Annotated in this window: 52 protein-coding genes (2 of these 52 cut by a window edge); 25 read left to right on the forward strand and 27 right to left on the reverse strand. The window is 41.5% G+C overall.

Features of this window, described 5'->3' with window-relative positions; genetic code table 11:
• The 3 genes from DYH63_RS20085 to DYH63_RS20095 all read left to right on the forward strand — a co-directional run.
• Positions 1-3,384, forward strand: the 3' portion of a protein-coding gene (locus DYH63_RS20085) for a leucine--tRNA ligase (protein ID WP_116790493.1). 300 nt of this gene lie to the left of the window's left edge; only the last 3,384 of its 3,684 coding nucleotides appear in the window; the start codon falls outside the window, past its left edge; it ends in the stop codon at positions 3,382-3,384.
• A 348-nt stretch (positions 3,385-3,732) separates the two neighbouring features.
• Complete coding sequence (locus DYH63_RS20090) at positions 3,733-4,422, forward strand: hypothetical protein (RefSeq protein WP_116790494.1); 690 nt, start codon at positions 3,733-3,735, stop codon at positions 4,420-4,422.
• Between the two features lie 98 nt (positions 4,423-4,520).
• Positions 4,521-5,222, forward strand: a complete 702-nt coding sequence (locus DYH63_RS20095; RefSeq protein ID WP_116790495.1) for a zinc metallopeptidase — start codon at positions 4,521-4,523, stop codon at positions 5,220-5,222.
• An 80-nt stretch (positions 5,223-5,302) separates the two neighbouring features.
• Here DYH63_RS20095 and DYH63_RS20100 read toward each other — a convergent pair whose 3' ends face one another.
• From DYH63_RS20100 to DYH63_RS20115, 4 genes are all read right to left on the reverse strand, one after another.
• Positions 5,303-6,226, reverse strand: a complete 924-nt coding sequence (locus DYH63_RS20100; protein WP_116790496.1) for a glycoside hydrolase family 16 protein — start codon at positions 6,224-6,226, stop codon at positions 5,303-5,305.
• 84 nt (positions 6,227-6,310) lie between these two features.
• A complete protein-coding gene (locus DYH63_RS20105) occupies positions 6,311-6,781 on the reverse strand; it encodes an Lrp/AsnC family transcriptional regulator (RefSeq protein ID WP_116790497.1) in 471 nt (156 codons plus the stop codon).
• A gap of 150 nt (positions 6,782-6,931) precedes the next feature.
• Entirely contained in the window at positions 6,932-8,812 is a 1,881-nt protein-coding gene (locus tag DYH63_RS20110; RefSeq protein WP_116790498.1) for a glycoside hydrolase family protein, read from the reverse strand.
• A gap of 190 nt (positions 8,813-9,002) precedes the next feature.
• Entirely contained in the window at positions 9,003-10,373 is a 1,371-nt protein-coding gene (locus DYH63_RS20115) for a saccharopine dehydrogenase family protein (protein WP_116790499.1), read from the reverse strand.
• A 115-nt stretch (positions 10,374-10,488) separates the two neighbouring features.
• Between DYH63_RS20115 and DYH63_RS20120 the strand changes: the two genes are divergently transcribed.
• The 3 genes from DYH63_RS20120 to DYH63_RS20130 all read left to right on the forward strand — a co-directional run bounded on the left by DYH63_RS20120 (position 10,489) and on the right by DYH63_RS20130 (position 12,950).
• Complete coding sequence (locus tag DYH63_RS20120; protein ID WP_116790500.1) at positions 10,489-10,872, forward strand: DUF423 domain-containing protein; 384 nt, start codon at positions 10,489-10,491, stop codon at positions 10,870-10,872.
• Positions 10,873-10,953: 81 nt separating this feature from the next.
• Positions 10,954-12,555 (forward strand): phosphoenolpyruvate carboxykinase (ATP), encoded by a 1,602-nt coding sequence (gene pckA / locus DYH63_RS20125; protein WP_116790501.1) that lies wholly within the window; start codon positions 10,954-10,956, stop codon positions 12,553-12,555.
• Positions 12,556-12,704: 149 nt separating this feature from the next.
• Positions 12,705-12,950: a hypothetical protein gene (locus DYH63_RS20130; protein ID WP_162927111.1), complete on the forward strand. Its 246-nt coding sequence runs from the start codon at positions 12,705-12,707 to the stop codon at positions 12,948-12,950.
• A 134-nt stretch (positions 12,951-13,084) separates the two neighbouring features.
• Here the strand turns inward: DYH63_RS20130 and DYH63_RS20135 are convergent, their stop codons facing one another.
• Entirely contained in the window at positions 13,085-13,492 is a 408-nt protein-coding gene (locus DYH63_RS20135) for a hypothetical protein (RefSeq protein ID WP_116790503.1), read from the reverse strand.
• Positions 13,493-13,633: 141 nt separating this feature from the next.
• Between DYH63_RS20135 and DYH63_RS20140 the strand changes: the two genes are divergently transcribed.
• The 3 genes from DYH63_RS20140 (at position 13,634) to DYH63_RS20150 (ending at position 19,475) form a co-directional block, all read left to right on the forward strand.
• Positions 13,634-14,134 carry a copper resistance protein NlpE gene (locus DYH63_RS20140; protein ID WP_116790504.1) on the forward strand — a complete coding sequence of 167 codons (501 nt, stop codon included), beginning with the start codon at positions 13,634-13,636 and terminating at the stop codon, positions 14,132-14,134.
• A gap of 154 nt (positions 14,135-14,288) precedes the next feature.
• Positions 14,289-16,529: a histidine kinase dimerization/phosphoacceptor domain -containing protein gene (locus DYH63_RS20145; protein WP_116790505.1), complete on the forward strand. Its 2,241-nt coding sequence runs from the start codon at positions 14,289-14,291 to the stop codon at positions 16,527-16,529.
• 282 nt (positions 16,530-16,811) lie between these two features.
• A complete protein-coding gene (locus tag DYH63_RS20150; protein WP_116790506.1) occupies positions 16,812-19,475 on the forward strand; it encodes a T9SS type A sorting domain-containing protein in 2,664 nt (887 codons plus the stop codon).
• A gap of 568 nt (positions 19,476-20,043) precedes the next feature.
• Here DYH63_RS20150 and DYH63_RS20155 read toward each other — a convergent pair.
• Complete coding sequence (locus DYH63_RS20155; RefSeq protein WP_116790507.1) at positions 20,044-21,009, reverse strand: OmpA family protein; 966 nt, start codon at positions 21,007-21,009, stop codon at positions 20,044-20,046.
• Positions 21,010-21,072: 63 nt separating this feature from the next.
• The gene (locus DYH63_RS20160; RefSeq protein WP_116790508.1) at positions 21,073-21,834 is read right to left on the reverse strand and encodes an exodeoxyribonuclease III; all 762 of its coding nucleotides are present in this window, start codon (positions 21,832-21,834) and stop codon (positions 21,073-21,075) included.
• Between the two features lie 209 nt (positions 21,835-22,043).
• Here DYH63_RS20160 and DYH63_RS20165 point away from each other — a divergent pair, with 209 nt between their 5' ends.
• Positions 22,044-22,832: an alpha/beta fold hydrolase gene (locus tag DYH63_RS20165; RefSeq protein ID WP_116790509.1), complete on the forward strand. Its 789-nt coding sequence runs from the start codon at positions 22,044-22,046 to the stop codon at positions 22,830-22,832.
• Positions 22,833-23,044: 212 nt separating this feature from the next.
• A complete protein-coding gene (locus DYH63_RS20170; protein ID WP_116790510.1) occupies positions 23,045-23,980 on the forward strand; it encodes a hypothetical protein in 936 nt (311 codons plus the stop codon).
• 31 nt (positions 23,981-24,011) lie between these two features.
• Here the strand turns inward: DYH63_RS20170 and tyrS are convergent, their stop codons facing one another.
• The gene (gene tyrS, locus DYH63_RS20175) at positions 24,012-25,310 is read right to left on the reverse strand and encodes a tyrosine--tRNA ligase (protein WP_116790511.1); all 1,299 of its coding nucleotides are present in this window, start codon (positions 25,308-25,310) and stop codon (positions 24,012-24,014) included.
• A 128-nt stretch (positions 25,311-25,438) separates the two neighbouring features.
• Here tyrS and DYH63_RS20180 point away from each other — a divergent pair, with 128 nt between their 5' ends.
• Positions 25,439-26,440, forward strand: a complete 1,002-nt coding sequence (locus DYH63_RS20180; RefSeq protein WP_116790913.1) for an NAD-dependent epimerase/dehydratase family protein — start codon at positions 25,439-25,441, stop codon at positions 26,438-26,440.
• A gap of 36 nt (positions 26,441-26,476) precedes the next feature.
• On the opposite strand, the gene DYH63_RS20185 is transcribed toward DYH63_RS20180, so the two are convergent.
• From DYH63_RS20185 to DYH63_RS20195, 3 genes are all read right to left on the reverse strand, one after another.
• A complete protein-coding gene (locus tag DYH63_RS20185; RefSeq protein WP_116790512.1) occupies positions 26,477-26,887 on the reverse strand; it encodes a DUF4296 domain-containing protein in 411 nt (136 codons plus the stop codon).
• 98 nt (positions 26,888-26,985) lie between these two features.
• Positions 26,986-28,329 carry a dihydroorotase gene (locus DYH63_RS20190; protein WP_116790513.1) on the reverse strand — a complete coding sequence of 448 codons (1,344 nt, stop codon included), beginning with the start codon at positions 28,327-28,329 and terminating at the stop codon, positions 26,986-26,988.
• Positions 28,330-28,336: 7 nt separating this feature from the next.
• Positions 28,337-29,056, reverse strand: a complete 720-nt coding sequence (locus DYH63_RS20195) for a polyprenol monophosphomannose synthase (RefSeq protein ID WP_116790514.1) — start codon at positions 29,054-29,056, stop codon at positions 28,337-28,339.
• 105 nt (positions 29,057-29,161) lie between these two features.
• Between DYH63_RS20195 and DYH63_RS20200 the strand changes: the two genes are divergently transcribed.
• Complete coding sequence (locus DYH63_RS20200; RefSeq protein ID WP_116790515.1) at positions 29,162-29,827, forward strand: DUF4271 domain-containing protein; 666 nt, start codon at positions 29,162-29,164, stop codon at positions 29,825-29,827.
• Between the two features lie 13 nt (positions 29,828-29,840).
• Entirely contained in the window at positions 29,841-30,590 is a 750-nt protein-coding gene (locus tag DYH63_RS20205; protein WP_116790516.1) for a uroporphyrinogen-III synthase, read from the forward strand.
• A 90-nt stretch (positions 30,591-30,680) separates the two neighbouring features.
• Here DYH63_RS20205 and DYH63_RS20210 read toward each other — a convergent pair whose 3' ends face one another.
• The 5 genes from DYH63_RS20210 to DYH63_RS20230 form a co-directional block, all read right to left on the reverse strand.
• Positions 30,681-31,661 (reverse strand): LuxE/PaaK family acyltransferase, encoded by a 981-nt coding sequence (locus DYH63_RS20210; protein ID WP_116790517.1) that lies wholly within the window; start codon positions 31,659-31,661, stop codon positions 30,681-30,683.
• Positions 31,662-31,742: 81 nt separating this feature from the next.
• Entirely contained in the window at positions 31,743-32,666 is a 924-nt protein-coding gene (locus tag DYH63_RS20215; RefSeq protein WP_116790518.1) for a T9SS type A sorting domain-containing protein, read from the reverse strand.
• Between the two features lie 110 nt (positions 32,667-32,776).
• Positions 32,777-33,112, reverse strand: a complete 336-nt coding sequence (locus tag DYH63_RS20220) for a T9SS type A sorting domain-containing protein (protein ID WP_116790519.1) — start codon at positions 33,110-33,112, stop codon at positions 32,777-32,779.
• 209 nt (positions 33,113-33,321) lie between these two features.
• Positions 33,322-34,500: a beta-helix domain-containing protein gene (locus tag DYH63_RS20225; RefSeq protein ID WP_116790520.1), complete on the reverse strand. Its 1,179-nt coding sequence runs from the start codon at positions 34,498-34,500 to the stop codon at positions 33,322-33,324.
• Between the two features lie 201 nt (positions 34,501-34,701).
• Entirely contained in the window at positions 34,702-37,470 is a 2,769-nt protein-coding gene (locus DYH63_RS20230; protein WP_116790521.1) for a TonB-dependent receptor, read from the reverse strand.
• A gap of 184 nt (positions 37,471-37,654) precedes the next feature.
• Between DYH63_RS20230 and DYH63_RS20235 the strand changes: the two genes are divergently transcribed.
• Positions 37,655-38,338: a response regulator transcription factor gene (locus DYH63_RS20235; RefSeq protein WP_116790522.1), complete on the forward strand. Its 684-nt coding sequence runs from the start codon at positions 37,655-37,657 to the stop codon at positions 38,336-38,338.
• Positions 38,338-39,381, forward strand: coding sequence for a sensor histidine kinase (locus DYH63_RS20240; RefSeq protein ID WP_116790523.1), 1,044 nt, complete (start codon positions 38,338-38,340; stop codon positions 39,379-39,381). Before DYH63_RS20235 ends, DYH63_RS20240 begins: the two co-directional genes overlap by 1 nt.
• Here DYH63_RS20240 and DYH63_RS20245 read toward each other — a convergent pair.
• The gene (locus tag DYH63_RS20245) at positions 39,355-40,425 is read right to left on the reverse strand and encodes a glycosyltransferase (RefSeq protein ID WP_116790524.1); all 1,071 of its coding nucleotides are present in this window, start codon (positions 40,423-40,425) and stop codon (positions 39,355-39,357) included. The genes DYH63_RS20240 and DYH63_RS20245 overlap by 27 nt on opposite strands.
• A 94-nt stretch (positions 40,426-40,519) precedes the next feature.
• On the opposite strand from DYH63_RS20245, the gene trmB reads away from it, so the two are divergent.
• The 3 genes from trmB to DYH63_RS20260 are packed head-to-tail and all read left to right on the forward strand — an operon-like array spanning position 40,520 to position 42,176.
• Positions 40,520-41,194 (forward strand): tRNA (guanosine(46)-N7)-methyltransferase TrmB, encoded by a 675-nt coding sequence (trmB, locus tag DYH63_RS20250; RefSeq protein ID WP_116790525.1) that lies wholly within the window; start codon positions 40,520-40,522, stop codon positions 41,192-41,194.
• Position 41,195: 1 nt separating this feature from the next.
• A complete protein-coding gene (locus tag DYH63_RS20255; protein ID WP_116790526.1) occupies positions 41,196-41,834 on the forward strand; it encodes a LysE family transporter in 639 nt (212 codons plus the stop codon).
• 9 nt (positions 41,835-41,843) lie between these two features.
• On the forward strand, positions 41,844-42,176 hold the full coding sequence (locus tag DYH63_RS20260) for an MGMT family protein (RefSeq protein ID WP_116790527.1): 333 nt from the start codon (positions 41,844-41,846) through the stop codon (positions 42,174-42,176).
• An 82-nt stretch (positions 42,177-42,258) separates the two neighbouring features.
• Here DYH63_RS20260 and DYH63_RS20265 read toward each other — a convergent pair whose 3' ends face one another.
• Positions 42,259-43,086 carry a universal stress protein gene (locus tag DYH63_RS20265; RefSeq protein ID WP_116790528.1) on the reverse strand — a complete coding sequence of 276 codons (828 nt, stop codon included), beginning with the start codon at positions 43,084-43,086 and terminating at the stop codon, positions 42,259-42,261.
• 220 nt (positions 43,087-43,306) lie between these two features.
• Between DYH63_RS20265 and rimP the strand changes: the two genes are divergently transcribed.
• The 5 genes from rimP (at position 43,307) to DYH63_RS20290 (ending at position 50,435) form a co-directional block, all read left to right on the forward strand.
• Entirely contained in the window at positions 43,307-43,771 is a 465-nt protein-coding gene (gene rimP, locus DYH63_RS20270; RefSeq protein ID WP_116790914.1) for a ribosome assembly cofactor RimP, read from the forward strand.
• A gap of 18 nt (positions 43,772-43,789) precedes the next feature.
• Positions 43,790-45,031, forward strand: a complete 1,242-nt coding sequence (gene nusA / locus DYH63_RS20275) for a transcription termination factor NusA (protein ID WP_116790529.1) — start codon at positions 43,790-43,792, stop codon at positions 45,029-45,031.
• Positions 45,032-45,086: 55 nt separating this feature from the next.
• Positions 45,087-48,026, forward strand: coding sequence for a translation initiation factor IF-2 (gene infB / locus DYH63_RS20280; protein ID WP_116790530.1), 2,940 nt, complete (start codon positions 45,087-45,089; stop codon positions 48,024-48,026).
• Between the two features lie 151 nt (positions 48,027-48,177).
• Complete coding sequence (locus tag DYH63_RS20285) at positions 48,178-49,332, forward strand: acyltransferase family protein (RefSeq protein WP_116790531.1); 1,155 nt, start codon at positions 48,178-48,180, stop codon at positions 49,330-49,332.
• An 8-nt stretch (positions 49,333-49,340) separates the two neighbouring features.
• The gene (locus DYH63_RS20290) at positions 49,341-50,435 is read left to right on the forward strand and encodes a DUF6563 family protein (RefSeq protein ID WP_116790532.1); all 1,095 of its coding nucleotides are present in this window, start codon (positions 49,341-49,343) and stop codon (positions 50,433-50,435) included.
• Between the two features lie 29 nt (positions 50,436-50,464).
• Here DYH63_RS20290 and DYH63_RS20295 read toward each other — a convergent pair whose 3' ends face one another.
• From DYH63_RS20295 to DYH63_RS20335, 9 genes are all read right to left on the reverse strand, one after another.
• Positions 50,465-50,794, reverse strand: a complete 330-nt coding sequence (locus DYH63_RS20295) for a 2Fe-2S iron-sulfur cluster-binding family protein (protein ID WP_116790533.1) — start codon at positions 50,792-50,794, stop codon at positions 50,465-50,467.
• Between the two features lie 92 nt (positions 50,795-50,886).
• Positions 50,887-51,939, reverse strand: coding sequence for an NAD(P)/FAD-dependent oxidoreductase (locus DYH63_RS20300; RefSeq protein ID WP_116790534.1), 1,053 nt, complete (start codon positions 51,937-51,939; stop codon positions 50,887-50,889).
• A 95-nt stretch (positions 51,940-52,034) separates the two neighbouring features.
• Positions 52,035-52,274: a NifU family protein gene (locus DYH63_RS20305; RefSeq protein WP_116790535.1), complete on the reverse strand. Its 240-nt coding sequence runs from the start codon at positions 52,272-52,274 to the stop codon at positions 52,035-52,037.
• Positions 52,275-52,276: 2 nt separating this feature from the next.
• Complete coding sequence (locus tag DYH63_RS20310) at positions 52,277-53,407, reverse strand: Mrp/NBP35 family ATP-binding protein (RefSeq protein WP_116790536.1); 1,131 nt, start codon at positions 53,405-53,407, stop codon at positions 52,277-52,279.
• Positions 53,408-53,668: 261 nt separating this feature from the next.
• Positions 53,669-54,304, reverse strand: coding sequence for a hypothetical protein (locus DYH63_RS20315; protein ID WP_116790537.1), 636 nt, complete (start codon positions 54,302-54,304; stop codon positions 53,669-53,671).
• Positions 54,305-54,412: 108 nt separating this feature from the next.
• Positions 54,413-55,018: a GAF domain-containing protein gene (locus DYH63_RS20320; RefSeq protein WP_116790538.1), complete on the reverse strand. Its 606-nt coding sequence runs from the start codon at positions 55,016-55,018 to the stop codon at positions 54,413-54,415.
• A gap of 114 nt (positions 55,019-55,132) precedes the next feature.
• Positions 55,133-55,552: a GNAT family N-acetyltransferase gene (locus DYH63_RS20325; RefSeq protein ID WP_116790539.1), complete on the reverse strand. Its 420-nt coding sequence runs from the start codon at positions 55,550-55,552 to the stop codon at positions 55,133-55,135.
• An 85-nt stretch (positions 55,553-55,637) separates the two neighbouring features.
• Positions 55,638-55,856 carry a hypothetical protein gene (locus tag DYH63_RS20330; protein WP_116790540.1) on the reverse strand — a complete coding sequence of 73 codons (219 nt, stop codon included), beginning with the start codon at positions 55,854-55,856 and terminating at the stop codon, positions 55,638-55,640.
• Positions 55,857-55,892: 36 nt separating this feature from the next.
• Complete coding sequence (locus DYH63_RS20335) at positions 55,893-57,425, reverse strand: GH3 auxin-responsive promoter family protein (RefSeq protein ID WP_116790541.1); 1,533 nt, start codon at positions 57,423-57,425, stop codon at positions 55,893-55,895.
• A gap of 41 nt (positions 57,426-57,466) precedes the next feature.
• On the opposite strand from DYH63_RS20335, the gene DYH63_RS20340 reads away from it, so the two are divergent.
• On the forward strand, positions 57,467-57,671 hold the 5' portion of the coding sequence (locus DYH63_RS20340) for a DUF2797 domain-containing protein (RefSeq protein ID WP_116790542.1). It continues 590 nt past the right edge of the window; the window shows 205 of its 795 coding nt (coding positions 1-205); it begins with the start codon at positions 57,467-57,469; its stop codon lies beyond the right edge, outside the window.

Consider the following 57,671-nt stretch of genomic DNA (forward strand, 5'->3'; position numbering starts at 1 on the left):
GAAACTAATATTAACCGCTACCGCGAACAGCTGGATAAAATAGGCTTCTCTTTCGACTGGGACAGGGAGGTGCGTACCAGCAACCCCGAATATTATAAGTGGACACAGTGGATATTTATCCAGTTGTTTAACTCATGGTACAATAAAGATACGGACAAGGCTGAAGACATTGCTACGCTTACTGCAAAGTTTACAGCAAATGGAAATGCAAATATTAATGCCGTAAGCGATGATAACATTGCTGCCTTTACGGCTGATGACTGGAACGGTTACACCAAAGCCGAACAGGAGCGTATTTTACTACAGTACCGCCTTACCTACCTTGCCGAAACTGAAGTGAACTGGTGTCCTGCGCTGGGCACAGTACTGGCAAACGACGAAATTATAAACGGCGTGAGCGAGCGCGGCGGCCACCCGGTTATCCGTAAAAAGATGACGCAGTGGAGTATGCGAATATCAGCTTATGCTGAGCGTTTACTACAGGGGCTTGATACCATCGACTGGACAGAATCGCTTAAGGAAAGCCAGAGGAACTGGATAGGAAAATCAGTTGGGGCAAGTGTGAAGTTTAGGGTTATTACCTCGGACCTCACCCCCAGCCCCTCTCCAAAGGAGAGGGGGGCTAGCTTCACTCAGGCTGGACAAACAGAATCTGGCCCCGGGTATATGACTGCTGATAGCACCAATGCTAAGGAACTTGTGCAATTTGCCAGGGCTAACAGAAAAGGGGCTACTGAAGCAGAAGCACTTTTGTGGGAAGCGGTAAGAGATAAAAAGCTTGGATATAAAATAAGAAGACAACATTATATTGGCAACTACATTGCAGATTTTGTTTCTTTAGATAAAAGGCTGGTAATTGAACTGGATGGAGGTTATCATGATGCTCCTGAACAAAAAGGGCTTGATGAAGCAAGAACTTTAGATCTTGAGCAAAAACATTCTTTTAAAGTACTTCGTTTTACAAACGCGGAAGTACTTAATGATATCAATGAAGTACTTTCTAAACTACGTATAGCACTAGACAACCGCAAATCTTATAAAGAGGAGCAGCATTTGAGTGAAGCTGCTCCCCTCTCCTTTGGAGAGGGGCTGGGGGTGAGGTCTGAAGATGATAAGAATCCGGGCATCTTAGAAGGCCTTGGCCTTAAAAACTTCATCAGCGACCTTACCGGAAACTTCGACGACCATACCTATGAAGAGCAATACATAGAAGTATTTACCACACGCCCTGATACTATTTTTGGTGTTACGTTCATGACGTTGGCACCAGAGCACGAACTGGTTGCTAAAATCACTACGGCGGAGCAAAAAGCTGCGGTAACCGCATATGTAGAAGCTACTGCAAAGCGCAGCGAGCGCGAACGTATGGCTGATGTTAAAACCATATCGGGAGTATTTACAGGGGCATATGCAGAGCATCCGTTTACTAAGGAGCCAATACAAGTATGGATAGGCGACTACGTACTTGCCGGTTACGGCACAGGCGCAGTTATGGCGGTACCTGCGGGCGACCAGCGTGATTATGATTTTGCCAAACATTTTGGCATTGAGATAAAAAACATTTTTGACGGACAGGACATCAGCACTGAGGCTTATGGCGCTAAAGATGGCGTAAAACTTCAGGACTCAGACTTCCTGGATGGCGACGATTATAAAACGGCAACCAAAAAAGTTATCGAAGCGCTGGAAGGCATAGAGCAGGGCAGGGGCAAGACCAATTACCGCCTGCGCGATGCCGTGTTCAGCCGCCAGAGGTACTGGGGCGAACCGTTCCCGGTATATTATGTAAACGGTATGCCGCAGATGATAGATAAGGCACATTTGCCAATTCGCCTGCCGGATGTAGAGAAATATTTACCTACCGAAGATGGTCAACCACCATTAGGTAACTCATCTGAATGGGCGTGGAGCATTGCCGAAAATAAGGTAGTAGCTAACGGCTTTATTGACCATGTTACGGTGTTCCCTCTAGAACTGAATACCATGCCGGGCTGGGCAGGAAGCTCTTGGTACTGGCTGCGTTATATGGATCCGCATAACGATGATGAGTTTGTATCAGATAAAGCAGAAGCCTACTGGCAGAACGTTGACTTATACATTGGCGGTAGCGAGCACGCTACAGGCCACTTATTGTACAGCCGTTTCTGGAACAAGTTCCTTAAAGACCGTGGCTTTGTACAACAAGAAGAGCCGTTTAAAAAGCTGATCAACCAGGGGATGATATTGGGTACGAGTGCTTTTGTCTATAGATTGTCGCCTACGTTTTGTGGTGCTATAAATGGTCAAAATTATGATTACGATTATGAATCTGGATTTGGATGGGGTGATGATAATCTATTCTTTTCAAAAAGTCTCTTAACGAATACTTCAAATCAACATCCGGACTATATAAAAAATGACTTTTTGGTAAATTTCTTTGAGAAAGATTTAGCTGATAAATTGGCAACGCTGGATTTTACAGAGATAATATCTGAAGATATAGTTGAGTTATTAGAACTTAGGAATAAAACTATAAAAGAACAAACCGAAATATTAAAATTGAACACATTATTCTGTGTAAATAAAATTCCGGCAGATGTGTCTTTTGTTAATTCTTCCGATGAATTGGATATAGAAGCTTTTAAGAATTGGAGGTCTTATTATAACAATGCAGAGTTTGTTACTGATGAAAACGGCAAATACATTGTAGGTCGCGAGGTCGAAAAAATGTCTAAGTCTAAATACAACGTAGTTACTCCGGATAATATTTGTGAGGATTACGGTGCTGATACCCTTCGTTTATACGAAATGTTCCTTGGACCCTTAGAACAGGCTAAACCGTGGAATACCGCCGGTATTACAGGTGTTTCGGGCTTCCTTAAAAAACTATGGAAACTGTATTTTGATGATAACGGACTTATTGTTACCGCTAACCCGGCAAGCCCTGAAGCGTATAAGATACTGCACCGCACAATCAAAAAAGTACAGGACGATATCGAGAATTTCTCGTTTAATACATCAGTAAGTTCGTTTATGATCGCCGTTAATGAGCTTACCGCCATCAATTGCCACGAGCGTTTAATACTGGAGCCGCTTGCCATTATCATTGCGCCTTATGCACCACACATTGCAGAGGAACTTTGGCACCGCCTTGGGCACCAGGGGAGTGTGAGTAAAGTGGCGTTCCCACTGTTCCAGCCGGAATATCTGGTGGAAAGCAGCAAAGAGTACCCGGTATCCTTTAACGGTAAAATGCGCTTTAAGATAGAGCTTTCACTTGACTTAACTAAAGAGCAAATTGAAGCCGCCGTAATGGCCGATGAGCGCACCATACAGCAACTAAACGGGCAGCAGCCTAAGAATGTAATTATCGTGCCGGGCAAGATTATTAATCTTGTGGGTTAGTGCCTCACCCCCAGCCCCTATAACTCCTGTTTTGTTATTGACTTTTTGAGTCGTTGAATCTTCGATTTCCAAAGGAGAGGGGAGTGAGCTTCACTCAAGCATTCAGTCATTGCGAGGAGGAACGACGAAGCAATCTTTTGCCTTATTATTATAAGATTGCTTCATGCTTCGGAATCATTATAATACCGTTCTCTGCTCCCCTCTCCAAAGGAGAGGGGTCGGGGGTGAGGTTGAATCCGCACATTCCATAAAACGAATGTGCGGATTTTTCATTTTAAGAAATTTAACAGGAAAAAATGGCACGCTCTTTGGTTTGCCAAAAGTATCAATCTATATAAACCATTCAACATGAAAAAAATCTTACTATTAGGGGCATTATGCTTCTTCGGGGTTCAGTCATCAATCGCACAAGAGGTTAAAACCGATTCAACAACTACAAACACAAATCGCGCTAAGCGCAACTTTTACATTGCGGGTGGGGCACAGTTTGTTGATTTTAAACTAAACGACAAACTAAAGGCGTCTAACCTGCCGGAGGTAAAAGCAGGTGCTTTTGAATTGTCTATTGGTGTTAACAAAACAGGAAAAGATTTTTCGTCTGACCTGGAGTGGAACGTTGATTACTATGCCGACGGTAAAACCCCGGCTGAGCGTGTCCGCTTTTTGTCTACCGGCGTTAAATGGAGGCCTCATTATGTAGTGTCGCAGTCTAAAGACATGATCTTTACAGCAGGGCTAGACCTTTCGTGGGTTTTAAATAGCGTAAATATCTATACCCGTGGCAATGTTATCGACCTTAATAACCTTAACCCTGCAGAACACAGTGGGCACATAAGCCTGTATAACCAAAACGTTTATTTAGGGCCATCGGCTTCATTTGGGGTATTCCAGGATAGTGAATTCCCATTAAGGCTTACCGCTGGCTATGAGTGGAACGTGGCGCGCGCCAGCTGGAGATCTGAGGTGGCTCAGGTAGCCAATACCGTTAAAGAAGGTGGACAGGGACGTTTCTATGCAAAAGTAATATGGTATCTGTAACAACAGGTATGACAAAATAACAGGAGCAAAGCCAGTCTGCAAAGATTGGCTTTCTTTTTGCTGTAAACCTGTTACACTAATTAAAAAGAAAAGAAGAAATGATAGGATATTATGTGTTGATAGGAATTATAGCACTCGTAAGTTTTGCTGTAAGCTCTAAGTTAAAAAGTAAGTTCGATTTTTACTCGCGCGTGCGTTTACAAAATGGCATGAGTGGTGCAGAGATTGCCCAGAAAATGCTTAACGATAATGGCATTTATGATGTAAGGGTAATATCTACTCCCGGCCGCCTTACTGACCACTATAACCCGCAGGATAAAACCGTAAACCTTAGCGAGGCTGTATATAATGAGCGCAATGCCGCTGCGGCTGCGGTTGCTGCCCACGAGGTAGGCCATGCCGTGCAGCACGCCACGGCTTATAACATGCTTAAGCTGCGCACTAATTTAGTGCCTATGGTTAATGTAGCTTCGGGCTTATCGCAATGGCTTGTAATAGGTGGGCTTCTACTGGGCGCTGCCGCAAAATTCGGATTTGGGTTTTACATAGCTGTGGCCGGGCTGGTACTTATGGCATTTGCTACGGTGTTCAGCCTTATTACGCTTCCGGTAGAATATGATGCCAGCAACAGGGCGCTGGCATGGCTAAAGAATAAAAATATGCTTGCCCCTAATGAATATGCCGGTGCGCAGGATTCGCTTAAATGGGCGGCGCGTACTTATGTGGTAGCCGCCATAGGTGCGGTAGCAAGTTTACTGTACTGGGCACTTCAGGTTTTTGGAGGCCGTTCAAGGGATTAATCTCCCTTTCTATATATATGATGGAAAACCGCTTCAGTAGTACTGAAGCGGTTTTTTTTGAATTGAGCTGTTCTATAAGTTTATTCAGACCTGTAAACTTTTACCCAATCTACATACATGGTGCCGGTAGTAATTAAAGTAGGGTCGAGATTATGGAATATATTACCGCCTACTGCCAGATTAAGTACAATATGCTGGGGCTTTCCATGAAATTGGGGTATAAATTCGTTTCCGGGTTCAGTATGTGGTTTTGTCTCTACTGCTTCTCCGTCAAACATATATATGAGGCTATCACGCGACCAGATTACCTCATATATATGATAGTCTTGTGTAATGTCTGGAGAAACATTTACTATTTTGGCTATAAGGCGGTCTACGGTTGTAGGCTGGGCTATATTAGCTCCGTAAAAGTAATCTGTATTATAAGAACGCGGTGCCTGCCCTATTGCTTCCACAATATCAATTTCTCCATGTGTAGGCCATGGGTCTTTGTAAGACCAAAATGCAGACCACATGCCATATCCCGGAGCCGCTTTTACGCGCGCGCTTATGCGTATTTTTTGTGTAGGTGTTGTAGGTGCAAATTCAAAGTTAGATTCAATTCTTCCTGAGGTATAGCCAAAATTTGCCAGCCAGGTACCGTGCGGATCTCCTATGCCCCTTACACTCTCTTTTTTTGCTGTAATGCTTAGAATTCCGTTCCTTACTTCGAGGTTAGCCGGTTGATAATGCTGAAGCTCCCCATTAAAAGCGCCACTGTTCCATATTTGCCATCCGGAAAGGTCACCGTTAAAATTGTCTTCATAAATCTTAGTATAGCCTTCGTTTTCCAAAGGGTCTTTAGTGGCGGTAGCAGGCTCAGTGTTGGGTGTGGTAATAGTGTCAGTTACATCTTTGTCGGAGTCAAGTGTTTCATTGTCATCATAAGTACACGTGTAAACACTGGTGATACATATAACCATTAATGAAATAATGATTAAAATAATTTTGTTTTTCTTTTTCATGACGGTGTGTATTTAAAGTTCATTTCTAAAAATTTCTCAATACCCGGCCCTTAATCATTGTCTTGTTTTACCCAGCCTTTGATGCTATAACTGTATTTGCCGTTCTATCTGCTGGTCGAGCGATATAAATGTTTCTGTGCGCGATACCCCATTAATGGGTTGTATTTTAGTGTTTAGTAGTTGCATCAGGTGTTCGTTATCGCGGCAGATAATTTTTATCAGTATACTCCAGTTTCCTGTGGTGTAGTGACATTCGAGCACTTCCGGTATTTTTTTAAGTTCTTTTACAGCTTCGGCATTACTCGCAGCCCTGTCCAGGTAGATGCCTACAAATGCCATGGTGCTGTAGCCGAGTACTTTTGTATTTACTATAAACTTAGAGCCGGATATTACCCCGGCCTGTTCCAGCTTGCGCAGGCGCTGGTGTATGGCTGCACCGGATATCCCTACTTTATTTGCAATTTGTAAGATGGGCTTTCGGGCATCTTCCATAAGGTCGCGTAGTATCTCTTTATCAATACCGTCTATTTCAATTTGAAGTGAATTTATCTTCATGAATTGTAAATTTTAATCAAAAATACAATTTATGCTTACATATTGTATGCTAAAGTAATCTTAAGATATTAGTGCGTTATGCTATTTTTAAGAAAGGCTGCCAGATAAATCTGGCAGCCTTTTTAAATTAGTGTGTAGTTATGTGTAGAATTACACATTCCATCGTATAAAATTTCTTGCATAAAGTCCTTCCGGACCAAAACCTTCTTTGACCTCTGCCGGTATCATGTTGAAAAATTCGGCTGTTGAAGCAATGCCCTTTACATATATCCAGTCTGCGGTATTTAAGCCCTGGTTGTTTACATAAGTGGCGCTGCTAAAATTGTTTATGCGGTTATTGCCTATGCGTCCACTAAATTTTGCCCACGGCTGGTCTGGGTTAATAAGTTTCTCGTTGTCGTCGAGCCCCACAGGTATAAGTTGGTTTTCAGATAGGTATGGAGTCCATTCTGTACCCGCTTTTTTACTAACCAGGTCTATAATATTTACCGGTACGCCTTTCGCCTCCCACGTGGTTATCCAGTCGGGGTCATTTAATTTTAGCGCGTTGTATGATGCATGGCCATTTTTTGCAACCCTTACCACAGGGTGATTACCCTCGGTTTCATATTCTCCGGGAGAAAAACGTGTTGTTATACTGCCGTGTTCGGCAAAGCCTACATTTACTACATTTTCGCAATCGGGAGTTAGAGTTACCTCGATCCACTCCAGGTCGCCCTGATGAATACCATAATTACTAATGATACAGGTAAAATTGCTGCCAGCCCTTAACGCTCTCACCGTTTGAGGCCCCTGGTAGGCGTATAGAAAAATGTAGGTAAGCACTATGTTGTAATCTACCCTTCGTACTGTGTAATACATTGGTGCAGAAATATTGACGCCATTAGCCTGACCCCTAAATGCGGTAGGCAATATTTCAAGGTAATATTCTTTTCCGTTATAGGTTGCAAGGTCCTGTTGTGTAGGTCTTGAAATACCCGTCCAGGCGCTGTAAAGCATAATGCCATCATTATTGCCACCATCTGCGGTAATTACATAAATGTTGTTATTGGCAATTACTGCCTGAGGCGACCCGTTTCCGTTGATGCCGGTATACCCTTCCTCTGTCCAGGTAACACCGTCGTTTGTAGAGCAATACATAATGCCGTTGCCTTCATGATCCCTGTAGAACAAGTGCAGTTGGTTCTGGTCTGCTACAAGGCATGGACCATCGCTGGTTTTTGTATTGCCAACATGAAAACTTGCAGCTTGTTGCCATTTAACGGCATCGGGAGATGTAATGTGCATTATGCCATTACCACCGCCATCGCGAAACATAATGTGGTAGGCACCTTTAAACCATGCAATGGTAGGCGACATGCCCCTGCCGGTAGTAAACTGTGTATACTGGCCTTTAAAATCGGCTCTGCGGGGTTCTGCCTTATCAGTAAAAGCAAGCATAATGCCGCTACCTCCACCGTCTACGGTAGTAACAAAAAGACGGTTGTTAGCAATAAGGGCATGAGGCACACCATCGCCGTTAATACCTATATATTCCTGAGGTGACCAGTTTTCGCCGTCGTTAGAATAACGGTGCATTATGCCATTACCATCAATATCGCGGTAAAAAAGATGCAGTTTATCTTTATAGGCAATAACACTTGGCCCGCTGCTGGTTCTTGTATCTGCAACATGAAAATATTTTGCCTGTTTCCAGTTTACAGCATCGGTAGAGATAATGTGCATGATTCCATTTCCTCCATGATCCTGAAACATGATGTGGTAAGCACCTTTAAACCAGTCCATGCTTGGTGTCACTCCTTTGTTTGTCCTGTAGGGCGGATGGGTTACTGCCCCGCGTTTCCTTAAAATACTTTTATCAAGTATAAAGTCAATAGAGCAGGGAAGGTAGCGCTCTTCAGATCCTGCATCGGCATCTTTGTAAAAAGTAACTTTTGGCGCAAATTTAAGTGCCAGGTCATGAAAGGCATAAGCGGCAGATTGCAGCGTGTTATCTGCCGGGCTTGTTTGGGTAGTAGATGTTTGTTCCATAATGTAAGATGTATGATTAGTAATTATTTATACATACAAGGTTACACCGATTCAAACTTGTAGTTTAAGGTAGAAACACCTGATTTTTGAAAACATAAATGTAAAGTATTGAAAAACAAATATTTATATTTTAAATAAAAAAGCCTTCCCTGATAGAGGAAGGCTGTAAGGTGCTGAAGCTTTGGCTTTTTTAGCTCGCCACGTTTTGCGGGTTGTAGCCCATATATGGCATATGCTTTTCGTTAAAAATAATGCCGTAGGTTTCCAGTTCTTCAAGTATAGGAGTGTAAACCTCTCGTGTAATGGGTAGCTGTACCCCCGGCGTAGTTATTTTACCATTTAGTATTTGCAGGGCTGCAATAGCAACAGGCAGGCCAACGGTTTTAGCCATAGCGGTATAGGTTTGGTTTTCGCCAATACAAACCATGGTGCTGTCTATCTGTTCTTTTTTGCCGTTAAGTTCATAGCCAAATTTATGGTACATCACGATCATGTCTTTATCTTCCTGATCCAGCGTCCATTTATCGCCCAGTATTTTTTCCAGTATCTGTGCCGGGGTAGCATTGTGCAGCCCAACAATCTTATTCGGGTTAAAAAGATCCAGCTCCTGTAATTTATCCCATTGGATGTCGTCTTGGTCTATCTTTAGTATATGGCGCAGTTTTAGTTCTACCGAATCTGTAGGGTGGTACGGTAAAAAGGAATTGGTAAAGTCGCGGTAGCTCATGTTTTCACTATTTTCCATAGTATAACTGTCATCTGTCATACCCAGGGTAACAAACATATTCCATGATTTAGAATAGCCTACACGGCGCAGGGTACCACGGTATAGCGTAAGGGCATTGTCAAGGCCATAAACGCTGCGGTACTTAAGCGAGTCGCGGTTAGCGTAGCCTTCAAAACGGCCGTAACCCTCTACCTCCATAAACTCGGTACGGCGAAACAGTTTATTGTACGGAATGTATTTGTAGGTACCTTCCTGTATAAATTTTGCCGCGCCGCCCTGTCCTGCCAGCACTACATTGCGCGGATTCCAGGTAAACTTGTAGTTCCACAGGTTGTTATCACTTTCGGGCGCTACCAGGCCACCGCAAAACGATTCGAATAATAATACTTTACCACCTTTATCGCGAATGTCATCAATAACCTTCATGGCGCTCATGTGGTCTATGCCGGGATCGAGTCCGCATTCGTTCATAAATACCAGTCCGGCTTCTTTTACCTGCGTGTCAAGATCTGCCATTGCAGGGCTTATGTATGATGCGGTAACCATGTGTTTTTTGTAGGTTATGCAGTCTTTAGCAACTTCAAAATGCAGGTGCGCAGGCAGCATGCTTATTACAATGTCTGCACGGCTTATTTCGTCATGGCGTTGCTGTTCATTAAATATATCAAAGGCAATAGCCCTGGCATTAGGGTGGCCGTTAGTTTTGCGTGCGGCCAGCTCAGCAGAAAGGTCGCCTATGGTAATGTGCAGGTTTTCAGGAGCTGATTTTTCTAACAGGTAGTCTATGAGGTATGTTGCCGATCGTCCTGCGCCGATAATTAGTATATTTCGCATTTCAGAGTAGTTGTTTTTTGTAACACGAAAGTAATAAAATGTTATATCTGGAGGAAGTTTTTTTATTGTTAAATCTTCAGAAGTTGTTAACTTTACGTCATTAATTTTACATAAAATGGAAAAGAAGATAGTTACGACTGCGGCATTTTTAGGTTTTACAGGAATTATACTGGGCGCGTTTGGTGCACACGGGCTTAAGAAAATCGTGGAGCCGGAATCTGTTCTTGTATTCGAAACCGGAGTACGCTATCAAATCTATCACGCGCTCTTCCTGCTCTTCATTGGCACTACTGCATTGCTTACAGAAAAAACCAAGAAACATATTTTTACATTAGTAATAATCGGAACCTTGTTTTTTTCAGGATCCATCTATCTGTTGGCTGTAAATACCCTGCTTCCTTTTGATTTTGCTAAATTCGGATGGATCACTCCTATTGGAGGATTGTTACTTATATTAGCCTGGGGGTTGTTATTTTTGAATATAATTAAACGAAAATAACGTTTCGCTCGTAATTTTTTACCAAGTAAAGGATTTTTGTTATCTTTGAGGCCTGAAATAACCCAAACACAGCCTTAAATTATGGATAACTACGGCCTTTTTACGAAAACGATTGCGTTAGAAATCCCAGGAATTACTGGGGCTACAATGAGGTACCAGCTTTCGCCGGAAGAACTTCACAACATTACCATTGAAAAAGGGCAGGGGGCAGAAACTGCTACCGGTGCACTAGCCATTAACACAGGAGCCTTTACAGGAAGGTCGCCTGAAGACCGATTTATTGTAAAAGATGCCATTACAGAAAACAATGTTTGGTGGGGAAAAGTAAACATACCTTTTGATACTGATAAGTTTGATGCCTTGTATGATAAGGTTACAGCCTATCTTTCAGGTAAAGAGATTTATGTGCGAGACGGTTATGTTTGCGCAGATTCTAACTACAGGCTTAACGTAAGGAGCGTAACAGAATATGCGTGGAGCAACCTGTTTTGCTACAATATGTTTTTGAGGCCAAAGCAAGAGGAGTTAGAAAACTTTTCGGCAGACTGGCATGTAATATGCGCGCCGGGCTTTAAGGCTAACCCTGAGGTAGACGGTACACGCAGCACAAACTTTGCGATACTTAACTTTACCCGTAAAATTGCTCTTATAGGCGGTACAGGCTACACTGGCGAAATGAAGAAAGGTATTTTTAGTGCGCTTAATTTTATATTGCCGGTTTTTGAAGATACACTCCCTATGCACTGTAGTGCAAACGTGGGTAAGGATGGCGACACGGCCATATTCTTTGGCTTATCCGGTACCGGAAAAACCACGCTGAGTGCAGATCCTGCACGCAGGCTTATAGGTGACGACGAGCACGGCTGGACGCGTGAAAACTCGGTATTTAATTTTGAGGGCGGTTGCTATGCTAAAGCCATAAACCTGACCGATGAGCACGAACCTGATATTTTCCGTGCCATAAAAAAAGGCGCTTTGCTCGAAAATATAGTGTTTAAACCGGGTACTAACGAGGTAGATTATGAAGATGTAAGTATTACGCCAAATACGCGCGTAAGCTACCCAATAGATTTTATAAATGATATACAGCCCGGATCTGTAGGGCATAACCCCAAAAATATATTCTTTTTAAGTGCCGACTCGTTTGGTATACTTCCTCCTATCAGTAAGCTTACACCGGCTCAGGCGGCTTACTGGTTTATATCTGGTTATACGGCTAAGGTAGCAGGTACAGAAGAAGGTGTTAAAGAGCCGCAGCCTAATTTTTCGGCTTGTTTTGGCGCACCTTTCATGCCGTTGCACCCTGCAAGTTATGCAGAGATGCTGATAGAAAAAATGAGGGATACCGGCGTAAATGTATGGCTTATAAATACCGGATGGACCGGAGGTGCTTACGGTACCGGCAGCAGGATGAAACTGCGCTATACCCGTAGCATGATAACAGCCGCGCTTAATGGCGAACTTGATGCTGTTGAATACATTGCAGAGCCTTACTTTGGATTAAAGGTGCCGCAAAGTTGCCCAAATGTGCCTGATGAGGTTTTAAACCCAAGGGATACATGGAATGATAAAGAAGCCTATGATGAAAAAGCTAAAGAATTAGCGCATAACTTCAGGAAAAATTTTACTAAATTTGAGGAATTCTCAAATAACGAAATTATCGCCGGCGGTCCGCTGGCATAATTGTGGATTTTAGAATAGATGTTTTTGGAAAGGCTGCCCGGGGACGGGCAGCTATTTTTTATTAAAGTAGTATATTCGCTTTTAAAACAATCCGATTTTTACCTTTGGATTTAAACTTTATGTGTAAACAAACCAATAATCAATTTCTGGTGAAAATAGAAAAGTATGTTGATATTGTATTAGGTTTAGGGTTCTTAGCAGTACTTCCTATGAATCTTATTGAAAATGATACAATTCAGATTATTATTGCTGCCTTAATGTTGATTTTTTTGGTTCCTGCGTTAATCATGAAGGCATGGCTAAATAAGGATAACAGTAATTTTAATTATCCTATTATCCCCTTGCTTTTACTGTCAGTTGTCTTATTCATCGCAGTAACTTACTTTACTTTGTAAAAAAGAGGTTTTCCCAAATGTGTCATTCTGAACGTAATGAAATGGAGTGAAGAATCTCAATTGACTAATTTACATAAGATACTTCCTTCGTCAGGATGACAAAAATGCTTATCAGATTAACAACGCTTTTAAGTTTACTTCACTAAAACCCCGTCTTTAAATATAACAGGAAGTTCAGTCACGTTGTCTTCATTAATGCTGCCGGCTTTAAATACAAACTTTTTGTCATACAGCTTGTTGCCTATAAAAAAGGTAACCATAAACACATTGTTAAGTGCCAGTACACTTCCTTCTATCATTTCTATTTTAGTAGCTGTATCCGGTGCTACCTCTGCATAATCGTGGCGCAGGCTGCTGGTTTTTCGCTCTTCATCATTTATAAGGCCGTGGGCGCTACTTACTACAATGGCAGTTTCCAGTTTTTCGTTACTGTCGTTAATAAGGTAGGCATACCAGGTTTTTTCCATAAAATCGTCGTTCCATTCCTGCATTGCAGCTACATAAACGTTCTCAACCTGTGGTATAATAATGTCTTTTTTCATATCTGTAAATGTTTTACCTAAACGGTGCGCAAAGCTATATCATTTTAAGAAACCACAAAACGGCTTAATCAACTTTGTGAAACCGTTGTGAACCTTATGCGCTGATTTTTTCTAACTTTAAGATACAAAAAATAATGAGTCATGAAAAATTTACTTGTCATTTGCCTTATGGCTGCACTAACTGTGGCTACGGGCTGTAAAAAAGAAAATGAAAAAACAACGATAGAGCAACAGGAACAAGGCACACTGCCAGGCTCTAAGCTGGATACTGTTCCTCCTGCTGAATTAGATACGATAACGGTAGACAGCGTGGCGGCAACAACTAATAATGCCGGCTGGTATGGCAGCTACAGCGGAAGCCTGCCTTGTGGCGACTGCAAGGGCATACTGACAAAACTCACCCTAAATGCTGATAATACCTATGCTCTTTCATCGCAATACCTGGGTAAGGAAGCAAAGCCACATATATATAAGGGTACTTATAATCTTGACGATAAAAAGATCGTAACGCTGGATGCAGAGGGCGACCACCTCAAGTTTCAGGTTAAGACTGAAGATGAAATGCTTGTAAAGCTTGATAAATTTGGCGCACCGGAACAAGGTAGCCCTGCGGCAAGATATTTTTTGCATAAAACAATATAGTTCCTCATCAAAAAAACACAAGTAGGTGCGTGTTCTGTTAAATTATTTTAACAGGAATTTGAGTATATTTACACATCTTTTTAGATTTGAGAATATCCTTAATACCTTCTCTTAATGTATTATATATACATTTGAGGGGGCAATATTACTGCGCATGATACGCCTGCTACTGCTTTTATCCACCATTTTTTTTAGCCTGGGTTCATCTGCCCAAAGTACTGGTGCGCTTAGAAATAAGCTTTTATCGGCAAAAGGCGAAAAACAAAAAATAGCTGTTTTAAACCAGCTGGCTGAAGTATATCTTGATCCGTATCACCCGGCTGTAAAAGCGGCTGACAGTGCTTTTTATTTTGCCGATGAAGCATTAAAACACAGTGTTGTACTTAAAGATAACTATGCCGTTAGCCATAGTAAAGTACTGCTTGCGCGATCTTATAATCAACTAGGGCAAAAAAGCAAGGCTACCACTTTTGCGAAAGAAGCGCTGGAACTGGCTACTGCAAAAAATTTTCAGGATGCAAGGGGTGAAGCGCTCGAAGAACTTTACAACCAGCTGAATTTTTATGATGAACTGGAACAAAAAACGACCTATCTGGAGCAGGCGCTGGAAGCCTACGGAAAAAAAAGCACCAAAAAGCAGCTTGCAAACATCCTTACCCTGGCATCAGACCATTATAATTATGTAGGCAACAATGTTAAGGCAATAGAACTGGGCGAGCGTTCGCTTGCTATATATAAAACCATATCCGGGGCAAGCCTTACCAATACCTATCGTGTGCTTGGTAACAACTACTTTACGGCAGGGCTTAACAAAAAGGCGATTGAGTACTTTTTGCAGGCTGCCCGTTATGGAGAAGAACTTAACCGCGAACATGAGTTACTGAGTTATACCTATAATCAGCTCGCAATTATATACAGTCAGTTAAGCGATGACCAGCTTTGCCTTAAATACCTGTATAAATCGTTGCATGAAGCTACGGTAATTAATGATAAGCAGGCCATATACACAGCACTTAACAACATTTCCGGGTTATTGGTAAAGCTTAAAAAATACAAGGAGAGCGAATCGGTACTGGCGCGAACCTCTTCAAGATACCCTCCTGAGCTTAAAATTGACAAGATTACACTACAGCTTTGCTTTCTGCATAATTATGTATTCCAAAAAGACTTTGCAAAAGCTGCACGGTATTGTAAAGCGTTACATGTACTGGCAGATAATTCTGGCAGTGAGCTTCCTGCACCGTTTATATACAACATGAACATTGCGTTTACGCGTTATTATCTGGGCATTAAAGATTTTGAAAAGGCACGCCTGTATCTTGACAGGATGAAGCCTTTTGCAGATAAAAGTGAGGGCTACAACCGCAAAAAAATGTTTTATATGCTGGCTTACCAAGTAGACTCTACCCAGGGTAATTACATAAAGGCCATAGAAAACCTTAATAAAGTGCGCGTTGCCGATGATTCTCTTTTTGATATCAGTAAGAACAACGAAATTTCCCGGTTGCAGATAGAATATGAAACCGAGAAAAAGGATAAGGATATATTGCTGAAAACGCAGAACATAAAACTACTGGGCAAAGAAACCGAACTTCAAAAAAGCCGTACCAAAGATGCCCAGTTGATTCGAAACATATCGTTGGGGATAATTTTGCTTGTTGTTATATTTTTTATAATACTGTACCGTGCTTACAAAAGCAAGCAAAAAACAAATGAACTGCTGTACAGGCAACAAGCCGAAATTACAGATAAGAATAATATACTGAGCCATCTTGTAGATGAAAAGGAATGGCTTTTAAAAGAAGTACACCACAGGGTAAAGAATAACCTGCAAATTGTTATGAGCCTGCTCAACAGCCAGTCTGCCTACCTTAAAGACAAAGCAGCGGTAACGGCTATTAAAGACAGCCAGCGCCGTGTGCACGCCATGTCGCTCATTCACCAAAAGCTGTATCAGGCAGAGAATCTTTCGTCTATTAATATGAAAACGTATATCAGCGAACTGGTGTACTTTTTAAAAGATACGTTTGACGATGGTAATATTGATTTTATAACCAATGTTGACAATGTCGATTTTGATGTTTCTCAGGTGGTACCGGTAGGGCTTATACTAAATGAAGCCATTACCAACAGTGTAAAATATGCGTTTAAAGGTAAGGGCAGGGGCCAGATAAACATATCCTTTAAAAATATAGCGGCCGAATTGTATGAACTTCGCATTGCAGATAATGGTGGAGGGATTACTATTGATATAGAAGATACAGATTCCCTCGGCATGAACCTTATCCGCGGACTGGGCCAGGACTTAAACGGCACTTTTGAGATGTATAATGAAGGCGGTGCGGTTATTAAGATAACCTTTACCCGCGATATGCATATAAAACCTGCTTCTTAAATAGTTTTCAAGACTATACATTTATTCATTTTACGCATTACTTACAAGTGTGTAAAGATAGTTTATGCAATGATTTTACTAAAATCGCCATGCTGTTTATGCTTTAACAAGGCATAAAGTATTGTTAATTCAGCTGGCCTCAAAAATCACTTAACCATTAGTGTTAACAGGGTATAGCAACCAATATTAAAAATAGATTAGAGTTTTTAATGTTCAGATTGTGAAACCCTTAACACGCCTCCGTCGTAGCTTAGAGGTAGAATTAACAACTAAAATCATTTTATGAAAAAAACAGCTACTCTTTTAAAAAGCCTGCTATTTTTATGCCTGCTCACAGGGTTTCAGTCCTTTGCGCAAAGCATAACTGTATCTAATACTAACGATAGCGGGGCAGGATCTTTCAGGCAGGCCGTGGCAGACATTGCCGCAGGCGGAGCCATTCTTTTTAGTGCCGGGGCAAACGGTACTATTACACTACAATCGGCAATTACCATTAACAAAAGTATTACTATTAATGGTAATGGCGACGACGATACCGTTTTTAGCGGTGCAGATAATAGCCAGATTTTTGTAGTAACCAATGCACAGATGCTTACCATTAACAACGTAGGTTTTACAAACGGATCTGCAACGGTAAATGGCGGTGCAATTTCAGCAACCGGGTCTACAATACTAATCAACAATGCCGCTTTTACCAATAACAAAGCCGCAGGTGCAACAGCCGGGCAGGGTGGTGGTGCTATCTATGCAGAAGGCGGCGCTCTTACGGTAAACGCTTCATCATTTACAGGAAATGACGCTACAGGCGCAGCTGGTAGCGGTGGCGCGGTACTTATAGGTGCGGCAGGTAACTTTACGGCTAACGGTACTACATTCTCAGAAAATACGGCGAACCGTGCAGGTGGTGCTATAGAAGGAAATAGTGGAGCCAATACTACCATTACACTAACAGATGTTACGCTTGATGAAAATACAACAGGCGCTAACCCTGGCAATGGCGGTGGGCTACACATAACAGGTGCAGGAAATACCGTAATTACCGGTGGTACAGTATCTGAAAATACTGCTGCGGCAGAAGGCGGCGGACTGTGGAACGGGTCTGGTACAATGACATTACAGTCGGTTACTATTACAGGCAATATAGCCAGTGGTGCGGGAGCTGACCAGGGCGGTGGCGGTATCTATAACCTTAGCGGAATACTTACTGTTAATACAGGTACAGAAATTACCGGTAATATAGCAAATGGTGCTGCCGGTAGTGGTGGTGGTATACTTAACGATGCTGGCGGAAGGCTTACTGTAAACGGTGCCCTTATTTCAGATAATACATCAAACCGCGCCGGTGGCGGTATCGAAGATAACTCAGGTGCAAATGGACAGGTTACACTGACCAATATAACCCTGACAGACAACGTAACCAATAATTCACCGGGTAATGGTGGTGGCCTTCACGTAACGGGTGCAGGTACTGTGTCTATAAGTGGCGGTACGGTATCAGGCAATGAGGCAGGTGCCGAAGGTGGTGGTTTGTGGAATGGAACCGGAACCATGAATATAGACGGTACATTAATAACAAACAACACAGCCAGCGGCGCATTAGCAGACCAGGGCGGTGGTGGTATTTATAACCTTAATGGTGGTACAGTTACCATTATAAACGCAACCATAAGCAATAACGTAGCCGATGGTGCTGCGGGTAGCGGTGGAGGTATCCTTAACGATGTAGGTTCGCAGCTTAGTGTTACAGATACCGAGATATCGGGCAATACAGCAGCACGTGCAGGTGGTGGTATCGAAGACAATTCGGGTACCAGTACTATAGTGCTTACTAACGTAGACCTTATAAATAATAGTACAGGCAGCAGCCCCGGTAACGGTGGAGGGCTACACATAACCGGAGCGGGCAGCGCAACAATTACTGGTGGCGTGGTAAGAGGCAACTCAGCAGTAGAAGGTGGCGGCTTGTGGAATGCAACCGGTACACTTACAGTTAACGGCGTATACATTACAGCAAATATAGCGCGTGGCGCAACCATTACAGATGGCGGCGGCGGCATATTTAATAACGGCGGTACACTGGTTGTAAATAAATCTACCATTGCGGCTAATACAGCTACAGGCTTACTGGGCCGTGGCGGTGGTATACATGTTAATGGCGGTACGGCAGCGATATCAGGAAGTACTATTTCTGGCAATACATCTATAGCTAATGGCGGTGGTATTTACAGCACGGGTACGCTTACTGTTAATGCAAATACTATTACACTAAACAGCGCTACTGTTAGTGGTGGAGGTATTTATCACAACGCTGCTACGGCGGCAACAATAAAAAACACAATTGTATCGGGTAATATCGCACTTATATCAGGCCGCGACCTGTTTAGCGATACTGCAGCTATTGTATCAGGTGGTTACAACCTGGTAGGCTTTGCAGATAGTGACGACTTTACTTCTAATGAAAATGATATTACAGGTACGTTGCTTGCTCCGGCAGTTGCCAGTCTGCTACCACTTACGGATGCAGAAGATGGCTTGCCTTACCATGCGTTTGATTGCCCAAGTGCGGCCGCTGATATGGGCGACCCGGCAGATACGTTTAATGATCAGTTGGGTATGAGTGTATTTAACAACAGGCGTGACATTGGTGCTTATGAGGCACAGGAACTTTGTAGTACTGCAAGTACAGCTGATTTTGCATCGCTAAAAAGCATGGTGTTCCCTAATCCATCAGTAGGCGGGTTGCTAAATGTGCAACTGGCGCAAAACCATACAGGTGATGCACAGATAGCCGTGTACGAACTGGCTACGGGTAAAATAATACAACAGGCTAAAGCAGACGGAAGCCTTACTACATTAGGCCTCCAGGATGTAGCTACGGGTACATATATAGTTAAAATTACATCTGATACTGCTACCGAAACCCATAAGGTAATGGTAAACAGGTAATATATTGAAGAGAGAGCGTTTGCAAAAAGGAGAGGCGGTCTACTATAGGCCGCCTCTCTGCATTTTTATAAGTTAACGTGAGTTCGAGTTAAGATATTATTTTCTTTTTAAAACCTACAAGGTTAAAAAAACCTTGCAGGTTCGCACAGATTGGATTATTAGAGGTTCCTGCAAGGTCTTAAGGACGACACAGGTGTAAGAGTTAGTTGACTATCCAAATAACCCTATTCAGCTTCGGAGAAGCGGCATGTCTATAGAAAATGATTGTAGGACATGGTCAGGAGTTCCGGAGGAACGGCACATAATTACAAAAATATGCCGCTCCTCCGGAGCTCTGCTCACTCTGGCGTTACAATTACTATAAATATGTCGCCCCTCCGGGGCTCTCTAACTGGCAAATTTAGTCTTCCGAACACCTGTGTCTTCAGTATCATGTAGGTATAAATATCTTATGATTCACTTAAATCGAACTCACGTTAAATTAAAAGCCACGAATTACACTAATAATCACAAATCAAATTCGTGTTCATTAGTGTAATTCGTGGCTAAAATACTTTAGAATATAAACTTAGTTGATGTCGTTAAGCAATTTGCTTATTTCGTCAAGCTTAGGTGTAAGTATAATTTCTATACGGCGGTTTTTACTTTTGCCCTCAGCCGTTTCGTTGCTGGTTATCGGCGCAAATTCGCTACGGCCTGCCGCAGTAAGGTTTTTAGGGTCTACCGCCTTATTCTCACGAATAATGTTTACAATAGCCGTGGCACGCTTTGTAGAAAGGTCCCAGTTATCTGTAACGGCACCACCGCCTGCATAAGGTACATTATCGGTATGGCCTTCAATAAGCACAGATATATCCGGGTTATCAGCCAGTACCTTTGCAACTTCTACAACGGCTTTTTTACCTTCAGGCCCTACAGTCCATGACCCTGATCCAAAAAGCAATTTGTTTTCCATACTTACATATACCTTTCCGTTTTTGTGTTCAACGGTAAGGCCTTTTCCTGTAAAGCTGTTAAGTGCTTTGCTCAGTTTGTCTTTAAGCGCAACCATGCTGGCTTCCTGTGCAGCCATTTTTCCCTCAAGTTCGTCTACACGGGCAGAACGGTCTTTTAGCTCAGCACTTAGTTTATCCAGCCTGTCTTTCTCGGCAGCCAGTGCTTTTTCTTTGGCTTCAAGCTGTGCCAGGAGCTCGCGGTTCTTTTTAACGTTAGCATCAAGGGCGCTGCTGCTGTCTTTTTCAAGGGCAGTGTAGCTTGTTTTTAAATTATCAAGATTGGCCTTTGTAGCAGCATAATCAGCGGCAAGCTTATCGCGCTCGGCAATAGCTTTATCAAGCTGGCTTTTAAGGTCTTTGCCTTTCAGGTCCAGTTCGTTCTTTTCTTTAGTAAGGGCTGTATTCTGGTCAGCCATCTCACGGTTCTCCTTTTTCAGGTCGGCATACTTATTCTCAAGGTCAGTATACACCTTTTTAGAAACGCAGCTCGTAGTAAGTGCCAGCGCCAGTAATCCAGCCGAAATCGTTTTGATCCTCATATTTGTGAATGTTTTTAGTGGTCAATTAAAACGTTTTTTGCTTTCGCAATAACCTTGCCCTTTTTATTCAAATTCTACCAGTACCGGGCAGTGGTCGCTGTGTTTTGCCTCGGGTAAAATTACCGCACGGGTCAGCCTCGCGCGCATGGGCTCTGTAACCAGCGCATAATCAATGCGCCACCCTTTGTTGTTATTACGTGCATTGGCACGGTAACTCCACCAGCTGTAGTGGTGCGGGTCTTTATTAAAATGGCGGAAAGTGTCTACAAAGCCATTTTTTATAAAAGCATCTAGCCAGGCACGCTCCTCAGGCAGGAAGCCCGATACCTTAGCATTGCGTATAGGGTCGTGTATGTCTATGGCTTCGTGGCAAATGTTATAATCGCCGCAAATAACCAGGTTAGGATGCTCTAGTTTCAGGTTGTTAATGTACTCCTGAAAATCATCCATATATTTAAATTTATGGCTCAGGCGGTCTATGTTGGTACCACTGGGCAGGTACAGGCTCATAACACTAAAAGTGTCAAAATCAAGACGCAGGTTGCGGCCCTCAAAATCCATGTGTTCTATGCCGGTGCCATAAACTACGTTATTAGGCTTGTGCTTGCTGAATATAGCTACGCCACTGTAGCCTTTTTTCTGGGCACTGAACCAGTAGTGGTAGGGGTATCCGGCTTCTTCGAGCAGGTTGACCTCTACCTGGTCGTGTGTGGCCTTTATTTCCTGAAGGCAAATAATATCGGGGTTGGCGCTTTTAAGCCAGTCAATAAATCCTTTTGTGTAGGCGGCGCGTATGCCGTTTACGTTGTATGATATAATCTTCATTAGTATTCTTTGATTCCCAAAAATAGTTAAAATTTTTAAAAGGCCTCACCCTGGCCCTCTTCAAAAGAGAGGGAGCAGCTTTGCTCTTATGCTCTGACTGTGTATAAAGCTTAATTTCTTGTCATATCTCTTAAACCTTTTCTAAACCTATACGCTGTATGCCGCAAAATTTCTAATTTTGCACTTCGGCAACTTTAAATATTTCGACTTTGAATAATAAGACTCTCAGCTACAAAAACATCTCCATAAACTATACAGATAGCGGCAAAGGTACTGCTATAGTATTGCTTCATGGATTTTTAGAAAACCAGGGCATGTGGGACTTTTTTGTAACCGAATATTCAAAGAAATACAGGGTTATAACTATTGACCTTTTGGGTCATGGGCAAACGGGCTGCATTGGCTACATACACACTATGGAAGACCAGGCCGATGCTGTAAATGCCATACTGCATGAGCTACGCATTCGCAAGGCGGTATTTATGGGGCATAGTATGGGGGGGTATGTAGCTTTGGCTTTTGCCGAATTATATCCTGACATGGTTAAAGGGCTGGTGCTGCAAAACAGTACCGCACTGGCTGATAGCGATGAGCGAAAAATAAACCGCGACCGTGCCGTGGTAGCTGTAAAACAAAGTGCAACTAATTTTGTGCGGATGAGCATTGCTAATCTTTTTAGCGAAGAAAACCGTGAAAAGTTTGCGCCTGAAATTGAAAAGCTAAAGGCTGAAGCTGTGCAAACTCCTGTACAGGGTATTGTTGCGGCATTAGAAGGTATGAAAGTGCGTAAAGACCGTGAGGTGATACTGCATTTTGCACCGTACCCAATTTTGCTGATACTGGGCCAAAAAGACCAGAGCCTTTTATATGCTGAACACGCCCCGCAGGTAGAAGGTACTGCCGTAAAACTGGTAGCCTATCCGTTTGGGCACATGGCACAGATTGAAAACCGCGATGAGGTACTGAAAGAAACACTTGACTTTTTTAAACAGGTATAATCATATCATTGGTAATACGTAGATTAGCCAATATTGCTTTACTAAGGTTTTTTAAGGTAATGTTGTGAATTTGTCATAGTGCGTGCAGCGCAACAGAGCTGAATAATCTCTTTTATATATCTTGGGTATATGTCGGCATTTGTAAAAAAGCTGACCTTAGCATACCATCTTTCTGCATAGTTCGTTATCTTTAGGTAACCAACTGTCTAATCATGAAATACATATTACCTCTATTCCTGTTCTTTACAGTTTTAGGCCATGCGCAAAACTATGGTAGTTTTACAAAAGTTACGGCTGTGCGAGTATCAAACTATAATGGGTTTAACCTTTGCAACATAAGCGCTATTGCTAAACAGGGGCCATTTATAGGGGCTAAGTTGCAGGCTGTACAAAGCGATGATGAGCAACTGGCTTACGCACTAATTGCCCTTAAAAAAGAGGCGAGGCAGTGGGAGAAAAAAGCGATTCACTGCGATGAGGGTGTTTATAACTCCGCTATTCCCATTATGTATATTGTACAGGTAAACCGCTACCGCGATACCATTTTTGCTACCGCAGGAAACAGGTCAGTCGTTGATCCTGCTGAGCAGGCAGAGTATATAGATGCTACAGGTAAGTTACAAGGGTTGCTGGACGAAAACCTTTGTTTCTTTTTTGAGCGTAATTATGCGGGAGAATTTACTACGCACCAAGGCGACTCTATTCCGGCCACAGCGGTACAGCTGAACGGAAAATCGTTATATGGGCAAAAGCGGAAAGGGTTTGAGAAAAACATTGAGATGTTTCAGACCGTGCGTACCGATTCAGTTTTTGCAGATGGGTTGCAGGTGATAAAAGAGTATTGGATTAATAACTATAAGTTGAAGTTTGATGCAAAAGGCGTGCACACTATTAATGCTTATTTAATGGACTACCGCTTTCCTAAAAAGATTGACCTGACGGTAAATGGTTTGCAGATAGGTGATACGGAAGAAAAACTATACGCACTATACCCATGTTCTACAGAATATAAAAACTGGGGCGCTAACCTTAACGATCTAAATAATAACTATTATTATGAAGTGCATTTTACAGATCAAAAAGGCTATGCCATTTTTTATATACGCAACAGCAAGATCAACGAGATAGAAATTGCTTTTATGGAATAAGCATAAAAAAAAGAGGCCGAAGCCTCTTAAATTATTTTAGCGTTAAAACAAATGTTTTGTTCCTGCCAAACTGTATCATAATATACTTTCCTAAGACCAGGTCTTTTTCAGACATTTTGTAGGCATCAGTAACTTTTTCTTTGTTTACGGCTACGGCATTCGCTGCAAGAGCTTTTCTTGCCTCACCCCTCGACGGGAATATTTTTGTAATATCAGAAAGCAGTTCGATAAGGTCCTGCTCAGGGCTTAATTGCTCAGGCATAATATCTGCATGGAAAAATTCTCCAAAAATATCGGTAAAGAAATCTTTGGTTACCGCATTAAGCTGCTCGTAGTTGAATTTAGAAAATACAAACTCAGATCGTCTAATCGCTTCCTCAAGCTGTTCTTGTCCGTGCACAAAAGTAGTTACCTCTTCGGCAAGCTTTTTTTGTAGCTGCCTTAAATGTGGCGCTTCTTTATGGGCTTCGATCAAGGTGTTTATTTCATCTTCTGCAAGAAAGGTAAAAATTTTAATGTATTTCTCGGCATCGGCATCGCTGGTCTTTACCCAAAACTGGTAAAATTTGTAAGGCGATGTTTTATCGGCAGTAAGCCATACATTGCCACCTTCAGATTTGCCAAATTTAGAGCCGTCTGCCTTAGTAATAAGCGGGCACGTCATGGCATAGCCTTTAGCACCTTCATCGCTCATACGGCGAATAAGCTCTGTACCTGTAGTAATGTTTCCCCACTGGTCAGACCCGCCAAGTTGCAGCAACGCATTGTGCGCTTTGTACAGGTGGTAAAAATCGTACCCCTGTATCAGCTGGTAGGTAAACTCGGTAAACGACATACCGCTACCTGCTTCTCCTGTAAGACGTTTTTTAACCGAATCCTTAGCCATCATGTAGTTTACGGTAATGCGCTTGCCCACGTCGCGCACAAAGCCTATGAATGAAAATTCTTTCATCCAGTCGTAATTGTTTACAAGTATAGGGGCATTAGCCTCGGTTGAATTAAAATCGAGGAACTTCGAAAGTAGTGCTTTAATGCCGTTTACGTTTTTGTTTAGCGTGGCTTCGTCCAGCAGGTTACGCTCATCACTTTTGCCTGATGGGTCGCCTATCATACCTGTTGCCCCGCCTACAAGCGCTATAGGCCTGTGGCCATGGTTATAGAGGTGTTTAAGGATAATGATGGGTACAAGGCTGCCTATGTGCAGGCTGTCTGATGTAGGGTCAAACCCTATATAGGCAGTCGTCATTTCTTTAAGCAGTTGTTCCTCAGTTCCCGGCATAATGTCGTGCACCATACCCCTCCATTTCAATTCGGCTACAAAATTTTTCATCGTTCTAAATTAATTCGGCTGCAAAAATACAAAGCCTGAAGATAACACGATTATACATTTGTAAAATAATGCGAATAAAAAACCATAGGGCAATGCCATATCGGGCCGATATGATTAAATTTGTTACTATGATACTAATTACCGGCGGAACAGGATTAGTAGGAGGCCATTTGCTGCTTAGGCTGGCAGGCGGCACTACAGCCCTGCGCGCACTTTACCACAACGAAAAAAATATTAGTAAAACAAAAAAGCTATTTGCCCATTATGGTAAAACAGCTGAGTTTGAAACCATACAATGGGTAAACGGCGATATTACCGATGTGCCTTCGCTTGAGGAAGCCTTTAACGGTGTAAGCCATGTGTACCATTGTGCGGCAAATATGTCTTTCGATCCGCGGGATGAGGCCATGTTGCGTAAAGTAAATATTGAGGGTACAGCTAATATGGTTAACTGTGCGCTCGATTTTGGTGTACAGAAGTTTTGCCACGTTAGCTCGATAGCAGCACTGGGCGACCCCTTAATAGCGGGTAGCGTTATTACCGAAGAAACCGAGTGGAACCCAGAGATATACCATAGCGATTACCAGATAAGCAAGTATGGTGCAGAAATGGAAGTGTGGCGCGGCTGGCAGGAAGGACTAAAAGTTGTAATCGTAAATCCGGGGCTTATATTTGGCTACGGTTACTGGGGTCAGGGGAGTAGTGCGGTGCTAAAATCGGTTAAAAAGGGACAGTCTTTTTATACTACGGGTAGTGTGGGTGTTGTGGCTGTAGAAGATGTTACTGGAATTATGCTACGCCTAATGGAGAGTGAGCAGAATGCCGAACGTTATACTTTAGTGGCAGAAAACATAGATTTTAAAAGCCTGCTGGATACCGTAGCAAAAGGAATGAATAAGCGCGGGCCTGTTATTTATGCTTCTAAACTAATGCTGGCCTTTGCCTGGCGTGCTGACTGGCTGCTTAGTAAACTGATGATGCGCAAACGCCTGCTTACAAAACACATGGCGCAAACGGCTTTTACTACAGAGCCTTTTGACAGTTCTAAAATAATAAGTACACTTAATTATAGGTTTACAGACATGAAGCCATATCTCGAAAAATTATCGGCAGAATATATAAAGCAATAATACGACAGGGTTTAGTTCCTGCTATTCTAAGATGTGTTATTCTATTTTATGCTCCCTTTGCTGTCCTGTGCCGAGGCCTGGCTTGGCTATAAGCTTGTCAGGATTGCCTTTTTTCTTTGGTTTCAGTTTATCGTGCTCACTTCGTATTCTATTAGATACCCGCCCCTGAATTTTTTCATAATTTTCCAGGTCAGAGGCATACCAGTTATGGTTTTGAGATAATGTAATACTATCCAGCTTATATTTTTTATAAATATAAGTTCGGGGATCTACACTATTAGTGTCCAGTATCTGCGATTTATACGATTTTACTGCCTGTAATAGCGATATATCATATAATATATCTACCATTTCGTCTTCGCTTAAAAGGCGCTCGGGTTTTGGTGCATTTTCATTGCCACAGGAAACAGCCAGTGCTGATAAAAGTATAAAAACCAGTTTTTTCATGTCGTAAAATTACAATTTTTTCCGGATGTTATAAAAACGAAACAGCCACACCTTATAGTATTGCGGTGTGGCTGTTTATATAAGTTAACTATGGACTATTACTCCCTGTTAAAAAGAAGCCTTTCGCCGCATTGTATATCTTTTACCTTAAAGTTGCTGTAAACAAGCTGGCCGTTTACAAAGGTATGGCTAATGCGCGATTTAAAGTTAACACCTTCAAACGGAGACCACCCGCATTTGTAAAGTATGTTTTCTTTCTTTACATTCCATGGATGACCCGGGTTTACAATAACAAGGTCTGCATAATACCCCTCGCGGATAAAGCCACGTTTTTCAACCTTAAATATTTTGGCCGGGTTATGAGCCATTTTCTCAACTATTTTTTCTACCGATATTTTCTTTTGATGATAGGCTTCAAACATAGCTACCACACTGTGTTGTACTAGTGGCCCGCCGGATGGAGAGCTTGTATATGGGTTTTTCTTTTCGTCAAGTGTATGTGGTGCATGATCTGTGGCAATAACGTCAATACGGTCGTCAAGCAGGGCTTTCCATAGGGCATCGCGGTCTGCTTCTGTTTTCACGGCCGGGTTCCACTTTATCAGCGCACCTTTTTTGTCATAATCTGCATCGGTAAACCAAAGGTGGTGAATACAAACTTCGGCGGTAATCTGTTTTTCCTCCAGCGGAATCTTGTTAGTAAATAACTCTGTTTCCTTAGCAGTAGATATATGGAATACGTGCAGCCTTGCTCCGGTTTTCTTAGCTAGTTCTACAGCTCTTGAAGAAGAAATATAACAGGCCTCGGCAGAGCGTATAACAGGGTGAAGCTTTACCGGGATATTGTCGCCGTATTCTTCTTTGTATTTTTCAAGGTTCTGGCGTATCGTGGCTTCATCTTCGCAATGCGTGGCAATAAGCATTTTAGTATTGCTAAAGATTTTTTCGAGCACCGCTTCGTCGTCTACCAGCATGTTTCCGGTAGAAGAGCCAAGGAAAAGTTTTATGCCTGCCACGTTGCGCGGGTTGGTTTTAAGTACTTCCTCAAGGTTATCGTTAGTGCCGCCCATCATGAAAGAGTAGTTGGCATACGAGGTTTCTGCGGCGCGCTGGTATTTTTCTTCCAACAGCTCCTGCGTTACGGCATTGGGTACCGTATTAGGCTGGTCGATAAATGATGTTACACCACCGGCTACGGCAGCGCGGCTCTCAGTCTCTATCGTGCCTTTGTGGGTTAACCCGGGTTCGCGAAAATGTACCTGGTCGTCTATAGCGCCCGGTATTAAAAAGCTTCCCTCTGCATCTACGATTTTTACATCGCCAGATTTTGGGCTTATCTTTTCGGCAATTTCTTTAATGTACTTGTCTTCAATATAAAGATCACCTTCAAAAATTGTACCCTCGTTAACAATTTTGGCGTTCTTAATAAGTATCCTGTTCATGGTAGTTTTATAGTCTGTTCAGCATTTTTTTCCATCTAAGGCGTATTACGCCAAATATAGCTTCTTTAAATATAGCCGAACTCATTTTACTTTGTCCTTTAGTACGGTCTGTAAATATTATAGGAACTTCTACAATATTAAAGCCGTTTGCGTAAGTACGGTATTTCATTTCTATCTGAAAAGCGTAACCTACAAATTTTATGCGTTCAAGGTTTATGCTTTCTAACACCTTTCGGCGGTAGCATACAAAACCCGCTGTGGCATCTCGAATTGTCATTCCGGTAATGGTTCTTACATAGCTCGATGCGTAGTAGCTCATCAGCACGCGGCTTAATGGCCAGTTAACAACGTTTACACCGGTAACGTAGCGAGATCCTATAGCCATGTCTGCACCTTTGTGGCAGGCTTCATAAAGCCTTGGCAAATCGGCAGGATTGTGCGAAAAATCGGCATCCATTTCAAAAATGTATTCGTACTTTCTTGCTATTGCCCACTTAAAGCCATGTACATATGCGGTGCCAAGCCCTGATTTTCCCTGTCGTACCTCAAGGTACAATGCAGGATATTTTTGTTGCAGTTCCCGTACTCTGGCAGCTGTGCCATCTGGCGAATTGTCGTCTACAACTAAAACGTCAAAAAGTGTATTGAGTTCAAATACAGCCGTTATAATGGCGTCTATATTTTCAATCTCATTATAAGTAGGAATAATTACAAGTCCGTCGCTCATCTGGGAGGCCAAAATTTTGTGCAAAAGTAATGCTTTTATCAACGGATAAAAAACAATTAAATTATAATTAACTTACGGATTTATAAAAAAGAGTATTTTTGCAGCATGAACGATTTTACACTACACGAACGTATTACCGGTGCTCATGACTGGGCTACTGTGCTGTTTGTGTGCTGTTTTGGGGTTATTGCCATAAACCGTACCGTATTTGAAGCACGCTTTGCAGAGTTTGTAAAACTTGCCTGGAGCGACAAGTATACCAAGATTTATAAAGACAGCAGCAACCTGCAAAGCTGGTTTACCATTTCTTTCTTTTTTGTGCAGGTAATATCTTACGCTTTTTTGTTGCAGTTTATACTGGGTTATTTTGGTAAAAGCGAGGGTGGTTTTTTAAACTATATACAGTTGCTTACGATTATAACATCGTTTGTGCTGGCTAAATTTCTGGTCGAAAAAATAATTGCTACGGCATTTAATATAGAAGATTTTAACGAGCAGTTTAATTTGCACAAGGTAAACTACCGTGCATACATAGGTTTGTTGCTGCTGCCGGTTAATGTTGTGCTCTTTTATAACCTTGCGCCAAAGGCGCTTGTACTATATATAATTTTAGGGCTTATAGTGGCGGCAAGCATACTCTCTTACCTTATTTCATTAAGGATTTATCAAAAATTGATACTCAGTAAATTATTTTATTTTATTTTGTATCTTTGCGCTCTTGAAATAGCACCCTATTTTTTTCTCTATTATTGGTTTAATAGAGCAAGTTAACAACCATACTATTATGAAAGTGAAAACAATTTTGGTTTCGCAACCGGAACCTAAAGTAGAAAATTCACCGTACTTCGAGATCCAGAATAAGCTAAAGGTGAAAGTAGATTTCAGGCCGTTTATTCATGTTGAGGGTGTAAGCGCTAAAGACGTTAGGGCGCAGAAAATCGACCTTAATAATTATACCGCCATCATCCTGACAAGTAAAAACTCTATAGACCACTTTTTTAGGGTGGCCGAAGAGATGCGATACAAAGTACCTGAAACCCTTAAATATTTTTGCCAGAGTGAGGCGATAGCCTTTTACCTGCAAAAGTATGTAGTGTATAGAAAGCGTAAAATTTATGTTGGCCAAAAGGATTTTGCAGATCTTTCTCCGCTAATTAAGAAGTATAAAGATGAGAAGTTTTTGCTTCCTTCTTCTGAGCAGCTTAATGACGATATGCCGCAAGTGCTAAACAGCCTTAAGGTAGACTGGACTCCCGGTACATTTTACCGCACCATGATGAGCGACCTTACAGATCTTAAGGATGTGTATTATGATGTGCTGGCGTTCTTTAGTCCTACAGGTATAAAATCGTTGTTTAAGAATTTTCCTGATTTTCAGCAAAACAATACCCGTATAGCAGTTTTTGGTACTACTACGCAAAAAGAAGCTTTAGATCATGGCCTTCGTGTAGATATTATGGCTCCGGCTCCGGGTACACCAAGTATGACCATGGCGCTTGAAAAATATATAACAGAAGCAAATAAGGGTAAATAATTACTTTTATATTTCGGTATAAAAAAGGGCTCTCAGGTTTTTTGAGAGCCCTTTTTGTGCTTTATATCTGTTTTAGTCAGTATAGAATACTTACATTACCATTAAATTACATCCTCTGATATCGCTGTTGTCAAAACGGCCGAGTACCTCAAAACTCTGGTTTGTGTACTTTTTGCCAAGATCTTGTGTGGCGATAAAGGAGCACGAATTGTAGTTTGCCAGGTCTATAACATTTATGCCCCCGGTTTTGCCGGTCTCTATATAGGTGAGTGCGTCTTCGGTATCCCTGATTAAGATATCCATCCATGGCGGGCATTCAAAAATACCATCGCCTAAAGAATATGCCTGCGACAGCAGTTCTGTCATGCCGTATTCTGAATGTATTTTGCTTACGCCAAATCCGGTGCAAAGCACTTCATGCAGTTCTTCACGAATCATTTCTCGACGACGCCCTTTCATGCCTCCGGTTTCCATAATTATAGTATTCTTTAGGCTGAAGCCCTGTTTTTCTACAAGGTCGAGCAGGGCATAGGTAACGCCTATGAGTAATACATTTTGTCCGGAATTATCAAGTGTTACAAGTTTTTGTATTAGCTCATCATAATTGCTAAGGTAAAAACCGCTGTGTGGGTTGTTAGATCCTTTTATAAGGTCTTCTACCATGTATATAAGCGATGACCCGTCACGTTCCAGGTAAGAGGGTAGGAGTGCCAGTACTGCATAGTCTTCTATATTGCCATAGAACTGTGAAAATGCCATCCTGAAGCTTTGTTCGTAATAACTTAAGTCTGTAACAAGGTGTCGGCTGGTAATGCTGCCGGTGGTACCGCTACTGGTAAAGGTTTCCTGTACGGTATCTGTTGTGCTTAGTACATTATGCGATTTAAAAAACTGTATGGGCAGAAACGGAATCTCCTGTATTGAGTTTACATTTTGCTTATCACGGCCTAAAAAAGTACAAAAGTCGCGGTACACCACATTGTTGTCGAACTGGTGGCGAAATACTTTTAGGGTAATTTTTTCGAAAGCTTTTTTTGAGGCTATGGTAAATATATCGGTAGCGGTAAGCACAATAATAATCTTTTTACAAATGTACTAAATAAAAAAAGCACCGCTTGCGGCGGTGCTTTAAATATGATAATCAAAGAAAGATTATTGCTTGATAAGTTTCTTAGTAGCAGTTTTACCTTCTTCTGTAACTTTAACAATATATACACCAGCTGTAAGGTTAGATACGTTTACAGTGCTGTTAGATGTTGTAGTGTTTAGAACTTGTTTTCCAAGTACGTCAAATATAGCTACAGCTTTAACACCGTTAGCGTTTGAAGTAATGTTAAGGATGCTTCCTGAGTTAGGGTTAGGGAACACTTTAAGGCCTTCGATCTGGTTGTTAGCTACAGATGCTACAGTAGTAGCAGTACCTTTAAATGATACATCATCAATACTAAATGTACCTCCGTCGCCTTCAGCATTCCAACCGTAGAATCTTACTGTAAGTGTCTCAGTTATATTAGCAAGAGTAGATATTGTAATTTTGCTACCGTTTTGTCCTTGTGTAGTTGCATCGCTTACAACGAAGAATGTATTACCGTCCTGAGTTGAAAGTGCCGCGTTTGTTGGGTCGATAGAGATAACACCAAGGTTAGCTGCATAGTTATCAGCGCTTGTTCTTACAGCGTAAGTTCTTACACCTGTTCCAGATCTTTGTGCTCTGAAAGTAAGTTCAGAAAGAGAAACTTTGTATCCTGTAGCAGGAGATATAGTTGTCTGGAAGTATTTTGTAAGGTCTATAGCTCCTGTTAATGAAGCATACTCGTCAACACCATTAGTAGCGCCAAGGGCTTGTGTGTTGAAAGAGAAACGGCCAGGTCCAGATGAGTTGTAGTTTTCAGTAACTGCAGGGTTAACGGCAGTAAAACTTGTAAATGTTACATTCTGAGCTGTAGGAACAGGAGTTGGGTCTGTTGTACCAGAAGTTGCAGTTACTGCAGCAAAATCAAAAGTTGCAGTAAAATCTTGTGCATTAACGGCAATTGTTGATAAAGCAACAAAAGCCAAAGTGTAAAGTTTTTTCATGTTGATAATTTTTGTTATTATTCTAACAACAAAGATAACAAACAGAGAAAAATATAAAAATATTCCTATGTAAAATTAAGATTAATTTAGCAGGCTTTGCTAAAAGTTAACTACTTGACAATCAGCTTGCGTGTTGCTGTAGCGTCGCCTTCCTTAACTTTTATGATATAAACGCCCGGCGTAAGCTCAGAAATATTAAGTTCTTTACTGCTAAGTGTAGCCTGAAGGATACGCTTGCCAAGAACGTCAAATATTTCAACCTCTTTATTTTGGCCTGATTTTGAAGTAACATATATGCGGCCTCCGCTTACCGGGTTAGGGTAAATATTGAGCCCTTCAATAGGCTCTTTACCTCCGGAAGGTGCTGGCCTGCTTTCCTGGGCTACAGTGCTCAGCGAAAACAAACAAAACAGCAATAAGGTGATATAAAAGTAGTGTTTCTTCATACGTTAAATAATGATGTAAATGTATAAAATTAATTTCAAATACCGTACCAAAATTTGTTATGAAAAAATATTAAATTTTCAAGCTGTTTTTTAACTTTTCTATGCTGTTATTCTCTGCTTGTTTGCCAATATTTATAAATGTCATAAAAAAATAAGGGATAGCGTTAGCTATCCCTTATAAACTATCTGAAAGTGTAAACTTTTAGTAATTATGGGGCAGTAGTTACCCAAGTGCTAGCCCATGATGGTAGCGTTACGCCAGATCCTGCACCTGTAGCGGTAGCAGATTCTGTAAAGATACCTGCAGCTACAGTTACAGTAGCGCCAGCGTTGTCTTTTCCTTTTGATTTTGCAGGAACGTCAGCAGCAAAAAGTACATTTGTAGCTTTAAGAGAACCAGCAGTTACGTTAGCAAGAGTTTCGTCGTTTTCTACGTCAAAACCTACTTTCCAGTTAGCAATAACTACGTTAGAGAAGTTACCTTTAGTACCTCTTCTAAGTTTAAGAGCGCTGTTTTCAGCAAAAGCTGTAGCATCAGCAGTACTTCCAGGACCTACAAGAGACATGTTAGTAATTGTAGGGTTAGCAATTGGAGCATTGCTGTAACCAAATTCAAAGTTGTCAGCCTCTATACCACGGTTACCTTTACCATAGTCAAGTTTAGCATACCAGTTTGTGTTAGTTCCAGACCATCCTTCAGTCCAGTCAAACTGATCGTCTTCGTTACCCCAAGATACAAGGTTTGTAGTATTTACAGTACCACCAAAGAATTCAAAACCATCGTCTGAACCATGTACTACTGCTACGTTTTCTACTGTAGTGCCACTACCTACGCCAAAGAAAGAAATACCGTTGAATTCTTTTTCAGGTGTAAACTGAGCTCCAGAATATTTTACTACAAGATATTTGATGCTTCCTGAGTTATCGTTAGCTATAGTACCACCGTAAGTAAGGTCAGAAACCTCAGCCTGAGCAGTAACAGTACCCCTGTTTATAGGAGCTTTACCACAAAGTACAAGTCCACCCCAGTCACCAGCTTTTTTAGTAGCAAGACCACTTGTCATGATTACCGGTTTAGCAGCTGTACCGTTTACATTGATTTTTCCGCCTTGAGCAACAGCAATGTAAGCCTGAGTACCACCCACACCTTCAATTACAGTACCTGCAGGTATAGTTAGAGTAGCGCCATCTTTAACAACTATTCTTCCTGTAAGGTGGTAAGTAGTGTTACCATCAAGTGTAACTTCTCCATCATTTATTTCGCCCTGAAAAGCAGCAGGGTTTGCTACAAATGAAGATGAAGGCTTGTTGTTGTCGTCATCGCCACAAGATGCTGCAACAGCAGCAATAATAGCAAGCGACATGAATTTTCTAAGTGTTGTTTTCATACGTTTTTTTATGATTTAATAGTTCAAATTTTGTATTGCAAAGATGATATCCGTTTTCTTTTTAGCGGTTAAGCGTTTGTTGCGCTTTGATTAATTTAAAGCGAATAATTTGTAACATTAATGTTATCAATATTAATTTAATGTATACAGGAAAGGGCAGCCATTTGGCTGCCCTTGTGTAATAAATACATACTGTGTGTGTTAGAACTGGTATGATGCTCCAAGACTAAAGTATACACCTTTTTTATAGTTGATAAGTGTTACATCTCCAATAGATGTTCCTTCCTGTACGCGCTTAATATTTGGGTTAAGTAGGTTCTTGGCTGCAAAGTTAATTCCAAGCTTTTCGTTGATCTTGCTTCTAAGTATAAAGTCAAGCGTACCTACCGCCTTGTCTACCATGTCGCCACGGCCTACTGTGCCCAGTGCAAAAATACGGTCTGAGAAATAGTTGAATGCAAGTGTAGGGTTTATGCTGCTTGCTTTTTCATTCCATTCATACAGGTATGATATATCAGCATTGGCAAGCCAGTTAGATGCGCCCGAAAATGCACTTTTAGAATTTGTAAAATCTACCTGGAAAACATTTTCGCGTGCTACTTTGTCTTCGTTTAGTTCCTGGTTTGTGTACAGGTATGATACGTTAAGCCCTCCGGTAAGTTTTCTTGCGTTATTTTCGCCGGTGTTCCAAATCGTTTTTCTCACTTCAAGTTCAGCACCTGCGGCCATACCCCAGTCGCCACTGTTTACCCATGATATATCCTGGGTTGATGAAGATATAGTAACCTCGTTTATAGGGTTTTTTATATACTTTCCAAAAGCGGTAACCGAAAACACTTCGTCACTTTTAGGAAATACTTCCCATTTAATGTCGGCATTGTAGTTATCAGACTCATAAAGGTGTGGGTTACCTACATAACTCTGGTTTACTTCGTCGTAAGAAAAAGGTGCATTCTCTTTAAACTGAGGTAGTGTATATGTTTTACTAAAACCAAACCTTAAGTTCTGGTTTTCTGTAACAGCATACTTTAACTGGAAGTTTGGCAATAATGCATTCTTGTCAAATTTAGTACTGCCTACCGGCATAATATATGTGTCGTAATCTACTGTTTGGGTAAGTGTTTCTGCGCGAAGGCCAAATACACCGGTTAACTTAGGGCTAAATTTATATTCGGCAGTAACAAACGCTGCGTGTATATCCAGCTTTCCGGTATATGTTTGCGGGCGTAGTGCATTAGGAACTTCAACTGTACCCCTTAGTGTTTTAATGGTAAAATAATCAGCAGCATAGTTTGCGGCGTTATAAAAAGCATCAATGTTATTAGGGTCTACTATTACGCCAGATCCTGCAGCATTTACGTCAAAGTTATACTGTATGGCTTCAAGGTCGCGTTTTTTTGATTTGCCACTGTAGCCTGCGGTAAGTTTACCTTTGTACAGTTCGTCTTCGCCTTTTGCAAATTTATAGTCAAAACTTACCAATGCAGTAGCTTCTTTCTCAGTAAGATCCTGAAAATAGCGGTGGTTGTCTGCATCAGATATTGATACGATGCCATATCCAAGGTCGTTACCTGCGCCATCATAAGACATTCTTAGTTTGTTTTGTATCCTGTCTGGCATATTGTCTTTAACGGTGTTAAAGCCAGCTGCCCAGTTAAGCTGCATTTTTTCGCCAAATTTGTGCTGACCCAATAGTTGGTTTACAAAAAGATTTGTCTTTTGGTATTTTTCCCTCCTTATTATACCAGTACCATCTTCGGCAAAGTCTACACCATAACCACGGTATTCATCTGTCCTGTTGCTTGAAGTGTTGATGAAAAGTGTGTTGAAGTTAATTTTGTTGTTCTGGTCTATTTTATAACCTACGTTTGCCATGCCTGTAGTGTTAGTGGCATAGTTAAAAGATTCGTAATCATAGCTGTTTCCTATAACGCCTACATTGTTAACGCTACCCTGGCTCTTACCATCTGTAATGCTCATGTACTCGTTGCTAAAAGACCCTGTTGCAAAAAAGTTAATTCTTCCTTCTTCGCCTACGTCATAGCTATCGCCGCCTGAAAAACCTATTGAGCCTGCATAAGGCGATTTTTTGTCAAGGTTAAGTGCGTTGTAGTTGTATTGTGTAAGTGGGTTAGATGGCTTGTTTATGTTTTTGAAGCCTGAAAAGCCCGGTGCACCATTAAGCCTAAAGTTTTTTTCGCTTACGGCATTTGTGTTAATATTGCTACCCAGGTCAATACGGAAAAAGCCATTGCCTTTATAGTCTCTCGAAACGATGTCTACGTTACCACCGGCAAAGTCTCCATATATTTTGTTGTTATATACTTTATCAATAGATACGTATTCTACAATTTGAGTCGGGAAGATGTCTAATGAAATGTTTTTTCTTTCTACATTATTACTTGGTATAGAAAGTCCGTTCATGGTTGTAGAGTTGTAACGGTCGCCCATACCACGCACATAAATGTTGCCGCTCCCTTCCTGCTTGGTAACACCGCTTGTTTTTGCAACTGCCGATGCTACATCACTTACACCTTTACGGGCCAGTTCCTGCGCGCCGATATTTGTCTTTATTTCGGTAGCATTTTTTTGTTCCAGTAAAAGGGTAGATTCTTTTTGGCGGTTTACTGTTGTTTCAATAACAACGTCTTTAAGTTCTACACTTGTAGATCCTAATACTTCATCTATAGTTTTGGTTTCGCCTGCAGCAAGGGTTACCGCTATTTCTTTTGTTTCATATCCCAAAAATGTAAAAACAATGGTTTGAGCACCTGCGGGAACTTTTAAAGTATAGGTTCCTGCCTCATCCGTATTGGTAGAAATGCTTGTGCCTTTTACGGCTACACTGGCAAATGGCAGGGCTTCGCCGCCCATGTCTTTGTCAGTCACTTTTCCGGTAACGGTTGCCTGGTCCTGGGCATAGCCCATTACAAAGGTAAGTAGTGTAATTAATAAGAATTTAAGTTTCATTTCGTGTTGTTATAATTTTGGTGCAAAGATGCCGCCAAGGCATGAACCGAATGTTAGTTAAACGTTAGGTTTGGATTTACGATTTATTATTAAATTGTTAACAGATTAAATTACAGTTAACACTATTTGATACTTTTGTATTATCTTTACCTTTACCCCGCTAAAACATTCATATAGCATCAAAATGAAGAAAAAAGACATTAAGATCTTACTGGTCGATGATGAGCAGGATATCCTTGAAATTGTGGGGTATAACCTTTCTCAGGAAGGCTATCAGGTTATTACTGCGGTAAACGGAAGAGAGGCTGTGGCCAAGGCTAAAAAAGAATTGCCACACCTTATTATTATTGATGTAATGATGCCGGAAATGGATGGCATGGAAGCGGTAGAAAACATCAGGAAAATGCCTGAGCTGGCTAATGTTATTATTACCTTTTTAACGGCACGTAGCGAAGATTACAGCCAGGTAGCAGGTTTTGATGCCGGTGCAGACGACTACATTGCAAAGCCAATTAAGCCAAAATTACTGGTAAGCAAAGTTAAGGCACTACTGCGCAGGCTTAAAGAAGATGAAAGCAAAGAAGATGTTTTACGCGTAGGCAATATCGAAATTAACCGCGAAGAGTACAAGATTATAATGGAAGACCGCGAAATTGTATTGCCAAGAAAAGAATTTGAACTGTTTTATCTGCTGGCTTCTAAGCCGGGTAAAGTGTTTAAAAGAGAAGAAATTCTTGACAAGGTTTGGGGTAACGAAGTTGTAGTGGGTGGCCGTACCATAGACGTACACATACGCAAGCTTCGCGAAAAAATAGGAGACGAAATATTTAAAACAATTAAGGGAGTGGGCTACAAGCTCGAAGTTTAGTGAATATAAAATTTAAAAAGTCATACAGGTTTGCCGTAAAATCGGCCATATACATTTCTTTGTTTGCCGCTATAATGCTGGCGGCGCTTATGTACTATATGTACACCATTAACTGGGGATTTGTAGCCATATTTTCGCTTACACTACTTGTCTTTTCATTTTTTGTACTCCAGTACCGGGTAGAGCATTTTATATATCGCAGGGTAAAGAAAATTTACGACGATATAGCCTTGCTCGAAGCAAGCCCCCTGCGTGGCCAGCGCATTACTACAGATATGGCTACGCTTACAAAGGAGCTTGAAAAATTTGCCCGTGATAAAAAACTGGAGATTGAAACCCTTAAAATACAGGAAGAATACAGGCGGGAATTTTTAGGTAACGTATCGCACGAACTAAAAACCCCGCTTTTTACCGTTCAGGGCTATTTGCTTACCTTGCTGGATGGCGCCATGAACGATAAAACCCTTAGAAAAAAATACCTGCAACGTGCCGAAAAAGGTGTAGAACGCCTTACTTATATTGTTCAGGATCTCGACATGATTACTAAAATGGAAGTGGGCGACCTTAACCTGCAGTTTACCCGTTTTAATATTGTAGAGCTTATACAAAACGTTTTTGACCTGCTCGAAATGAAAGCCGATAAAAAGGGTATCATTTTAATGTTTGATGCAAAATATATTAAGCCTATAATGGTATTTGCAGATCAGGAAAAAGTACAGCAAATTGTAACCAACCTGGTTATGAACTCTGTAAAATATGGTAAAGAAAACGGCACTACAGAGGTAAGTATCGAAGATCTTGTAAACAACAAAGTTATTGTGCGTGTAAAAGATAATGGCGAGGGTATAGAGCAAAAGCATATACCGCGCCTGTTTGAACGTTTTTACCGTGTAGATAAAAGCGGTGCCCGTACAGAGGGTGGCTCAGGTTTAGGGCTTGCCATTGTTAAGCACATTGTAGAGGCGCACGACGAAAAAATTTATGTAGAAAGTGCCTTTGGGCAAGGGTCAGAGTTTTCATTTACCCTCGAAAAGACTAAATAAGTCCTTCCATTTTGCAAGGCCGTTAATGTCTCGCAATCCTTTATAAATATCGGCTTTTTCTATATCTGCCAGCCTAAAGTTTTTTTGGTGGCTGTAGGGTGTAAGTCCTGCTTTTTTAAGTTTCTTAGCTAAATATAGTTGTTCTTCGTTGCCGGGTATGGGTATAAAAAGTACTTTTTTACAAAGCTTAGATAAATCCATTATATTGCTATAGCTGGGGCGTGCAAGTACCAGGCTGCTGTTGTTTAATACCTCTTCGAGTTCGTCACTTTTCATAAAATTATAGTAGGTAACGTTGCCTTGTTGTGTTATAGACTGTTCAGGTTCTATTACGCCGCGTATAAAAATAACATTACCCTTAAAAGATAGTAAAAGCTCTTTTAGTTTGTCTTCCAGTTGCAGGCAATGCTCGCCATCAATAGTAAGTAATACAGCAAGGTCATACTTTTTGCCGGTTCCTGTTTTGTGCAGTCGGCTTAGTGTGCCCATATATCGCACGCTTTCTATGGTAATGTCATCGCTATGACCCAGTTTGCCGCTAAGGTTTAGCGATGCCTGTACATCGGGTATCCAGCACTCGCGGTATTTTTTTATAAAACTTTGTTGTATGCGTGTGGCAAGCCCAGGCAAATCTCCCGATATGATATTTAGGTGATGTGTAATGATTACCGATGGCACACCGTTATAATAAACTCCCGGGCGGGAGTCTGAAATTATGCCACTAATGCCCATTTGTTGCACACAGTCGCGCACCATTTTATGTTCGTGTGTAATTTTTGCAAACATTTTACCCAGGCGCATAAGGTGGCGCACGTTAAATAGCGAATGTGCTTTTGCATATTCCATCTGGTAAGCAGGCAGTTCGAGTGCTTTATGTTGCGGAAACTCTTTTTTAAGTAATAGTAATGCGGCACCGTCTGAGGCCATTATGGGTTCAAAACCATGGTTGTCAAGCGCCTCTATAATAGGGATGCAGCGTGTTGCGTGGCCCAGTCCTGAGTTGAGCGGAGCAACAAGTATCTTTTTGCGCTTTTCTAAGTTCACGGTTATTTTTTTGATAAGTATTTAATAACCGCAATCTAAAGTTATTTCAATTCTCATATATTTCCCTAATTTTACCAAAAATTTAATTTTAAGAGTGGGAAGCAAGAATAAACTGAAGCGTTTCAGGGAAAACGAAACGTTTGGCAATGTTTTACAGCCATCGAGAGAAGAGGCCGTTGCCGGAGATTTTCCGTTGAAAGGCAATTGGAATGCCAATTTTTTTAAGAACGATAACCCTATAGTGCTGGAGCTTGGCTGTGGCAAGGGCGAATATTCTGTTGGGTTGGCCAGCCGCTATCCCGATACTAATTTTATAGGTATAGATATAAAAGGTGCGCGCTTTTGGCGTGGTGCCAAGACTGCTGTAGATGAGGGTCTTAATAATGTAGGCTTTTTGCGTACGCAGATAGAGCTGCTTGAGCACTTTTTTGCCGATGGCGAAGTGAGCGAGATATGGATTACCTTTCCTGACCCGCAAATAAAATACAAGCGTACCAAGCACAGGCTTACCAACACTGAGTTCCTTCAGCGTTACAAAAAGATACTAAAGCCGGATGGTGTTGTAAACCTTAAAACCGATAGTGAGTTTATGCATGGCTATACACTAGGTTTACTGCATGGCGAAGGGCATGAAGTAATTTATGCAAACCATAATGTGTACAAAAACGAAGGGTCTCCAGAGGTGGTTACTGCCATTCAAACATTTTATGAGCAGCAATACCTGGAACAAAATAAAGCCATTACATACATAAGGTTTAAAATAAAATAATATGGGTGTAATTCCGGTAGTGGTTGGTTTTTTTATCTCTTTTGTGGCTACGTTGCTGCCTGGCCTGTTAAACATGACAGCGGCTAAGGTTAGCCTTAAAGAAGGGCGCAAAAATGCCATGATATTTGCTGCCGGTGCGGCTACCATAGTATTTGTACAGGCTTACATAGCAGTGGTATTTGCCAAGCTTATAAACCAAAGCCCTGATATTATAGACAGCCTCGAAGAAATAGGGGTTTTTATATTTGGGGTGCTTACCATTTTCTTTTTCTTCTTTTCTAAAAAGAAGAAAAAAAAGAAAAAAGAGGATAAAGAACTTTTAAAGATACGCAGTAAAACAGGCAATTATTTTTTAGGAGCGATGCTTTCTGCGCTTAACTTTTTTCCGGTGCCATATTATGTTTTTGTAAGCATATCATTATCGGCTGGGCGGGTGTTTGAGTTTACTAATCTCTATATCTTCCTGTTTGTGCTGGGGGCTGTAGGCGGGGCGTATGCGGTGTTTTACCTGTATATTGTATTCTTTAAAAAATTTGAGAATAAGACCGAATTTTTTATGCGAAATGTAAACTACTTCATAGGTTCTATAACCGGAATCATATCGGTAATTACGGTAATCAAAATAATCAGGAGGCACTAAGGCAAAGCTATGGCACAGGAAGAAAACTTTTTTGACAAAGTATATGATGTGGCCAGCCAGATACCTTATGGCAGGGTAACCAGTTATGGTGCTATTGCAAAATACCTGGGTGCTGCCCGTTCTGCCCGCATGGTGGGTTGGGCTATGAATGCCAGCCATAACCGCGATGATGTGCCTGCACACCGTGTAGTAAACCGACAGGGTTTGCTTACCGGCAAACACCATTTTGAAGGGACTAACCTTATGCAGCAGCTTTTAGAAAGTGAGGGTGTAAAGGTTAAGGAGCACAAAATTGTGAATTTCGACAAACTCTTTTGGGAACCGGCTGAGCATCTTTTGTAATCTCGTATTTAGTACTACAAACTATAGCGCATAAAAAAACCTGCCCATTAGAGCAGGTTCTGTATGTTTATTTCAATCGAAATTATATTTTAAACGTTACCACAGGGCGTACCGCGTGGTTAACTAAGTCTTCGCTTATGCTTCCGTTAAAAAAGTGGGCAAGGCCCTGGCGTCCGTGTGTGCACATGCCCACAAGGTCGGCATTAACGCTGTTTGCAAAGTGTAGTATACCTTTTTCTACGTTTACATCGCTATACACGTTTACACTGTAACCGTTTTCAAGCGTAAAGCCTGCTGCAAAATCGTTAATGATTTTTTCTGCTGCGTGCGTGGATTTAAAGTCGCTTGGCGTGTTTATATATACAAGGTGTAGTTTTGCATTAAAGCTGTTTGCAAAATCAACCACTTTAGCAAATGGCTTTTTAATTTCGCTTGCAAAATTAGAGGCAAATACAAAAGTAGACGGATTAAAGTCTTCTTCGTCTTTTTTGATAACAAGAACCGGTGCTTCAGATGTTCTAACTACTTTTTCTGTATTAGATCCAATAAACATTTCTTTAAAGCCGCTTGCGCCATGCGAACCCATTATAATAAGGTCGATATCGTGTTTTTTGCTCACTTTTACAATTCCTTCAAAAGCATTGTCAAACAAAACCGCTTCAGATACGGTAAGGCCTTCCAGGTAATCTGCAGATTTTACATCGTCAAACCTTTCGTGTGCTTTTTTAAGGAAAAACGCAATTTCAGGAATGTCGGCTCCGGCTACCACAGCATCACTTTCCTGTCCCGGAAGTTCCAGCAGGTGAAGCAGGAAAATTTCCGCACCATGTTCGCGTGCTACTTTGGCGGCTACTTTAAGGGCGTATTCGGCATAATCTGAAAAGTCTGTAGGGACTAGAATTTTTTTCATAATTTAATGATATTAACAAATATTTGGCTGCAATTTTAACACTCGAAAGGTAAGAATTAATTTTACATTAAACAATGCAATTTATTTTACATTACCCAATGCAATTTATTTTACATTACCCAATGATTTTCAAGATATAAAAATTATTCCTATATTTGCACAGTTATTTACTAAATCATAAGTAATGAGGGGACAGGAGTCCCCTCTTTTTATACAAATTATGGCATTTAAAGATAAAGTGGCGGCCTTGCTTAATGAAGCGTTAGAAGAACGCCCGGACCTTTTTTTAATCGAGCTTACTATAGGCGCCGATAATAAAATAAACGTTACCATAGATGGTGATAACGGGGTGGTGCTTCAGGATTGCATTGATATAAGCCGCGCCATAGAGCATAACCTTGATCGTGAGGAAGAAGATTTTTCGCTGGAGGTGGCGTCAGCCGGGGCTACAAGCCCTATGAAAGACCCAAGGCAGTTTAAAAAGAATATAGGGCGTACCGTTTTGATAAAAACCCAGGACGGCGAGATAGAAGCACCTCTTGTAGATGCTACTGCCGAGGCTGCTATCCTGGAGTGGAAAGCGCGTGAGCCAAAACAGATAGGAAAGGGTAAAGAAACTGTAACTAAAAGAGCTGAAATACCATATGCAAGTATTAAGCAGGCAGTTGTTGTAATTAAATTTTAAAAAAAAAGAGACGTTGGCATGGAAAATCTGGCATTAATAGATTCGTTTTCAGAGTTTAAAGATGATAAACTGATAGATAGGGTAACGCTTATGGCGATACTTGAAGATGTATTCAGGAATGCGCTGAAAAAGAAATATGGATCTGATGACAATTTTGACATCATTATAAACCCTGATAAAGGGGATATGGAGATATGGAGAAACCGTGTGGTGGTTGCCGATGGAGAAGTAGAAGACCCTAACTCTGAAATATCGCTTACAGAAGCCCGTAAAATAGAACGTGACTTTGAGGTGGGTGAAGAGGTTTCTGAAGAGGTAAAGCTTATACAGTTGGGCCGCAGGGCTATACTTGCATTGCGTCAAAACCTTATATCTAAGATACATGAACACGATAATACTAACCTGTATAAGCAGTTTAAAGATATTATTGGTGATATTTATACCGCAGAAGTGCACCACGTAAGGCCAAAAGCTGTAATTTTGGTGGATGATGAAGGAAATGAGATTGTTTTGCCAAAAGAAAAACAAATTCCGTCAGATTTTTTCCGCAAAGGAGACAACGTTCGTGGTATTATTGAAAATGTGGAGCTTAAGGGCAATAAGCCACAGATCATCATGTCGCGCACGTCAGAACTTTTCCTTGAAAAATTATTTGAACAGGAAATTCCGGAGGTTGCAGACGGTCTTATAACCGTTAAAAAAGTAGTAAGGATACCTGGCGAAAAAGCAAAAGTAGCTGTAGATTCTTATGATGACAGGATAGACCCGGTGGGCGCCTGTGTAGGTATGAAAGGATCGCGCATCCACGGCATCGTTCGCGAGCTGGGCAATGAGAACATTGACGTTATTAATTATACAACCAATACCCAGCTGTTTATTACAAGGGCACTTAGCCCGGCCAAAGTGTCGTCTATTAAAATAGATGAAAATACTAACAGGGCCGATGTTTTTCTTAAGCTGGAAGAGGTTTCTAAGGCCATAGGCCGCGGTGGGCACAATATTAAACTGGCAGGGTTGTTAACCGGTTTTGAGCTTGATGTTATCCGCGAGGGCAACCCGGCTGAAGAAGAAGATGTTGAACTAAGCGAATTCTCTGATGAGATCGAATCATGGGTTATTGCTGAGTTTGCTAAAATAGGGCTTGATACTGCCCGCAGCATCCTTAACCAGGATGTTAATGACCTTGTAAGAAGGACCGACCTTGAGGAGGAAACAGTGCTTGAGGTGATGAGGATATTAAAAGAAGAGTTTGAAGACTAAGTCTAACTAATATACAGCACAACACAACGCACGACGATAATAGTAATAAAAATTTATGTCTGAAGAAAGAGCAATAAGATTAAACAAAGTTTTAAGGGAATTAAATATTTCGCTGGACAGGGCTGTCGATTTTTTAAAAGACAAAGGCCATGTTATAGAGGCCAGTCCTAATGCCAAAATATCTGGCACGGAATATAATGCCCTTTTTAACCAATTTTCTGCCGACCAGAGCAACAAAGCAGCTTCACTTGAGGTTAGTGAAGAAAAACGCAAGGAGAAAGAAGCGCTGCGTATAGAGAGGGAAAAAGAGCTGGAGGAAAAAAGGAGGCAGGAAGAGGAAAAACAAAGGCAGGAAGTGATACGTGCACGCGCATCATTATCCGGACCCGTATCCGTAGGCAAAATAGACCTGAACCCTAAAAAACCTGAACCTGCTGCTCCCGCCCCTTCAGACGCTACAGCTAAAGCACAGCCTCAGGCAGAAAAGCCGGCTCCGGTAAAAGCAGAAGAACCACGCGAAGAGGCTAAAGCGCCAGAGCAGCCAAAAGCTGCCGAAGCCCCGGTACAACCGGAACAGCCTGCCGCAGCGGCGCAAGCCCCGGCTCCTGCACCAGTGCAGCCTCAGCAGCCACAGGCACAACAACAGCCACAGGCTCCTAAACAAGACAGGCCGGGACCTGCAATACAGCCACGTGCCAAGACAGAAAATGCTGCTCCTGCGCCACAGGCTCCTGCAGCTCCTGCTGAAGAGGAGACTATAAAAACACAATATACAAAGCTTACAGGTACAACTTTTACCGGCCAGACTATTGACCTTTCTCAGTTCAATAAGCCTAAAAAGAAAAAAGAAGAACTTATTAAGCCTAATAATAATGCAAGGCCGGGTGCTCCGGGCGCTAATAACAATAACGCCGCGAAGCAAAAACGTAACCGCATTACGCCTAAGCCGCAAGGACAAGGTGGACCGGGTGGAAACAACCAAGGTAACAACAGGCCAGGCGGACCGGGTAATAACCGTCCGGGAGGTCCTGCAAGCCCGGGTAAATTTGGTCCTAACAAACGTCCTGCAATTGTAAGTAAGGTAGAGCCTACGGATGAGGAAGTTAAAAACCAGATTCGTGAGACGCTTGAAAAACTACAGGGTAAAGGAAGCAAGTCTAAAGCTGCCAAATACCGTAGAGACAAGCGTGACTCTCACCGTCAGCGTACTGATGACGAGCAAAGAGCACTTGAAGAAGGAAGCAAAACAATCAAGGTTACTGAGTTTGTAACCGTGGGCGAAATTGCTACCATGATGGATGTGCCTATTACTAAGGTTATCATGACGTGTATGAGCTTAGGTATCATGGTTACCATGAACCAGAGGCTTGATGCAGAAACGTTGTCTATTGTAGCAGATGAGTTTGGTTTTGAAGTAGAATTCATTACCACAGATATTGAAGAAGCTAAAGAAGTAGTAGAAGACAGAGAAGAGGATCTTGTGTTCCGTGCGCCTATTGTTACGGTAATGGGTCACGTTGACCACGGTAAAACATCACTTCTTGACTACATTCGTAAAGAGAATGTAATTGCCGGAGAATCGGGTGGTATTACCCAGCACATAGGTGCTTATGGTGTTACCCTTGATAACGGACAAAAAATTGCATTTTTAGATACACCGGGTCACGAAGCGTTTACCGCTATGCGTGCCCGTGGTGCCCAGGTAACGGATATTGCCATTATTGTAATTGCAGCAGATGATGATATCATGCCACAAACAAAAGAGGCAATTAACCACGCTCAGGCTGCCGGTGTACCAATGATATTTGCTATCAACAAAATTGATAAGCCTGCCGCTAATCCTGAAAAGATTAAAGAAAAACTTGCAGGTATGAACCTGCTTGTAGAAGACTGGGGTGGTAAATACCAATCGCACGATATTTCGGCTAAGCAGGGTATAGGCGTTAAAGAGCTACTTGAAAAAGTATTACTTGAAGCCGAAATATTAGACCTTAAGGCTAACCCGGATAAGGCAGCTGTAGGTACTGTAGTAGAAGCGTTCCTTGATAAAGGCCGTGGATATGTTTCAACGGTGCTTGTACAGGGTGGTACACTTAGAGTGGGCGACTATGTACTTGCCGGTAAACACCACGGTAAAATTAAGGCAATGCAGGATGAACGCGGACACAATGTTAAAGAGGCAGGGCCATCTCAGCCAATATCAATATTAGGTCTTGACGGTGCTCCTACTGCGGGTGATAAGTTTAACGTTTATGAAGATGAGCGTGAGGCTAAGCAAATTGCTGCTAAGCGTACACAGCTTATCCGTGAGCAGTCTGCTCGTACTAAAAAGCACACTACCCTTGCAGAACTTGGAAGACGTATTGCACTGGGCCAGTTTAAAGAACTTAACATCATTATTAAAGGTGACGTGGATGGTTCTGTGGAGGCTCTTGCCGATTCATTCTCTAAACTGTCTACAGAAGAGATCGAAATCAAGATCATACACAAAGCTGTAGGTGCTATTACAGAATCTGACGTACTTCTTGCATCAGCATCAGACGCTATCATTATTGGCTTTAACGTAAGGCCGTCTGCAAGTGCAAGACAGCTGGCAGACCGCGAAGAAATTGATATCCGTAACTACTCGATCATCTATGATGCTATCGATGACCTTAAGGATGCAATGGAAGGTATGCTTTCTCCTGAAATGAAAGAGGAAGTTACAGGTACTGCTGAGATACGTGAGGTGTTCAAGATATCTAAAGTGGGTTCTATTGCCGGATGTATGATTACAGATGGTAAGGTGTTCCGTAATTCAAGGATAAGGCTTATCCGCGAAGGTGTGGTTATCTACACTGGTGAGCTTGCTACCCTTAAGCGCTTTAAAGATGACGTTAAAGAGGTATCTAAAGGTTATGACTGTGGTATGCAGATTAAAAACTATAACGACATACAGGAGTATGACGTAGTAGAAGCATACCATGAAGTAGAAGTGAAAAAGAAACTGAAATAATCAGTTACATTTTAATATCAGAATCCCGATTGCAGCAATGCTTTCGGGATTTTTTATTTTGGAAAGATCCTGATGAAAGCGAAAGCTAAATTTGTCATACATTTACAAAGGCTTGCTAGCCTCATTCCATCCAACCTTTAATTGTTTATCATTGACCAATTCTATTCAACAGAAGTTTTATGGGCTTGACCACTTGCGTGCCCTGGCTATCACATATGTGTTCCTTTTTCATTATTTTATACTGAGTGGCGATGAGCCTGCCTGGCTTCCCTGCTTTGCGAAATTCGGGTGGTCTGGTGTCGACTTGTTTTTTGTGCTGAGTGGTTTCCTTATTTCGTTACAGTTGTTCGGGCAGATAAAGTTCGGCCAGCGTATTTCCCTGCGACAGTTTTTTATAAAACGTATTTTCAGGATTTTCCCTGCTTACTTTTTAACTGTGGCATTGTATTTCTGCATCCCTATTTTTCGCGAAAAAGAAGCATTACCTCCTTTATGGAAGTTCATAACCTTTACACAAAATTTTGGACTTAACCTAAAAGATTCAGGTACATTCTCTCATGCCTGGTCGCTATGTGTAGAAGAACATTTTTACCTCTTACTCCCATTAATGCTTTTGGGGCTGGTGCTTACAGGATGTTTTAAAAAATCATATTGGTTGCTAATCCTACTGTTCATTTTAGGATTTGTACTCAGATGGTATAGCTATAACTATTTGTTTCTGCCTAAAGCAGGATATGAATATAACTGGATGTACTGGTATAAATACATTTATTATCCTACTTACAATCGTCTTGACGGCTTGCTTACCGGTGTAACGATAGCTGCTCTATACAGGTTTATGCCAGATCTTTGGCAAAAGCTTTCACAGTATGGCAACCTGCTCCTGATAATTAGCCTTATGATACTTGTAGGAGGTTATTATTTATGTTATGACCCTCATGGGTATTATGCCAGCATATTTGGCTTCCCTGTGGTTTCTATAGGATATGGGTTTATGGTTTTTGGAGCACTCAGCTCGGATAGTTTTTTGTATAAATGGAAGTCCGGCATAACTACATTTATCGCAACACTTTCTTATGCCATCTATCTTACACATAAGGGTGTTATACATCTTACCCACCTCTTGCTAAAAGACTGCATGTTAAATAGTAACCTTGTGTTGTTTATATCTATACTCGCTTGTATTGCAGTTGCATATCTTATTAATGTTGTGGTAGAAAAACCTTTTATAAAACTTGGTAGAAAAATTTCGCATATGATTTTAATGATGCCTGAAATATTTTTTTTAATATTGCTGCACAAATAACAAACCAAATGAAGACCAATATAATTTCAGCTATTTTACTGCTGTTTTGCTTTATCGCTACTGCGCAAACTAAAACCGAATATCATCTTATATCACTCGCCGGAGAAAATGGAGAAGCCGTACCCATGCAGTTTTATGTGGCAGGTGTGTTTGACGGCCGCCAGTTTACAGATAACATAGGCACGGTACAAAAAGGTATAGCCAACCGGCCGGTGCTTACACGTTTTGAAAAACCTTTTTTAGAAGAAACTACTCAGTACCTTATGGCGGCTTACCCTAAGAAAGATGGTGGTTACCCGGTTTGGGTTCGCATAAATGATTTATACATTTCTGAGTATACAGATAGAAATGAAGAAACCGGATATGCATCTGTAGTGATGGATGTGATGACTAAAAAGAATGATACCTTATATATAGAGGGTACTTTTGGCGGTAATATTGAAGGCACTGCAGGCGATGTTACAAAAACACATCCATTACGCCTAAGGCAGGCACTAAACAAATGTCTTGGCTTATATGAAGTGGCGCTTACGGAAGACAAGATACATGAGGTGTTTACCGAAGAGAATATAAAAAGAGAAATACCTTTAAAACCTGCTGAAGGTGCTTACAGTTCATATCTTGATATGGTAAAAAATAAACCACTTGCAAATGGTGCTTACTACCTGAAGCAGGAAAAGGATAAGTACTATGTTATTAATAAAACTAACAGCCAGAAATGTGGTAATTTTTATGCCTATAGCGATGGCGAAAGTGTCTACCTGAATGTTTCGAAACTTGCCAATGAAAATTATTATGCCAAAACAGAACGTGTAGCCAACAAATATTATATTGATAATGTTGCCTATAATCAACATAAGGCGGGCTTACAGGTAGCCATATATATGGCAGGCGGCTATGTAGCAGCGAGTATGGTTGAAACCACTATGCCTTTATTAGTAGACTGCTATAGCGGGCAGCCTTTTTTCTTGTCTAATAGTGCTATTAAAACCATGCTGGAACCTTATCCGGTATTACTACAGGAATATAAGAAAAGTAAAAAGCAACCGGAAGATATAAAACGTATTGTGATGAAATACGTAGAGCAGAGTACTGCCAAATAAACTAAAAAATCCCGCAGCTGCGGGATTTTTTAATATTCTGGGGCCAGTTCTATTTCCAGGCCTTCAAGATCATTTGTAATGGGCAACTGGCATCCCAGGCGGCTGTTTGGCTTTACATAAAAAGCTTCAGCCAGCATGGCATCTTCGTCAGGGCCCATTTCTGGCAATGCTACATCATTTAGTACATAGCACTGGCAGGATGCACACATGGCCATACCACCACATACACCAATAGTACCTTCAGGCGCGAGTTCGTAAGCACGTACCAGTTCCATGATGTTCATGGCCATATCGGTAGGTGCCTGTACCTCGTGGGTTGTGCCCTCCCTGTCGGTTATTTTTATTGTTATCTCGTTCATTCTTCACGTTTATAGTTTACTGTTTGTGGTTTATTGTTGCTTACGCAGCCGTACCACGAACTACAAACAAAAAACCATAAGCTGTAAACCGTTTACTCTATCGCTTTTACCACCTGCTTTTCAGCTTCCTTGCGGGTACCGTCAAAACCATCTACGCCACTTACGGTAGTATATTTAAGCACATACTTTTTACCAGGGTTGAGTTTATTGAATACACTTTGGCACATTAGTGTAGCCTCGTGGAAGCCGCATAAGATAAGCTTTAGTTTACCTGGGTAAGTGTTGATATCGCCTATGGCATAAATACCCTCTATATTAGTCTGGTAATCGAGTGCGTTGTTTACCTTAATAGCATTCTTTTCGATCTCTAATCCCCAGTCGGCTATAGGGCCTAATTTTGGCGTAAGCCCAAAAAGCGGGATGAAATAATCGGTTTCTATGGTAGATTTTTCACCGTCAATTTCAAGTTCCAGCGCTTCTACCTTACCATCGCCTATAATGCCGGTAACTTCGGCAGGTGTAATAAGGTTTATTTTGCCCTGGTGCTTTAGTTCGGTTACTTTTTCAACACTGTCTAACGCTCCGCGGAATTCATTCCTCCTGTGTACCAGTGTAACCTCAGAGGCTACATCGGCAAGGAAAACACTCCAGTCTAATGCAGAGTCGCCACCACCGGCTATTACAATACGTTTATTGCGAAACTGCTCCGGGTCTTTTACAAAATACTCCACACCGTTTTCTTCATAAGCGTCAATGCCCTCAATAAGTGGCTTACGTGGCTCAAAGCTGCCAAGTCCGCCAGCTATCGCTACGGCTTTAGCGTGGTGTTTAGTGCCTTTATTAGTGGTAACTATAAACGTACCGTCTTCCAGTTTATCTATAGTGTCAGCTTTTTCGTTTAAGGTAAAACCGGGCTGAAACTGCTTTATCTGCTCCATAAGGTTTGTAACCAGGTCGCCCGCTAAAACAGACGGAAAACCGGGAATATCAAAAATGGGCTTTTTAGGATAAAGCTCTGTCAGCTGGCCGCCCTGCTGTGGCAATGCGTCTATAATATGGCATTTAAGCTTAAGCAGGCCTGCCTCAAATACGGCAAAGAGCCCCGTGGGCCCTGCACCTATAATTAAAATATCTGTAGTGATCATTAATAAAATAAGGATAAAAGCAATTTTGCACAGCAAAGCTCGCTAAAACTGCCTCAATTAAATATGATAAAAATCATTGTAGAAAAACTACGTGCTTATGCCACATTTACTACCGTTTCTATTTGCGGTACGTGTTTTTTTATTGTGGTTTCTACACCGGCCCTAAGCGTCATCTGGTTAACGCTGCAGCCTACGCATGCACCCTCAAGGCGCACCTTTACGTGCTTGTCTTCCTCGATGTCTATAAGGGTAATGTTACCACCGTCTGACTCAAGAAACGGACGAATTTCGTCAAGGGCTTTCTCTACATTAAGTTTAATTTCGTCTGTTGTCATTATTATTTCTTTTTTACCGCCGAACAACCGGCCATGGTAGTTATTTTAATCGCCTCAGAAGGAGGAAGGTTTTCGTTCCTGTCTACCGTTTCCTGCACAATGTTACGGGCAAGTTCTTCAAATGAAGCTTCAAGCGGGGTAGCGGTTTGCAGGGCAGCAGGGCGGCCGTAGTCGCCTGCTTCGCGTATGCTTTGTACAATAGGGACTTCACCAAGGAAAGGCACTTCAAGGTCTTCGGCAAGATTGCGAGCACCTTCTTTACCAAAGATATAGTATTTGTTTTCAGGAAGTTCTTCCGGTGTAAAGTAGGCCATGTTTTCTATAATGCCCAGTACCGGTACATTGATACTTTCCTGGCGGAACATTGCCACGCCTTTCTTGGCATCGGCAAGTGCTACAGCCTGTGGCGTACTTACAATAACCGCACCTGTAATAGGCAGCGACTGCATGATAGAAAGGTGGATGTCGCCCGTTCCCGGAGGAAGGTCTAACAACAGGAAGTCAAGCTCGCCCCAGTCAGCATCCCATATCATCTGGTTTAGTGCTTTACCCGCCATTGGGCCACGCCATATAACGGCCTGCTCAGGACTTGTAAAAAATCCTATCGAAAGTATTTCTACACCATAGCTGGTAATAGGTTTCATTTTGCTTTTGCCGTCTATGGTTACAGATATAGGGCGCTCGCGCTCTACATCAAACATTATAGGCATAGAAGGCCCGTAGATATCGGCATCAAGAACGCCTACTTTAAAGCCCATTTTAGCAAGGGTAACGGCAAGGTTAGCCGTAATGGTAGATTTACCTACACCGCCTTTACCCGAAGATACTGCAATAATATTGCTGATGCCTGGTATTGATTTGCCCTTAATTTCAGGCTTTTCAGGAGCTTCAACTTTTACATTCACTTTAATTTTTACATCCGGAGATATTTTTTCGTGAATGGTTTTAATGATATCGGCTTCGGCACGCTTGCGTATGTGCATGGCCGGTGTGGTCATTACAAGCTCTACAACTGCTTCATCGCCAAAGGTAAGTACGTTTCGTATAGCGCCGCTTTCTACCATATTCTGGCCTTCTCCGGCAAGGGTTATGGTCTCAAGGGCTTTGAGTATTTCTTTTCTGTCTAACTTCATAATTTAAAAAATGCTAACAGCCTATTATTAAGGCTGATTTCAAAGTGCAAAGATAGCGTGAAAAGTTTATTCGGCGAAGTTTATTGTTTCAGATTTTGCCGCGAATTATGCGAATTTCCCGAATTATGAAACCACATTCATAATCTGTAAAACACTACAGCCAAAGCAGCAAAAAACAGTAGTAATTTGTAAAAAGATGATGAATTGTGTGAAAGTGTAATTAATCTGTCGGATAATGAATGCTCATTTATTTTAAGCATTCTACAGATTTAAATAATTCAGTAAAGTTCCGGCCTTAACATCCTCAGGGGTCGTAGATGTAAGCAATAGAAAATAAATATCATTGTCTTTCCTGTAAAATGCAAAGTCAGATTTTAATTGTTGTTTACTGAAATTGGTGTTCTTAATGATTATCCTTGTGTCTTTTTGGTTATTTGGGTAAAAAACTAAATGTTCATAAGCAGTGTGATATACCTGTATTGTATCATTAGAATATATACGACTGATTTCTCCATCAGAAGAAAAATGTAATGAGTTTATTTCCTTTACTTTGGAGAAACCGTATAAATTATAATTTAGATCATATTGTGTATCTTCAATGTTAGTAAACGCCGAGTTAATTGACTCATACGGAATATTAGCGTTAATATCTACTTTACGAGTATCTGTAAGATTATTAAATTTAATAATTTCTAATGTGTACTTTTTATCAAGTAGATAGTTGGATATTATGGTATCATGATGAAAAAGATAAGTGCCTTGAGAGTGATGTTTGAAATCTTTCTTCCTGAGGAATTTCTTCACATCAACTAATTCTTTTTCAGTGTAGTCAAAGAATTCAACCTTTTGGCATGAATAGCAAAGAAGCAAAAGGATTATGATAAAACTATATTTCATTATGGGTGGTTTGTAGTCGTAAAGTTAGAATAAAAATTCTGACAATATCCATCCACTTTTATAGTGTAGTTTTATAATTGCAATCAAAGATACTTTGATATACTTATGTTACTTCACTTTTTTTAAAGCCTCAGCTACCCTAGCTGCAACAATACTATCCAGGTTTTTAGATTTTACCTCAAGAAGTTCTTTTTGCAGGTGCAGTTCGGCAGTAGCCTTGCGGTGTTCTAAAAGGTTCATAACCTGGCGTGCCAGTATTTTTAGGGCTTCTAGCTGTTTGTCAGTAAGTACACGGGGTTTGGTGTCTACCACACAAAACGAACCCAGGCCATATCCGTTACCGGATACAAGCGGGATGCCGGCATAAAAAACAATTTTGGGCTCATCAGTTACAAAAGGGTTGTTTTTAAAGCGGTCGTCTTCGCGGGAGTCTTCTACAATAAAAGGTTCTTCGGGGGTAAGAATTGCGTGAGAGCAAAACGAATACTGGCGGTGGGTTTCTTCGGCATCAAGGCCATAGCTCGACTTAAACCACTGCCTGTCCTGATCTACCATACTGATGAGTGCCATAGGAGCATCGCAAATTATGGCAGCAAGAGTGGTAAGATCGTCGTAATCTTTTTCATTAAGGGTGTCAAGTATGTTATAGCTTCTTAACTCCTTAATTCGTTTCCGTTCGTTCTCAGGATCCTGTCCGTAATTCTTAGCATTCATGTATCAAACGTACTAAAAAAATCTCAAATCTCTTAAAATTTAGAATATAATTGACAGTTTGCGCACGACGAACGGCGCTTTAGTTACGTTGTGATAATTGATGTTACAAAGATATTACAGGGTTTTCGAAAAATAAATTCTCCTGTGTCCCAACGGAAAATCTTTAATTTCTCCAACAGCGGTATAGCCATGTTTCAGGTAAAATGCTTCGGCCTGAAAACTAAATGTATCCAGCATAGCAATAGTTGCGCCTTTTTGGCGGGCTGCGTTTTCGGCGTGTTGCAAAAGCCTGCCTCCAATACCGCTGCCCCGATGTGTTTCGGCCACCCACAGTATGCGTATTTCAAAACCGTTCCACGCTCCTATGCCGCCCAGCAGTCCGCCAATAAGGGTGTCGTTATCATCTTTTACAGAAAATTCAAGCGGTGTCCAAACTTCGGCAAGTGCCGCTACCTGCTGCTGATTGTAGCTGTTTATGCAATCGAGTATCGTTTTTATATCTTCTTTGTGGCTTTGAATGATGTTAAAAGGCATAGGGTAAGGTTTATGCAAAAATAGTGATTACGGTAAAACAAAAAGCAGCCGTTATCCGGCTGCTTTGTAATGCGTCTTAAGATTGTTAAGCGTTTTGCTTAGTCTCTTTAGTTATTGTTTTTACAGGTGCTTTTTGTGTTTCTACAATACATCGGCGGCCACTGCAACCATAGCGTGGTGTAGAACTACAGCTTGCCATAAGTAGTAACCCTGCTCCTAAAATCATCATGTACTTTCTTTTCATCATCATCTTCGCTTTAGTAATTTCTTTTAGTTGTACAGTACTAAGCAAAGGTAATGCCAAAAGGGTCAGTGTGTTGTAAATCTGTGTGTTAAAGTTTTAGGCGAGCATGCTGTCTTCCTTTTGTAATGCCTTTAGCTGCTCAAGGTAGGTGCGCTCGTTGCTTAGCCTTGGTATCTTGTGCTGTCCGCCCAGTTTGTCCTGTTCTTTTAGCCAGTCATAAAATAATTTAGGACGGGCCACATTAAGCACCAGTTTGTTTAGCGTCATGCTGTTGTAGCGCTTGGCTTCATAATCGCTGTTTACGCTTTGCAATGCTTCATCAAGATGGGTGCGGAAAGCCTCAGGATCCTGCGGGTGGCAGCTAAATTCTACAATCCATTCATGTGCGCCTTTTTCGCGGCCTTCCATGAAAATAGGGGCTACGGTATAATCAAGCACTTCTGCGCCGGTAAGTTTGCAGGCCTTGGCTATGGCTTTATCTGTATTTTCTACCATCAGTTCTTCGCCAAATACATTAATATGGTGCTTGGTGCGGCCACTTACCCGTATGCGATAAGGGCTAAGGGAAGTAAACCTTACAGTATCGCCCACCATATATCGCCATAAGCCACCGTTAGTAGTAAGTACTACGGCATAATTTTTATTGAGTTCTACCTCACTTAGCGGAATAACGCGCTGGCGGTCTGTGCCAAAGGTATCCATAGGGATAAACTCATAAAAAATACCGTAGTCCAGCATTAGCAGCAACTCATTACTGTCGTTACTGTCCTGAATGGCAAAAAAGCCTTCGCTGGCATTGTATATTTCGTAGTATTTAAAATCAGGTTTAGGTAATATGTTCTGGTACTGGGTACGGTAGGGTTCAAAACTTACCCCACCATGAAAATATACCTCAAGGTTAGGCCATATTTCGAGCAGGTTGGTTTTGCCTGTTTGCTCCATTATGCGGTTTAGTAAAACCATCATCCAACTGGGTACGCCTGCAAAACTGGTAACATTTTCATTAACCGTTTCGCTTACTATGGCGGCAAGCTTGCTCTCCCATTCTCCCATAAGCGATACGCGGCTGCTTGGGGTACTGCTTAGTTCTGCCCAAAAAGGCATGTTATCTATCAGTATGGCAGAGAGGTCGCCAAAAACGGTGTTCTTGTCTTCATACAACTGCTTGCTGCCACCCAGTCGCAGGCTCTTGCCGGTAAATAGTTGAGAACCTTCGTTGTTGTTCAGGTAAAGGCATAACAGGTCTTTACTGCCTTTGTAATGGCAGTCTTCTAAAGCTTCGCTGCTTACAGGTATAAATTTGCTTTTGGCATTTGTAGTACCGCTGGATTTTGCGAAGAATTTTATGGGGCTGGGCCAAAAAACATTTTGCTCTCCCTGTCGGGTCTGCTCTATCATGGGTTCCAGGTCTTCGTAAGTAGAAACCGGTACGCGGCGGGCAAAAGTGGCATAATTTTTAATGGATGCAAAATCGTATTTCTTGCCAATTACCGTGTTTTCTGCCGTATCTAACAGGTTGTGCAGCAATTCTTCCTGCACTTCGTTAGGGTATTTTAAAAAAAGCTCCATGTCGTGGATGCGCTTTTTAAGTATCCATGAAGCTATTGAATTTATGATGGGCAAAGCCATATTTTAGTATCTTTAGTGCCCTAAATATACTAAATTTTTTCATGCGATACGAAGGCGTACTTACAAAAATGCAAACAGAGCTGGGCAGCCCAATACAATACTACCTGGTGTTTGAAGATAGTTTTATACACATGAATCAGCTGCTGGGCAGGGGTATGGAGATAAACTTCAGGGGATTTCAGTGCCTTAACTGTGGCAAGAAAAAAAAGATATGGCGCATGGGTTTTTGCTACGACTGTTTTTACA

This window comes from Flavobacterium psychrotrophum (assembly GCF_003403075.1).
Taxonomy (GTDB): Bacteria; Bacteroidota; Bacteroidia; order Flavobacteriales; family Flavobacteriaceae; genus Flavobacterium; species Flavobacterium psychrotrophum.

Excerpts from the sequence above, each read along its gene's own strand:
- DYH63_RS20205 (WP_116790516.1), top strand. The coding sequence starts at position 29,841 with ATGAAAGTGAAAACAATTTTGGTTTCGCAACCGGAACCTAAAGTAGAA.
- DYH63_RS20100 (WP_116790496.1), bottom strand. The coding sequence starts at position 6,226 with ATGAAAAAGAAAAACAAAATTATTTTAATCATTATTTCATTAATGGTT.
- DYH63_RS20110 (WP_116790498.1), bottom strand. The coding sequence starts at position 8,812 with ATGGAACAAACATCTACTACCCAAACAAGCCCGGCAGATAACACGCTG.
- DYH63_RS20115 (WP_116790499.1), bottom strand. The coding sequence starts at position 10,373 with ATGCGAAATATACTAATTATCGGCGCAGGACGATCGGCAACATACCTC.
- DYH63_RS20300 (WP_116790534.1), bottom strand. The coding sequence starts at position 51,939 with ATGATCACTACAGATATTTTAATTATAGGTGCAGGGCCCACGGGGCTC.
- DYH63_RS20185 (WP_116790512.1), bottom strand. The coding sequence starts at position 26,887 with ATGAAAAAACTGGTTTTTATACTTTTATCAGCACTGGCTGTTTCCTGT.
- DYH63_RS20190 (WP_116790513.1), bottom strand. The coding sequence starts at position 28,329 with ATGAACAGGATACTTATTAAGAACGCCAAAATTGTTAACGAGGGTACA.
- DYH63_RS20310 (WP_116790536.1), bottom strand. The coding sequence starts at position 53,407 with ATGAAGTTAGACAGAAAAGAAATACTCAAAGCCCTTGAGACCATAACC.
- DYH63_RS20090 (WP_116790494.1), top strand. The coding sequence starts at position 3,733 with ATGAAAAAAATCTTACTATTAGGGGCATTATGCTTCTTCGGGGTTCAG.
- infB (WP_116790530.1), top strand. The coding sequence starts at position 45,087 with ATGTCTGAAGAAAGAGCAATAAGATTAAACAAAGTTTTAAGGGAATTA.
- DYH63_RS20225 (WP_116790520.1), bottom strand. The coding sequence starts at position 34,500 with ATGAAAACAACACTTAGAAAATTCATGTCGCTTGCTATTATTGCTGCT.
- DYH63_RS20105 (WP_116790497.1), bottom strand. The coding sequence starts at position 6,781 with ATGAAGATAAATTCACTTCAAATTGAAATAGACGGTATTGATAAAGAG.
- rimP (WP_116790914.1), top strand. The coding sequence starts at position 43,307 with ATGGCATTTAAAGATAAAGTGGCGGCCTTGCTTAATGAAGCGTTAGAA.
- DYH63_RS20150 (WP_116790506.1), top strand. The coding sequence starts at position 16,812 with ATGAAAAAAACAGCTACTCTTTTAAAAAGCCTGCTATTTTTATGCCTG.
- DYH63_RS20260 (WP_116790527.1), top strand. The coding sequence starts at position 41,844 with ATGGCACAGGAAGAAAACTTTTTTGACAAAGTATATGATGTGGCCAGC.
- DYH63_RS20320 (WP_116790538.1), bottom strand. The coding sequence starts at position 55,018 with ATGAATGCTAAGAATTACGGACAGGATCCTGAGAACGAACGGAAACGA.
- tyrS (WP_116790511.1), bottom strand. The coding sequence starts at position 25,310 with ATGAAAAATTTTGTAGCCGAATTGAAATGGAGGGGTATGGTGCACGAC.
- DYH63_RS20215 (WP_116790518.1), bottom strand. The coding sequence starts at position 32,666 with ATGAAAAAACTTTACACTTTGGCTTTTGTTGCTTTATCAACAATTGCC.
- DYH63_RS20195 (WP_116790514.1), bottom strand. The coding sequence starts at position 29,056 with ATGAGCGACGGACTTGTAATTATTCCTACTTATAATGAGATTGAAAAT.
- DYH63_RS20140 (WP_116790504.1), top strand. The coding sequence starts at position 13,634 with ATGAAAAATTTACTTGTCATTTGCCTTATGGCTGCACTAACTGTGGCT.
- DYH63_RS20095 (WP_116790495.1), top strand. The coding sequence starts at position 4,521 with ATGATAGGATATTATGTGTTGATAGGAATTATAGCACTCGTAAGTTTT.
- DYH63_RS20200 (WP_116790515.1), top strand. The coding sequence starts at position 29,162 with ATGAACGATTTTACACTACACGAACGTATTACCGGTGCTCATGACTGG.
- DYH63_RS20235 (WP_116790522.1), top strand. The coding sequence starts at position 37,655 with ATGAAGAAAAAAGACATTAAGATCTTACTGGTCGATGATGAGCAGGAT.
- DYH63_RS20180 (WP_116790913.1), top strand. The coding sequence starts at position 25,439 with ATGATACTAATTACCGGCGGAACAGGATTAGTAGGAGGCCATTTGCTG.
- DYH63_RS20170 (WP_116790510.1), top strand. The coding sequence starts at position 23,045 with ATGAAATACATATTACCTCTATTCCTGTTCTTTACAGTTTTAGGCCAT.
- DYH63_RS20120 (WP_116790500.1), top strand. The coding sequence starts at position 10,489 with ATGGAAAAGAAGATAGTTACGACTGCGGCATTTTTAGGTTTTACAGGA.
- DYH63_RS20315 (WP_116790537.1), bottom strand. The coding sequence starts at position 54,304 with ATGAAATATAGTTTTATCATAATCCTTTTGCTTCTTTGCTATTCATGC.
- DYH63_RS20265 (WP_116790528.1), bottom strand. The coding sequence starts at position 43,086 with ATGAAAAAAATTCTAGTCCCTACAGACTTTTCAGATTATGCCGAATAC.
- DYH63_RS20230 (WP_116790521.1), bottom strand. The coding sequence starts at position 37,470 with ATGAAACTTAAATTCTTATTAATTACACTACTTACCTTTGTAATGGGC.
- nusA (WP_116790529.1), top strand. The coding sequence starts at position 43,790 with ATGGAAAATCTGGCATTAATAGATTCGTTTTCAGAGTTTAAAGATGAT.
- DYH63_RS20145 (WP_116790505.1), top strand. The coding sequence starts at position 14,289 with ATGATACGCCTGCTACTGCTTTTATCCACCATTTTTTTTAGCCTGGGT.
- DYH63_RS20295 (WP_116790533.1), bottom strand. The coding sequence starts at position 50,794 with ATGAACGAGATAACAATAAAAATAACCGACAGGGAGGGCACAACCCAC.
- DYH63_RS20155 (WP_116790507.1), bottom strand. The coding sequence starts at position 21,009 with ATGAGGATCAAAACGATTTCGGCTGGATTACTGGCGCTGGCACTTACT.
- DYH63_RS20290 (WP_116790532.1), top strand. The coding sequence starts at position 49,341 with ATGAAGACCAATATAATTTCAGCTATTTTACTGCTGTTTTGCTTTATC.
- DYH63_RS20135 (WP_116790503.1), bottom strand. The coding sequence starts at position 13,492 with ATGAAAAAAGACATTATTATACCACAGGTTGAGAACGTTTATGTAGCT.
- DYH63_RS20305 (WP_116790535.1), bottom strand. The coding sequence starts at position 52,274 with ATGACAACAGACGAAATTAAACTTAATGTAGAGAAAGCCCTTGACGAA.
- pckA (WP_116790501.1), top strand. The coding sequence starts at position 10,954 with ATGGATAACTACGGCCTTTTTACGAAAACGATTGCGTTAGAAATCCCA.
- DYH63_RS20220 (WP_116790519.1), bottom strand. The coding sequence starts at position 33,112 with ATGAAGAAACACTACTTTTATATCACCTTATTGCTGTTTTGTTTGTTT.
- DYH63_RS20255 (WP_116790526.1), top strand. The coding sequence starts at position 41,196 with ATGGGTGTAATTCCGGTAGTGGTTGGTTTTTTTATCTCTTTTGTGGCT.
- DYH63_RS20160 (WP_116790508.1), bottom strand. The coding sequence starts at position 21,834 with ATGAAGATTATATCATACAACGTAAACGGCATACGCGCCGCCTACACA.
- DYH63_RS20325 (WP_116790539.1), bottom strand. The coding sequence starts at position 55,552 with ATGCCTTTTAACATCATTCAAAGCCACAAAGAAGATATAAAAACGATA.
- DYH63_RS20335 (WP_116790541.1), bottom strand. The coding sequence starts at position 57,425 with ATGGCTTTGCCCATCATAAATTCAATAGCTTCATGGATACTTAAAAAG.